The organism is Pseudomonas congelans, from assembly GCF_900103225.1.
GTDB lineage: Bacteria > Pseudomonadota > Gammaproteobacteria > Pseudomonadales > Pseudomonadaceae > Aquipseudomonas > Aquipseudomonas congelans.
The window spans coordinates 960,113-1,017,783 of sequence record NZ_FNJH01000001.1; the positions used below are offsets into that span (position 1 = coordinate 960,113).

Consider the following 57,671-nt stretch of genomic DNA (forward strand, 5'->3'; position numbering starts at 1 on the left):
CTGATCCGTTCTTCGGTACGCCGTTGTGCATTCCCTTTGGACGGGAACTGCCGCAATGAGTCTGGCGCAGGCGTTCAACGAGTCCGAATGGGCGTTGCTCTCCGGGGTGCTGCGGCTCAGGCCGGCAGGTGAGCAAGATCCCCGCGCACTCCCGGCACGCGCACTGCTGGACGACGCAGTCTGCGAGCAATTGCTTGGCGTGTTGGGGCCGGTGATCGGTTCTCCGACCCAGGCAATCACTGCATCATTGCTGGCCAAGCGCTTTTCCTTCCTGAGCACCGGTGCCTGCCTGTACGCGATGTCGGTCTACGACAAGGGCCTGGCCCTGTCGCTGGACAACAGCGTGATCGAATACGCGCACGATGACGGCCTTTGGACCTCTTCGATGCCCTTGCTCGATACGACGCCTGCAAGTTACGAACCGGGGGGCCGCGATGCATGGCGTGATGAGATCGTCAGCACGCTGTTCCGCGACCTGCTTCAGCCATTGTGGGAAACCTTCAACCGTGTCACGGGTATTTCCCGACGCATTCTTTGGGAGAACACCGCGGTACGTGTGTATTCGTTGTACGACAAGCGCATGGACAAGATTGAAGACCCGGCGATCCGGCAGCGCTGTGAAGCCGATTTCGACTGGCTGCTGCACCAGGCCGATCCTGCGCTGTTCGGCCTGACCTACAACCCGCTCAAACACTTCCGCCGCGCACCGGTTGTGCTGGAAGCCGAAGGCAAAAGCATCCGTTTTCGGCGCACCTGCTGCTTCTATTACGACGCCAGCAACCCCGTCGAGTATTGCTCGACCTGTCCGTTACTGAGACCCAGGAAATGTCGATGAACAAGCAGATCGCACACCGCCAGCAACAGCTCAGCGACGCCGTCATAGAGCAATACCGTGACATTGCCGCGTCAACCATCGGCCACCTGACCGACGTGGGTTACCTGCGCGGGATCAGACCGCTGTTCGAGGGTGCCAGACTGGTCGGCAACGTTGTCACGGTGAAACTACAACTGCCCGACGGCAGCATTCTTCGCGATGCACTGCTGAACAGCCTGCCCGGCGATGTGCTGGTGATTGAATGTGTCGGCGACGAGCATTGTGCCTGCTGGGGCGAACTGCGCACCCTGGCCGGTCTGATCAAGGGACTTGCCGGCGTCATCATCTCGGGTGCAGTTACCGACGTCGCCGCCTTGCGCGAACATCGTCTGCCCGTGTTCAGCCGTGGAGTCAGCGCAATGACGACACGCAGTCTCGGCGAAAGCGGCGAGCTCAACGGACTGATCAATATAAGCGATGTGGAGGTGAAGCCAGGGGACATCGCCATCGCGGATGATGACGGGGTATTTATTTTGAGTCCGCAACAGGCGAACGAACTGTTACCCGAGTTGCTTGGCAAAGAGAGTGCGGACAGAAAAAGAAGGAAAGAGTTTCTCGACAGATTGAATGGGGAAAATCCTGGCAGCAGAAGTCAGCAGTGACAATAAAGTCTGAAACAGTGCGCCGATTTGATTCATGAATATAACCACTGCCAACGGATCAATAGTTATAACTTTTGGATCCCATAGGCGCAATCAGACAACAGGCAGGCTCATTTCGTATTAAGTTCGCTTGCACCGCTCAAGATTGCGGTTCCATGACCGATGCAGATTGCAAACCTAAACTGTCCCGGATAGCCGCAATGTTCAATTCGCATTTGAAAAACACCAATAAGGCATTGGAGCGCCGCCTCGCCATGCTTGAGCAAGCAGGGCAAATCCTCAATCTGGAGACAGTTGCCGTTGTGCTGGATGGCACGGGCAAAGTACAGACCGTCAACGCGTTGTTCGAGACGGAGATGAGTTACGCGCAAGCAGAGCTGGTCGGACGCAGTCTGTCCGAACTGAGCCCGCCGGAACTGAGCGGCGACGTTCACCAGAAACGCGCATTGACCGCGATTCGCGACGGCAAGCATTTCAGCGGTACGTTGCGTCTGGTCAGCAAAACCGGGGCGAGGGTGTGGCTGAGAACCATTGTCGTCCCTTATAAAAATGAAACCGGCGGCGTCGAGCAGATCACCCTGTATTCGAGTGTTCTGACGCGAACGATTGAAGCCTCCCGCGAGAACGAGGCGCTGGTCAATGCGCTGCAACGTTCCACCGCCGTTATCGACTTCACTCTCGATGGCATTGTCATCGGCGCCAATGAAAACTTTCTGAGGGCAATGGGTTACGAGTTGAATCAGATAAAGGGCAAACATCACAAGATGTTCTGTCTGCCTGAAGAGTCCACCTCTGAAGCGTATATCCAATTCTGGGAAAGACTGCGCCGGGGTGAATTTATCGTCGATCGTTTTCGCCGGGTTGATAAAGGCGGTCGTGATGTATGGCTGGAGGCGTCTTACAACCCTATTACCGATGCCAACGGCAAACTCTATAAAATTGCCAAGTTCGCAACAGTTATCACTGAACAGGTCGAGCGCGAGAAAGCGGTCGCTGAAGCATCGGAAATGGCTTATCAAACGTCTATCGATACTGACAGCAGCGCACAGCAGGGCCGCAAAGTCATCAAGGACACGCTGCAAATGCTTGGCCAACTGACCATTTCGATGGAAGAGGCCACACGAGGCATCGAAGCACTGGACTCGCAAAGTCAGGTGATTGGAACCATCATTAAAACCATCAGCGGCATCGCCGAACAAACCAACCTGCTCGCGCTGAACGCAGCGATTGAAGCCGCCAGGGCCGGTGAACAGGGCAGGGGGTTTGCGGTAGTGGCCGATGAAGTTCGCCAACTGGCCTCGCGCACGACAAAAGCGGCGGAGGAAATTGTAAACGTCGTGAAAACCAACCAGAGCCTGGCTTCAGACGCGGTAAGCGTAATTGTGCGTAGCACCGAACAGGCTTCCGAGGCGCTGGTATTGGCCAACGACGCAGACCGCGTGATTCAGGAAATCCAGCACGGCGCAAACACCGTAGTGCGGGCAGTCAGCCGGTTTGTGGACCAACGCTCCAGTTAAGGGCAAACAGTCGGGTCGACTCAGGGGACACTAAAGGTGTACGGCCCTGAGTCACTCATTGCGCAGGTGAACAGGAAAGAGCGTTTAGCGATATTCGCAGGGTCCACCGGCTTATAGACGTTTTAAATGAGCGTGTTTTATTAAATCCATGGGACAGCACTCGCGCAAGTCACACACTATCGTCATCACGGCCTTACTGCCTCAAGACTGACATCCGGCTACCGATACCCTGTTTATAAGCGTTGCACTCGCCGTCCTTTCGAGCCTCTTTACTATGCCTTTTCTGCGCACCCCACACATGGTTCGTAAGTACCTTTACACGTTGTTGTGGTTTTATGTGTTCTCTATTTTCCTGTTCGCAGTCGCGTGGGAATTCGAACTTGAATCCTTCGCCATGGCCGCGATGGGCTTGCCCTATGATCAGGACTTCGAAAGTGCCGAGCGTTGGCGTTTTGTACTGACTTCGACCGGCTTTGCAGTGCTGTCGATGATCGTTCCGTTCGTTCTTCTGAAACGCCTGATGCAACGACTCCACCGCAGCTACAACGACTTGCTCGAGTCCCAGGCGCTCAGCGAATCTCTGGCCCGTCACGATCCATTGTCCGGTTTGCTCAATCGCCGTGTGTTTCACGAGCAACTGGTTGCGCGCCTGCAGCAGCCAGCGATACAGACCGCGGTCTTCCTGATCGACCTGGATAAATTCAAGTTGATCAACGATACCCACGGGCATGCGGCAGGAGACGCGGCTATTTGCGCCGTTGCTGAAAGCCTGCGCGACGCCACCGTCGGGTGGCAGGCTTCGGTGGCTCGACTGGGTGGCGACGAGTTCGGCCTGGCAGTCAGCGGCGACTTCAGTCACGCCGAACTGGCGCCGCTCGCCGAAAGCATTCTGGCCAAAATCGCAGCATCCAGCGTTGGCTTGCCGGGTGTGGCCTTTAGCGCGACCCTCGGCGTTGCCGTTGCTCCAATGGACGGCTCAGACCCCGACATCTTGCTGCAACGTGCGGACAGCGCCATGTACCGCGGTAAAACCGGTGGCCGAGCGACGTTTCATTTCTATGAAGTCAGCTTCGAACGCGAACAGCGCCTGCAGGAACAGTTCGCGCGGGAACTCACCCTGGCTATCGAAGAGAAAGATATTCAACCGTTCTATCAGCCTATCGTCAGCCTTCCCGAGCAGCGTCTGGCAGGGTTCGAACTGCTTGCGCGATGGCTGCATCCCGAGCGTGGAATCATCCTGCCGCTTGACTTCATACCCGCTGCAGAACAGTTGGGGCTGATCAAGCCACTCACCGCGACCCTTTTGCTTCAAGCCTTCGATCAGGCACGCGATTGGCCTAGCGACTTCACGCTGGCGATCAACGTCACCTCGCTGATGATCGAAAGCCCCGACTTTCCTGACTGGCTGGAACAGTTGGCCAGCGAAGGAGGATTCCCGCTGAGTCGGCTGGAAGTAGAAGTGACGGAAAATGCCCTGGTCGCCAATGTCGACAGTGCCCGCCTGAACCTCGAACGTCTGCGCGCGATGGGCGTGAGCGTCGCTCTAGACGATTTCGGTACCGGCTATTCAGGGCTGTATCACCTGACCAAGCTTGCCATCGACAAGATCAAGATCGACAGATCGTTCTTCGACACAAAACTTGAAAACCAGAACGAGATGGTCAAGGCCATCCTCGCTCTGGGTAAAAGCCTGCGCATGAAAATCACCGCCGAGGGCGTTGAGCACGAACAACTGGCAGACTGGCTGGCCACCCATGAGTGCGACTTTGCCCAGGGCTACCTGTTCGGAAGGCCCTTGCCGTCGGCCCAGGTGAGAGAGCTGCTGGCAATGAGGGAGGCTGAGGGGCCGGTCAGGGCGTGAGCCAGTACTGGGCGATGTATTTATGGAAATACGTAAAGCGGAAGCTTAAGACAGCCCAACCGATATCCGGCCGAAGCTATCGAGAAAAAATATTTTTTATTGATTGCTACCTAGAGGTCTCTGCCTATTAAAGAGGGCGTCTTAATTAGAAAGGATAGAGTCATGAACCTCTATAGTAATAAGCTCAATAACGAAGCGATAGTGTAAGCTCCCCACTTTTGTTGTTACGCAATTCTATACGGTAACATCCAAGTTACAAGTGCGATCAATGAACGAGGAAGACCTCTGTCTGTGATGTCCGCTGGATGGGCGAGGTTTTGAAAAAGCAGGGTATAGAGTATTGCGTGGCGACTACCGAGAATCTTAAGATCAGAAAAATCCACCTGTATCGCCAGCGAAATAAAACCAATCAAGAACACGGCTGCGCTTATGGAGAAGCTACTAGAGGCGCGATAAGCAGCGAACAATCGGCAGCATGAAAACATTGATTCTCACGCCGCCAGTCCATGCTTTTTTTCTAAAGACCAAAAATAGGAGTCAAATTGATTCAAGAATCTCCTTGCGTCGTGATATATATTCACTATCATTAATCAGTTTGCGCTCTTTAAGGGAGAGAAGCTTTTCTAGACGTGCTTCTACGCTATCAGATACCTTCACAATAGGTTTTTCAATGGTGAAGTCCGGCGCCCCAGCACAAGCAGCGTTTATGTCATTCATAAGCGCTACTTCGTCAAAAACAGTATTTCCTTTATTGTCACGCATTAGATTTGAGTATGTTCGACCCAATGCAAGAGTCTTCTGACGCAAAACTGCATTTCTAGGGTCAGCCTCAAGGTCTTTTAAAGATGCCTGATACTTTTTATGAGATTCGCTTTTTGCTTTTTCTTTAACCCATGCGAAAAGTAGGCCTAGGAAAACAACAACAATCAGGATAAACCAAAACATACCTATAATCCTTTACTTGGCGCAGCAATCTCTGCGATAGCGATGATACTACAGTGTTTGCGCCCGCATCCATCTCCGCGACTAATTATCTACAACCGGCTGGGAACTGACCGGATACTTAATCGCCGTTATAAATTTTGACGTCAGTCATCAGGCATCTGCACACAGCGTAATATTTTTATAGTTCATTATCGTCACTTCGCATCTGGCGCTCGCCGAAGCGTAATCCGGGTCAATTCCGAAGGCTTGCCAAGACGAATGGCAAACCCCGGCCAGAGTGCGGTGCCGTTGTTGACGTACAGTTGCATCCCGCCCACGTCATAAAGCCCCGACACAAATCCGCCGTTGGCCAGTGCCAGCAGCCGGTGAAGACCGAAGATCATGCCGCCATGGGTATGCCCGGAGAGTTGCAGCGCTACGCCGTGGGTCGCTGTTTCCTCGGCGTTTCTGGGTTGATGGTCGAGCAGGATGATCGATGTGTCTTTCGCGATGCCTGCTATGGCTTTCTGCAGGTCTGGCGCAGGGAAGCCGGTTTTTGGCGCAGTGACATCGGTGACGCCGGCCAGAGCGATGCGTGCACCGTCGTGCTCAATCATCGTGTGGCTATTGGCGAGAGGGATCATGCCCAGAGAGACGAAGTGCTGCATCCATGCCTGGTTATCGAAAAAGTACTCATGGTTGCCGGGGATAACGTACACGCCGTCCGGCGCACGCAAATCGCGCAGGGCCTCGATATCCTGTTTCCGGTTGCTCAGCGAGCCATCAATCAGATCGCCAGTGATGACGATCAGGTTCACTCCCAGCGCATTGGACTGCTGTACCACCGCCCGGGTCCAGGACGCGTCGAACAGGCGGCTGATGTGCATGTCGGTCAGTTGCAATACCTTGTAGCCCTCGAATTGCGGGGGCAGGTTTTTAATCGCGATCTGGATGTCTTTCACAGGCGGCACGCGCACGGCCTGCTGGACGCCTATGGCCGCCAGCACCAAGGCCGCCACACCGACGACGTAGCGCAGATTGGCCGGAATGCTCAGCGTCTGCCGGCGTACCAGCATCGTCAGCAATGTGCCGATGTCGACGATGATTTGCAGTACCGCGAGCAACAGGATTGCGCCGAACGCCCAGTTGAACAGCATCACGACGTAGCGTGGAAATTCCGGCGAGAACACGCTGCCGGAAGAAAACCGGCAATACAGATGGTATTGCGAGGCAAGGACAAGCAGTACGGCAACGGCGATTTTCGCTGATAACGCCCAAGGCATCGGCCATAGAAAACGGGCGATGACGTATAGGCAGGGCAGGCTGAACATAACGTGAAACATTAACGTGCTCCGTTGACCATATTGATGAGGTGAATAACTGCGTCAAGGGCACGGGCAGTAATGAGTTCGAACTTGTCCTGCTGAACGCCGCCTGTTGCAGCGTGTTGAGGGGCAGGAGTGCTGGAGGTCTGCGTGCCGATGCAGGACTCCTTCGAGAGCAGACCGGTGCCGCCAAGTTTCTTGTAACGCGCGGCGATTGTCGAGCCATGCTTGAACGTAGCTATCACGGCCGCTGGATATCCTTGCGGAACTGCTGCATCTCATGCCTGGCCTCTCGCGGCGTGACCCCGGTCCAGCGCTTGAATGCCCGGCGAAAGTCACGAATATCGCTGAATCCAGTCTCGCTGGCCACGTCGATCAGCTTCGTTTCGCGGTGACTCAGGAGTGACAGTGCCCTTGCCCTGCGCAGTGAATCGATGACGCCTTGATAAGACTGTCCGGCTTCACCCAGGCGCCGTCTCAAGGTGCGCTCGCCTATATTGAGTTGTTGCGCGAGTTCATTGAGCGACGGCGGCGCGCAGAGCCGCTTGCGTATTTCACGTTGCACGGTTTCGACAAGATCAGACGTGCCTTTGTCTTCCCAGTTCGCGCTGTCCAGCAACTCGGCCACTTCGGCTGCGACGAAATCATCACGCGTGACTAATGGCGTTTCCAGCCACCGGGCGTCGAACTCGATCAGATTATGCGCACCGGCGAACACTACCGGACAGCGGAACACTTCCCTGTACCGATGCGCGTGTTCGGGCTCCGGGTATTCGAGTTCGACCCGGCTGGGAACCAGATCATGACGACCACTCAGGTGACGAACGATCGCCATCTCGCTGGCGAATGCCTCTTCCAGATAGAAACCGATTACATCGGGGTCAAAGAACTGCGGCACGATATACGTCAGGCAGCGTCCCTCGTGAAACTCCATACGATGGGAGAGCAGGGCGCCGGTGTGTTTCTGATAACGGATCGCCAGATTGAGCGCATCGCCCAGCGTCGGGCTGGCTTGCATGCCCAGCCCGACAATACCCCATGAGACTGCCGTCTGGCGCTCGCCGACCGACAAGCCCAAGCCACCATCACCCAGCTCGGAGATGGTCCGCCGCACCAGCAGGTTGCTTTGCCGATGCGACAGCAAATAGCCTGATTTTTTCAAGTCATCGGGGGCGAAACCCAGGCCACGGCACAGCCACTGGGTATTGACGCCACGCTCGGTCGCGTACTGCAGGAGCATGCGTGATACCTGCGGTGGGGCAGAGGCTTCGGAGAACAGTGGGTCGGCAATGAGTTTCATGTTGATCCGGACCTTTCACATGCAGGTATTTTTGTTCTATCGAGTCACAGCATGCCTGAAAAAACAGTTGAAACATCCCTCGGGTCGCTCATTTTTCACCGGCCTGAAGTGCCTGTCGAACAAGTCCGTTATCACCCCCTTTAACGTCCATGCATCCCCTGCTTGCGCTACGACTCCTTGGCTAACTTAGGGTTCTCGCTGTAGAACCCGAGGAACACAAAGTGAGCAACGACAACAAGATCCACGATTGCGCCGACGCGGTATGCATTATCGGAAGCGGGCCTGGCGGGCTTTGTATGGCCAGGGCACTCAAGCGCCAGGGACTCGATTACGAGCAGTTCGAGCGACACAGCGAAGTGGGTGGTGTCTGGGATATCAATAACCCCGGAACGCCGATGTACCAGTCGGCGCACTTTATCTCCTCGCGCGATCAGTCAGGCTTCATCGACTACCCCATGCCCGCGCACTTTCCCGACTACCCGAGCAATCGCCAGATTTTCGAGTACGTTCGCTCCTTCGCGAGGGCGTTCGACCTGTACGGCAACATCCGCTTCAACACCGCCGTCGAGGATGTCGAAAAGGAAGAAAACGGACGCTGGCTGGTGACACTGGCCAACGGTGAACGACGCCGCTATCGCGCAGTAGTGTGCGCCACTGGATGCAACTGGGACCCGAACATGCCCGAGGTGAAAGGTCAGTTCGAAGGCACCATCAGGCACTCGGTAACCTACAAGCATGCCGACGAATTCAAGGGCAAACGGGTGATGGTCATCGGTGCGGGCAACTCCGGTGCAGATATCGCCTGTGACGCCGCCAGGCATGCGGATAAAGCCTTTATCAGCATGCGCCGCGGCTATCACTTCATCCCCAAGCATCTGTTCGGCATGCCGGTTGATGAGTTCGGTGAAAAGGGGCCACAACTTCCCATGTGGCTCGCGCGTCCGATTTTTCAGGCGATTCTGCGCGTGATCAATGGCGACACACGCCGTTTTGGCTTGCCCAGACCTGACCACAGGCTGTTTGAAAGCCACCCGTTGCTCAATACCCAGTTGCTGCACTGTTTGCAGCACGGTGATATTCAGGTCAAACCGGATGTCTCGCACTATGAGGGGCAGCACGTGGTGTTCAAGGATGGCACGCGCGAGGCGCTGGATCTGGTGCTTTATGCCACCGGTTATAAATGGAGCTGCAAATACGCCGCGAACTATTTCGAGTGGAAGGGCGGCCGGCCCCGTTTGTACCTGTCGATTTTCAGTCGCGAGCACTACAACCTGTTTGGCATCGGGTACGTTGAAACCAACTCCAGTGCCTACAAACTGTTCGACAGCGAGGCCCACGCAGTGGCCTGTTACTTGCGCGACCAATTGCAGCAGAAAACCAGGGCTGGTCAATTTGATCGGTTGATTGCGTCTGACGACCCGGATCTTTCCGGGGGCATCCAGTTCGTCAAATCCCAACGTCATGAGGTGTACCTGGAGGCTCATGCGCTCAAGAAATACTTGCGCAAGCTGTCTCATGAGTTGGGCTGGCCAGTGGTCGAGGAAGGCTACTACAGCAGCCTGCGTAAAGGCGCCGGATATGTGGCTGCGCCGCTGCACCCGCAACCGGCCGCCCTTCAGGAGACGTGCTCATGAAAACGGTTGTCCTGATCACCGGTGCGGCCGGTGGCATAGGCCAGGCAATCTGCGCCCAACTGATCCGCCGGGGGATGCAGCTGGTCATGGCGGATATCGATGAAAAACAGTTGCGTTCGCTGGCAGAAAAACTCGGCGAAGACGCTCATCCCTATGTGGTTGATCTGACCGATCAGCAAAGCCTCGCTCAGTTGATGGCTTATATAGAAGCAGAGTTTGGCCGACTGGACGTGCTGATCAATAATGCCGCCATCGCGGTGGTCGAGGCGTTCGATACACGCTCGGTGGACAGCATCAGCCGAGAGCTGAATATCAATCTCGTTGCACCCTTGATTCTCACGCGTCTCGCCATCCCATTGCTAAAGCGCTCGGCCGACGCCCGGATCATATCCACGGTTTCGCTGGGCGGTGTATTTCCCACGCCGGAATCTCCCATCTATTGCGCCAGCAAGTTCGGCCTGCGTGGTGCGATGCTGTCGATCGGGCTGGATCTGGCAGAGAAGGGCATCAAGGTCGGCTCGATCCTGCCCACTGCGACAGACACACAAATGTTGCGCAAGGAAGCCATCGAAGGCGGCAATGCCTTGCAGTTCATCGCGCCGCCGCAGTCGCCGGATGATGTCGCACGTCAGGTGTTGCTGATGCTCGACAAGCCCTGCCTGGAGCGAACACCGAAACCCAGCGAATCCTGGGCGTCCAGTCTGGCGATGCTGTTCCCCAATCTGTTGCCACGAGCCATCCGCCTGCTGCAAAAACGTGGCGAAAAGGGCATGCAGAAATACATCGAATCGCTGGGCGAGCGAGGTCTGGCGCACCAGGTGGAGGGCGTCTGGCGTTTGAAGCAGTAAACCTGACGTTGGGCCGGTGGCGCGTTTTTTGTCCTGGGCAACGCGGCGAATACCAAGGGTTTCATGGCTATCCGTTTTCAGCTAACGGATAATGCGGCGAGTTCGAGGTTCATGCTGCAATCTGCCGCACAGGAGTTAATGATGGTCAAAACGCGTCCACGTCCCGCCGTGAATGGAGTCGCATCAGCGGATAGGGTGCTCACCGTTCTGTCTTCGTTTCAGATAGGGGACTCGGCCTTGAGCCTTGTGGAACTGGTCGAGCGCACCGGCCTGATCAAAAGCACGATCATGCGTCTGATGGTCTCCCTGGAAACCTATGGCTTTGTCAATCGCCTTGCAGACGGCCGCTATATGCTCGCGAGCGAGGTCATGCGCCTTAATGCGGTGTACCAGGATGCCCTGGATCTTGAGCGGCATGTGTTGCCAAGGCTGCACAAACTGACGGGGGAAACCGGCGAGACGGCCTCTTTCTATGTGAAACACGGCGCCTATCGGTTGTGCCAGTACCGCGTAAATTCTCCTCACCGGCTGCGATTGCATATGCAGCCCGGGGACATGCGCCCCATGGACGGTGCGGCGAGTGCCGAAGCATTGCGTACCCCGTATGCCCGTGCAAAGGATGGGCTGGAGCCTTTTTACTCGAGCGGTGCGACTGATCCGCATGCTGCCTCGATGGCGTTGCCCATTTTTGGCCCGCTTCATGAAAACATCGGAGCGTTGGTGCTTTCGGGCCCGGCCATGCGGCTGACCGCTGACTATGCAAAAGCGATCCGCTCTATCTTCATCGAGGTGGCTGACGACCTGACGCGCAGCCTTGGAGGGAAAAGTTTCGGCGAGGAGAAGGGCGCACACCGGGCCCCGGCGGTCGACGAAGCGGTCTGAGTCAGACATGCCCACTTCCAGAAACAGCCGATTTGAAGCGCTGCGCCAGGCAGCGTTTCAAATCGTTATTGCCGCGCCTCAGCTGACCTCTACAGATTTGGCGTCCTCAAGCGCTTCACGCTTGCGGCTTCTGCCCATGACAAGCACGGCGATTGCACCGGCCGTGCACAGCGCCGCCAGAGGCAGCAGAGCAATCGCATAACTTCCCGTGGCCTGATGGATGGCGCCATAAGCGTTGACCATGATCCCGCCTCCGATCAGATTCGCCAGGGCGCCGATGGCTGCCAGTCCGGCGGCGGCCGTACTGCTCGAAAGCCAGTTGGACACCAGTGCCCAGAACGGACCTTTCATCGAGTAAGCGCCGATGAGCACCATGGTCAGCATCACGACAGTTGCGGGCAGAGAGGACGTGACCAGTGCCAGCAGCAGACCCGCAGTGATCAAAAACAAGGTGGCGGAGGTGTGCCAGCGACGTTCATTGCTGCGGTCCGAACTGCGCCCCCAGATGATCATCGCAACCGATGCAATGCCGTAGGGAATGGCATTGACGAAGCCGATCTCCAGATTGCTCAGGCCAAAGCTTTTCAACAGCTGGGGTGCCCACACGCTCATGGTGCTGCCTGCCGCAGACGCGCCTGAATAGATAAGCGCCATGACCCATATGTCCTTGTGCTTGAGCAGCTTCCATAGCGAGATATGGCCGATGTTGGTCTTGAGCTTGCGCTCTTCATCCAGTTTGTCGACCAGCCAGGTGCGTTGTTCATCATCCAGCCAACGAGCCTGAGCCGGGCGATCGGTCAGAATGAAAAGGCAGGCGATTCCCAGCAGTACGGCGGGGATACCCTCAAGAATGAACAGCCAGTGCCAGCCCCTCATGCCCATCCAGCCGTCCAGGGTCAGCAGGTAGCCCGAAAGCGGTGAGCCTAGAAAGTTTGCACCTGGAATAGCGACCATAAAGATCGCCACCATGCGTGCGCGATAGGCCGACGGCAGCCAGTAAGTCATGTAAAGCAGCACGCCCGGGAAGAAACCCGCCTCGGCAGCACCCAGCAGAAAGCGCATGACGTACAGCGAGTTGGCGCCCTGCACAAAAGCCGTCCCTGCGGAAATGATCCCCCAGGTGATCATGATGCGTGCAATCCAGATGCGCGCGCCGAATTTCTGCAGGGCCAGGTTGCTCGGCACCTCGACCAGAAAGTACGAGACAAAGAACAGGCTGCTCGCGAAACCGAAGATCGCCGGGCTAAGGCCCAGGTCATGATTCATCTGCAGCGACGCCATGCCGATATTGCCACGGTCGATGATCGCGATCAGGTAACAAAGGATAAGGAAGGGAAGCAGTCGCCATGCAACTCGGCGCATGGTGGTGCGTTCGAGTTCGGTGACCGGTTGAGTCGGTTGGGTGCGGGCCATGGTGCTCTCCTGTGCTTATTTTTGTGGAGAAACGGTAGATGTTCGCCCCGCCATGTCGGTAGCGGGGCAAAAGCTGGATCAGCCATCGAGCAATTGGCGATTCACGACGCAGCGGGGGTCAAGCGCGTCGCCGTCCCACACTTTGACGATCTGTTGAACAGCCAGCAGCCCGACGCGATCACGGGATTCGGTGGTATTGGCACCCGTATGCGGGGTGGCAACAAGATTCGGCAGTTGCCACAGCGGACTGTCGGCAGAAGGCGGCTCCGGATTGAACGTGTCCAGTCCCGCGCCTGCGATTCTGTTGGTTTGCAGCGCCTGAACAAGCGCCGGGGTATCGACCAGTTCGCCACGGGCAGTATTGATCAGGATGCAGTTGGAGCGCATGCGGTTCAGTTGCGCGGTACCGATCAGGTTGCGGTTTTCGTCGGTCAGCGGGCAATGCAGACTGATGATATCGCTGGATTCGATGAGGCGGTCAAAATCGGTTTCGCGCTCGACGTGTGGACGTTCGGGTAGCGTTTTGAGGTAAGGGTCGAACACCTTGACCTTCATCTGCAAAGGCGCAACCAGATCCATCAGGATGCTGCCGATCGCCCCAAGGCCAACCAGCCCCAATGTCTTGCCAAACAGCTCGATACCGTTGGCGGTGGCCTTGTCCCAATGTCCCTGGCGTGTACGTGCATCCAGCCAGGCAATTTGCCGAGCCACGCTGAACATGAGTGCGAAAGCATGTTCGGCTACCGATTGCGCATTCGCCCCGAGGGCGATAATGACAGGAACACCTTTCTCTGCCGCCGCCTGAATATCGATGGTGTCGTAGCCGACCCCGTGCTTGGCGACCGCCTTGAGTTTTGGGGACGCTTCGATCATTTCACGCGTCAGCTTGCCTTGCCTGACGATGATCGCGTCGGGCTGCACGTCGCGGATAAGCGCGGTGAGTTCTTCAGCCGGCAGGTAGGGGGTGGTGGGGAAAATCTGAATGCCCAGATCATTCGCATAGCTCATCACGTCGTGTGCCAGGGCGGGGCCTGTCAGCAAAATCTTGCGGGTCATGGATGCGTACCTTGTTCTTATTTGCGTTCGCGTTTGGTGTGCGGCCGGGCATCAGTTTCAACCCGATGCCCGAACACTACCATAATGAAATGCCATTTCACTATATAGATTTTTATCGATCTAAAAAGGTACTTTAATTCTTTTTTACTGCTTGATTGATCTAAAATGAAATGTGATTCTGAAAATAGAAAACCCAGCCTTTCGGCGGCAACCCATAATTTCAAGAGAGAAATGCCCCATGACGATTGGATTCCGAGTCCTCGAAGCAGCCCGTAAAGTCAGCGCCGAGTGGGTGTCACGCTATCGCGACGTCCCCGTCGCAAACGTCAGCGATTCGATGAATCGAATGACTGCAGGCGGCGCTCGCCTGCGGCCGATGCACCGTGAAGGTGTGCTGGCAGGACCCGCACTGACCGTGAAAGCCCGGCCCGGTGACAACCTCATGCTCCATTACGCCATTGATATCGCCGAGCCTGGCGATGTGATCGTGGTGGATGCGGGGGGAGATCTGAGCAACGCGCTCATCGGCGAGATGATGGTGGCTTATGCAGTGAAGCGTGGCGTGGCAGGCATCGTCATCAACGGCGCGATTCGGGATGCAGGGAGCATTGCTGCCGGAACATTCCCGATGTTCGCGGCGGGCATTTCCCACCGGGGCCCCTACAAGGACGGACCGGGTGAGATCAACGTGGCCATTGCGATCGACGGGATGGTGATCGAACCGGGTGATCTGGTCATAGGCGATGAGGATGGCTTGCTGTGCGTACCCTACGAGCATGTCGCCGACGTCTATGATCGCGCCTCAGCCAAGCACCATGCCGAACAAAAGCAATTGGAACAGATCGCCAGAGGAGAAAACGATCGCTCCTGGGTTCTGGAATCCTTGAAGAAAAAAGGGTGCCTGCTACCGCAGTAAACTCGGTGTCCCTGGCGTGAGCACGGCCGTGGCGCAACGCTGCGCCGTGTTGTCACGCTCGTGCCAGGCAGCTGAAAATGGCGGCCGGGGTGTGAGTGCCGGACTTGATGCTCAGCGCTGAGCAGGTATCGTGTAGGCGACACGTTGAAAAACACGCGGCTCTAACAGGGCCACACGATATTGTTCAAGGCGCGATACAGCGACCTCTTCGCGCTGACGGCACAAGGATTATTTTCATGAAAGCTTTTCAGATCGGATCTCAACAAGGCCTGGACGCTCTGACCGCGACCACGCGGCCCGAGCCGATCGCCGGGCCGGGGCAGGCCATCGTCGCGCCGCGCCTGGTGAGCCTCATCAGCCGGGATGTGCAAATCCTGCGTGGCACCTACGGCCCCAAACAGTTATCGGAACGTATTCCCATGTCCGAAGGCGTGGGTGAAGTCATCGCGGTAGGTGAGGGCGTCAGCCAGGTCAAACCGGGCGACCGGGTCATCTGCGGCCACTTTCCCAATTGGCTGCAAGGCGAATTTCACACCAGCGTGTTCGCCCACGATGTGGGTGTTACCCATGACGGCTGGCTGGCTGAAAAGGTCGTACTGCCCGCTGCTGCCTTGATTCACGTACCGGACGCATTGGCTGACAAGGACGTCGCCGCGCTGGCATCTGCAGGCCTGACCGCCTGGAACGCGCTGATGGAGGTGTGCAAGGTCAAGCCAGGTGAACTCGTCCTGTGCCTGGGAACCGGCGGAGTGGCGCTGGCCGCATTGAAACTGGCCAGGCTTCACGGCGCTCGTGTGGCGATCACCTCATCAAGTGACGAGAAGCTGGATATCGCGCGTCAGCTTGGCGCCGATATCACGATCAACTACCGCACGCATCCGGATTGGGCCGCGCAAGTCATGGCACTCAGTGATAACGCCGGTGCCGACATCATTATCGAGACCGGGGGCCAGGACACTCTGGGTCAATCGATCGCGGCGGCTGCCGTCAACGGACGTATTGCCGTGATAGGCGTGACGCCAGGTCAGCACTCGCCGATTCCCGACTACCTGTCGCTGATCCTCAAAAACGTCACAATCAGAGGCATTGCCAATGGCAGCCGCGAGATGTTTGTCGACCTTGTTCGGGCCATCGAGGCCAATGGAATTGAAACGGTAGTCGCGAAAACATTCAAATTCGCCGACGCCCCCGAAGCCTACGCGTATTTCGCCGCTGCACAGCACATCGGCAAGGTATTGATCGAGTTTGATCAGGGCTGAGGCACGGGCGGCATATTGAAGGTATAGCGAAAGGCTTACACGTGCCGGGGTGGATCAGCCCTGTACGGTATGTTCGCGAAGTAGCAATCTATACCCATCAACCGTTGCACAGGAAGCGCTTCGGAGGTCAAGGATGATCACCATTGCCGGGATGGCTGCTGACAGGATGTTGGAATGGTATTGATAGAAAAACGACCCGCTTCGGCGGGTTTTTTTATGGGCGCAAGAAAGGGGGCGATGCGCACATGTCTGAACAGAATAGTCAGTTACCCCAGGATTTGATCTTTCAACCGATGCGTTGATGATCTACGGCCTGCCCCGAATGGCGCGGCGGTCGCGGTCGAGACGGCTATCAACCGATCTACAGACCGTACCGCTGCATGGTGAGAAAATCCCTGAACGTGTAACAACAATAAAACGACCCTCTGCTCAGACAGCCGCCTGGAACATCTCTACCGGGATGGGATGCTGAACGCGCTGCTCGGCATGCAGCCAACGAAGTAACGCACTGCGACCGGCAATGCCCATTTTTACCGCCGCACGCTTGAAGTAGCTTTCCACCGTGCTGACTTTCAGATCAAGCCTTTCCGCCAGCTGAGGCACCGTGAGACCGGCCAGTAGCCCGACGCACACTTCGGTTTCGCGCGAAGACAAGCTCAGCGCCGATGCCTCGAGGCGACCAAGGAAACGCTGGCGCAGGCCCTCCATGGCATCTTTGTTTTTCAGGCTTTTTGCGACAAGAGAAGGGTTTGTCGAAACAAGAGTAGGCGTCACGGTCGCGATGTGCTGCTTTACGATGGGCAGTACCACCCAGGACAGATCCTTGAGCCGGGCGCGCTCCTGACTGGTGAATGCCTTGGCAGAGGGTGATCGATAAACCGACAGTACATATTGCCCTTTGCCCGGGTAGGCGAGGTGCACCTGTGGGAGAGATGCATGAGGGTGCAGATCACCTGTCTTCTCCTGCGCGTTGTACGCGGGGGACTCAAACCTGATGGATCTGTCGACACGTGTATCTGCCAGCTCTGTCGGGCTCAACATAACGGGCTCAAGGCGTCTGCTATCGATACCCGGGTTGAGCACCTGGTGCAGGTTTCCACCAAATGCACCAACAGCATGAGCGCCGGCAACTTCACTTGTAGATCGACCGAGCCCCTGAATGACATGGGTAGCGTCCACGGGCAGCGAGGCGGTAATCATCTCGTGGAGCAAGCGGGCGAACTGACGACTTCCGATACCGGAGATCACTTTGCCGAGGTGCGGGAAAAGCTGTTGCATGTTCATCGGGGTTCCTTTTTCCGTTTATATAGAGACACGCCAAGGCGCAGCCTTGATTCAGCCTATGAATAATTAACTGTTTTGTAGTGCTTCGAACCCTGCGGTCAAACAGGTTATATGTAGACCGTCATACAGCATTCAGGCGGGCTGAACAGGAAGCTGAAAGTTAAGCGGTAACGACGGCCAAGAGCTTGCAATAATAAAAAGTCAATCATGTTACGAGAAGCGAGACCGCTAACCATAAGCAAGGCACTCTTTAACAGTGGCAACTTTTTTATCGATTTTTATTGAGTCTGACGTACAGTGGGCGACGCGGGGAAATACGAATCACTCTGGATAACGGGCAAACGGGCGTATGACAGTTGCCCTAAAAAGCGCAGCCGCACAGCCTGCAGCGGCGGTGTAAAAGCATTCAATAATGTTGGCATGACGATCAACTCCTATCCCTATCCCTGTTGCCAGTGCGCACGCAAGAGGCGTGGCGACACGGTCGTTCAGCACCGGTTTGTTTATATTAAGGTGATCATATAGATCACAGAGAACTCAACAAAGTCCAGCTGCCCGTTATGACCGAATACTAACCATATAGTTCATGTTTCACGCCTGAATTGCAATGAAAAAAGTTTAATCAAAGAGAGCGCTCACATGACAAGGCCTATAACGCCGGGTTGTCGTTCCAGGCAGTATCACTGGATATGCTTCGCAGCCGAGAAACGCAGGAGGCTCCGGTCGGTTGTGTCTTACTGGTTATCGGGCTGGATAGCAAGTGAATAAGTACTCGCTGGCACGTTAGTACACACTAAGTGTGCATAACAACACCCGTCATCCAGGCCCGCTTGTTTTTAATCTATTTTCTGATGGCTTCTCTACAGGTATCTTATAATTCTATTCGCTGCACAACCACAGACTCACTCGGTTTAGCCGATGGATGGCCGGTTGGCTGACGGTGCAGCACAGGCAGCATCGCCGAGCACCTGGTGCAGATTGACGCCTGCCGTCCGCCCGGTGAGACGATCGAACGGATAACAACGCGCAGCGGCGCGGTATGGGCTCAGGCTGTTTGAGAGACGCCTGTCATCCACTTGACCAAGCCGTGTCGCCCCCTCACGCCAAGCTTTGCTCCGGCGCGCTTGAGGTAGGTCTCGATGGAGCTGTTCTTGACGTGCAGCTTGTCGGCCAGCTCTGGAACCGTAGCGCCAGCCAATATGCCAAGGCATATTTCTTTTTCCCGCGATGACAACCGGACCTCCGATTGGCTCAGCTTTTCGTTGAATTCACGTTGAAGCTGCTGGCCGCCCTGTGTAACGGCCTCGTTGTCAGCATGCGCAGAGCACAAGGTGCGGGTTGTCTGGGCATGTCGCTCCAGCAGGGGCAGCAGGGCCTCTGAGAAATTCTTCAAAAACGATAATTCGTGAAGGGAAAAATCACGCTGGTGATGATCGCGGTGCAAGGAAATGACACAGCGCCTGTTCGACTTGCGCGACACGAGATTGCAGTGATACGTACCCGACGGACCAGAACTCGCCTGTCCAATACTGCAGAGTGGTTTCAGATGAACGAGCAGAAAGTCGTCCACATTGAGCATTCGCGCGAGCAGCGTCTCCTGGTTCTGCGAGACCGTCAGACTCATCGGTTTCTGATCTGCGTTTTCTCGCCCCAGGGGCTGGATGCTGATAACGCTTCCTTCGTTCTCGTCGATCGTCCATTCACTCAGGTCGAGGAAGTCGATGGGGACAGTGGCGGCTATGATCTGGTACATGTTCGAAGCGAATCCTGCATCACCCACGCTTGCGATTAACTTTCCCAGCTCCAGAAAATAGGCCGACTGATTTCCCGACATTTGTAGATTGGCTTCCATTACACATTCGCCCCCATGGCGTTAGTCTCCAGACGAACCAAAAGCAACCTCGCATACAGGGCAGCCCTCTCAATGGCTAGCAATGAGAATAATGTCAGATTGTAGGACAATATTACTAGCGTATTAAGGAATGTACACATTGGGGCTATTCCCAGTCTGTCGGGGAAAAGGGGGACAAACGTCTCGCTACACGTCAGTTCATCACGTCCAACAGTGTTTGATAGCTTCCGGGAACACCATGAAGGGTATTCCGTGCCATGTCTCAGAATAAAGGATCTTTTTAGTGGCCGGTTTCTTCGGAAAATGGCCATGCTGTAACTAGCCAGGTGTGACTTTATAACGAAAAATCTCGCGAGCCAGTTGCCTCTAAAATAAGGTTCTTTACAGCGTCGAATGCATTGCCACCGGCGTCATTGCAGTGTGCTCAAAAAATATTTCGCTTTTGCGTTTCAGGCACGGCGAGTGGTCGGCCCCTCCCGCAGTGCCATACCCGGAACCCCGTATACAGCACTCGACAACGTCTCCGCGACAATGTCCCGGAATGCGGGGACAGACGCACACCGGCCCTGATGTTTCCATTAGTGCATGGCTGCAGGATGAACGCCTCCCTCGCAGTGCAGTTGTAGTGGCGAAACAGAGATTCTCATGTACGCCCTTTATTCCAGTATCGAGCATTTGATTCATCCGAGATCAGTGACGCCCATTGAGCGGGGAATACAGTGAGCATTGTCGGCTTTTTCCGGAAATTGAATTTCCGCAAAGTCCTTGTGAGGATCGTCTTGATCGATCTAATGGTCTCGCTGGCTGCCTATGCCTTCTACAGGGGCGCCAGTGGGGAAGAGGAGACTGTTTTTCTCTCCGCTGCAGCGGAAGTTGCGGACATTGAATACGCCGTCACGGCACAAGGCGTGCTTCAGGGTCGTAATCAGGTGGACGTAGGGGCCCAGGTTTCAGGGCAATTGCAGTCCCTGAAAGTCAAACCAGGTGACAAGGTCAAAAGAAACCAGCTGTTGGCAGAGATCGATCCATTGCCCGCCAGAAATGCTCTGCGACAGGCCGTTGTCAAGATCGAACAACTCACGGCCGAGCGGGACGCGACGCTGCATAAATTGAAACTGGCCGAGTCGAATGATCGCAGATACCAGGCACTGGGCTCCACGACAGCGGTTTCCAAAGCGGATCAGGACAAGGCCCGATTCGAGCTGGAGTCCCAACGCGCCAACCTGGCTTCGCTCACCGCACAATTACAAACGGCCCACGTGAAGGAAGAAGCCGCACGCATCAAACTCGATTACACACGCATCTTCGCGCCAATGGATGGCCAGGTGCTCGCCATTGTCACTCAGGAAGGCCAGACCGTCATCGCAGACCAAACGGCACCGGTCATTCTGAAGATGGCGCAACTCGACACCATGACCGTGAAGGCGCAGGTTTCCGAAGCCGATGTGCTCAAGATCAAACCCGGTCTTGCGGTTTACTTCAGCGTCCCGGGCGATCCTGACACGCGCTATAACGCCACCCTCAAGGCGATCGAGCCGGGCCCCCTGGCTGCTGCAAGCCAGTCCGGCGCAACAGGCGAAAACAGCAAAGCTGTCTTCTACAACGCTCTTTTCGATGTGCCCAACCTTGAGAATCGCTTCTATATCAACATGACCGCTGACGTCAGAATTGTGCTTGAGGCGAAGGAGGGCGTGTTGACGGTTCCCGTGGACGCGCTGGGTGATCGGCGGGAGGACGGTACTTACAGCGTAAGAGTTCTGGGTGAAGGCAACGTGGTCAGGACAGCTTACGTAGCGCCGGGTATCAATAATCAGGTCAGGGTCGAAGTCCTTTCCGGGCTCAAAGCCGGCGACAGGGTTGTCATCGGAGAGCGGGGCGGTGTGGAAGGTGTCTGAGGGTATGGCGAAGAGGTGCTGGACAATAAGACGTCAAGGGCCGTTGTAAGCCGATGTCAGATCGCTAACGGGCACGTTGCAAGCGATGGTAAATGAAGTGGGCGTACGTTCAGAAACAAGGTCAACAGTAGATTAACAATCGATGCCAGCTTCAGGGCATTCCTGAAGGTATAAGCGTTTGCCCATGCGCCAGTCGTTTTCATATTTGAAAACCAGGCAAATTGGAAAACACATCTGTTTGGGAGTAGAGGGCATGGCCATGTATTACGTTGCAATTGCAATGCTCACCGTGCTGCTGGTACCAGGGCCGACCAATTCACTGCTGCTGCAGTCCGGGATCAGTCGGGGGCTGGGCATATATTCGCTGAAGCTGGTCGCTGCCGAATGGGCGGCTTATCTGATTCAGATTACTGCGTGGGGTTTGTCCATCGATGCATTGATCGAACATTACGGTTGGGTGGTGGTCGCGATCAAGGTGCTGGCTGTGCTGTTCCTGTTCTACATCTCCCTGAAACTGTGGTTTTCGATTCATCAGGAGCCCGATGGAAAGCCCTCTCCGATTTCGATCCCGGCGTTGTTTTTCGCGACACTCAATAATCCCAAAGGACTGTTCTTCGCTACGCTCATAGCCCCCGCCGGAACGTTTTTACACATGGATAGTTATTTGTCGTTCATGGCCATTTTTTCGCTGGTCGTTATTCCTGTCGGAGTGGCGTGGACCGCGCTGGGGGCGTTTTTCGGCCGAAAACTACCCTCGAGAATATCGGGCAATCGAATCAACCGGTTTGTTTCAGTGGTCATCGGACTGTTTGCGGTGATGACGTTGTATAACGTGGCCGCAACAGCGATCTTCGCCTGACCCCACAGACCCTGGCAATGCCCCGCTCATACACCCTGTCTTTAATATGTACCTGACGTTGATTGTGCTTATGCGGTTAATAAATATTGGAATCTTCACGTGAGCTATCGTGACATCGTGCTCAGTGAGGAAGAAGAAATCGAGTTGAACCAGCGCCTGAAATCAGTCACGACAAGTCCCAGAGAAGCCCGACGGGCGCAGGTGATTCTGCTCGCTGCAAAAGGGCATTCTCGCAACGAGACTGCCAGGTTGACCGGGCTATCGGTGGTTTCGGTCACCCGCTGGTGCAAGCGTTTTCGCAAGCTGCGTCTGCAAGGCCTGGTGGATCTGCCTGGAAGAGGCCGCAAGTCATCCCTGCCAGCCGAAGCGTTGAAAAAAACCCTCGATCAAGTCACTCAGCCGTGTATCGGCCAAGCTCGCTGGAGCTGTCGAAGCATGGCGAAATTCGTCGGTATATCGCCGGCCAGCGTCCAGCGCATATGGGCCGCCAACAACATAAGGCCACACCTGGCAAACGTAGCAAAACTACGCAGCGATTCGGACGTCGAAGAGAAATGCAGCGAGGGTGGCGAGGGGATATCCGAAGCGCCCGGATAAGGCGTTGATGTTCTGTTGTGGCCAGCCAGACCAGGGACAGACTCTGCAGCTTGCACAGCCAGAACTTTATTGCGCAGGAGCAACTGATCAAGCCCCTATCTCGATGTCGTTTACTGCACTGGATTGCCTGCAGGTCGCATGCTCAGCGCCATTGAGTGCCGGTATCAGCCATGGCTGCAATCCCCTAACTGAATACCGACGCGCAAGTGGCTCCTGATGCGACGCGACCCGCTAAGCCGGGTTGCTCTCAGCCATGATTGGGCATTGGCTCGCGGCGCGCACGGATCAGATCACGCGGCGAATAAAAGCCCTGCACCAGGCGATTCTTTGACCGGTACTCGCACATCACCAGCAGAGTGTCCGGGAGAGGGATGATCGCGGGTTCATGCTTGACCACCATAATTTTGCCGCCCGAGCGAAGGCGTACATGTGCTCCAGATTCGAATGTGCCCATCTTCAGTTCCTCACAAGGGTTTTGATGTACGCTCCGTCCAGCCGCCGCCCAGCGCCTTGTAGAGATTGACTTCGGCGGTGAGCTGCGACAGTCGGTCGGTGATCAGGGTTTGTTGAGCGCTGAATAAAGAGCGTTGCGCATCGAGGAATGTCAGGCTGCTGTCGACGCCAATGCGGTAGCGGCGTTCGGCAAGGCGGTAATACTCCTGGTTTGCCTGTACAAGATCGCTCTGCGCCTTCAACTGACGCTTGTAGGTCTGACGCGCAGCCAGACCATCGGAGACCTCCTGAAAGGCGGTCTGTATCGATTTTTCGTACTTTGAAACGCTTATATCTTTCTGGATCTTCGAATAATCAAGGCTCGCCCGCAGGCTTCCGGCGTTGAAAATCGGGATATTGATCTGCGGTGAAAACACCCAGCCTCCCGAGCCGCCTTTAAACAGGCCGGACAGCTCGGTGCTGGATGTACCGGCGTTGGCCGTCAGGGTAATGCTCGGGAAGAAGGCCGCTCGCGCAGCACCGATGCTGGCGTTGGCCGACTGCAACTGGTATTCGGCTTCAAGAATGTCCGGGCGTCGTTGCAGCAGGTCAGAAGGCAGTCCCGCCGGCACTTCGGCGAGCCAGTCCGAAGACAACGGGCGATCGGGCGCGCTGTCAGAGACCGTCGTGCCCACCAGTGAAGTCAGATTATTGAGGTCCTGTGCGACCTGGCGCTGAAACGTCGCCAGACTTGCCCGTGCGCTCTCCACCGATGTGCGCGACTGGGCCAGGTCCAGTGACGAAGAAGCGCCGAGTTGCTGGCTGCGAGTGGTCAGCTTCAGGCTTTTTTCATAGGACATCAGCGTGTCCTGGGTCAACGCCAATAGCTCCTGGTCGGCACGCCAGGTCAGGTAGGCGGTGGCGACACTCGCCACCAGACTTAGCTGGGTGCTGCGCCGGGCTTCTTCGCTGGACAAATAGGTGAGCGAGGCCTGATCGCTGAGGCTGCGTATGCGTCCGAACAAATCCAGCTCGTAGGAGCTGATACCCAGCGTCGCCGAATAAGTACCGCTGGTCACCGGACCGCCGGTCTGCGTGATACTGGCAGGAAGGCGCTGCCGGGTACCGCTGCCCGTGGCGCTGATCGCGGGAAACAGATCGGCGCGCTGAATGCGGTATTGCGCTTGATAGGCCTCGACGTTAAGCGCTGCCACGCGCAGGTCACGATTGTTGAGCAGGGCGCTTTCGATAAGCTGTTGCAGTGTCGGGTCGCGGAACAGGTCACGCCAGCCCATGTCCGCCGCCAGCGGACCAGGCAGTGCTGGCGCATAGGCTGAAGATTGTGGGTAGTGTGCGGCGACCGGGGCTGCCGGGCGCTGATAGTCCGGAATCAATGAGCAGCCGCTCAAGGACAGTGCAGCAAACAGCCAGGGGCCAATGGATCTGTTCATTCTGCGCCTATCATCCATTTGGCCAGTCCATGTCGACCGCTGATGCCCAGCTTGGCGGCGGAACGTTTGAGGTAGGTTTCGATGGAGCTGCTTTTGACGCAGAGTTTTTCTGCGATCTCAGGGACTGTGCCGCCCGCGAGAAATTCCAGACAGGCCTCCTTTTCCCGTGCCGAGAGCGAGACGTCGCAGGCACGCAAGCGTTCGTTGAACTCGCGTTGCAGGTACTTGTGCTCAATGGGAACCGAACCGTGCGGCAGCGTGCCGCCAGCGCTTTTCCTACCGGACTGGCGATGCATGCGGGCATGCCGTTCCGACAACGGCAACAGGGTCTCCGAGAGGTACTTCAAAAAAGACAGTTCTTGCAGCGAGTAATCCTTGTCGGCTTGCGGGCGGTGCAGTGAGATCACACAACGGCGATTGGCCTTGCGCGAAATCATGCTGCACTGGTGGGAAGTCCCGAGAACGTCATTGCCCTTCTGGTTTTTCATCCGTGCGTTCAGGTGAATCAGCAGGCCGTCTTCCACCTCCAGCACCCGCCTGACCAGTGGGTGGTCGTTGTGGTGCCTGGCACGGGTCGGACACACTGTTTGCATCTGCGGATTCAACTCAGTGCCTGCATAGCCCAGCAACCGCACGTCGGTCACCACCGTTTGATTGTCGTCAACGGTCCACTCGCTCAGCTCGATTCGGCTGACAGCCAGCGATGTGTTGATGAACTGGTGCATATTATTCAGGAACATGTCATCCCCGACGCTGGACACCAGCTTTCCGAGTTCCAGATAAATGTGCGGTTTCACTTCATCTTTGGCGTTCGCTTGTCGGTTCATACGTCTATTCCTGCAGAACAGAAGCTGCGTGCAATTCTGTCGCCCAGACTGTGAATTCCGTCTTGCGGATGCTCAGCGCTTTCGCACTGCAACATCACTCGAATCCGGTATCACGCGTAAGCGTCTTCACAAAAAACGATTCAGCTCTAGGCTCCAATTAAGCTGAGTTGCGCAGGAAAAGTCTGTCACGGGATACCGGGACATCCTGCGCAACCTGGCGGTTACTACTCAGCTGGTGCTGTTATCGAACGTGAAACCTCTTCTCTGCGGGTCTCGTGGGCGTGCTCCTTGTTCAGTGCCCGGGAGATTGCCTGGCCCAGCGCACTGACATGAGGTGCCCTGACCAGCGTTTCGTGGGTGCCGGGAAGCTCGGTAACGCTCACCGGAGAGTCAAGCAGGGCCGTCCAGCCCAGCAGCGGATCGTCGCGCTCCTCGGCGCTGGCGGTAAACAGCGTCACCGTAAGCGGAGCAGGCGGGGTGACATAGGCACCGATCGCGACATGGGTCGCATGGGCGACTGCAAGATGGCTGCGTAACAAGGTGGCATCGACGTCCTGCGGCAGTTCCTCCGGGAGCAGCTGGTGCGCCATGCACAGTGCCAGCATTTCAGCGATGTCATCCGAGCCGGCCAGCTCGGTGAGCTGCCGGAATACCTCGGGGTCTATCTGCTCGGGTAGCCAGTCCATCAGGAATTGACCTTCGCTCAGTGTCTCCGGCGCTTGCTGATCCAGACGCGCGGAGGTGTCGATAATGCCGAGGAACTCCAGCTGTTCACCGCTGGACTGCAGCTGGCGGGCCATTTCATAAGCGATAAGCCCACCCGCAGACCAGCCGCCGATCCGGTAAGGTCCTTTCGGTTGCACCTGGCGAATCGCCGCCAGGTAACGCGCAGCCATGGCCGGCACCTCAAACAGCGGCGTTTCTCCAGCCGCCAGACCACTGGCGGCCAAGCCATAGAGCGGAACCTGCGGGTCGATCGCCGCAGCCAGATCGCGAACGTACTGCACTTCGCCGCCCAGCGGGTGGACCAGAAACAGCGGTCTTTTCAAGCCTGTGCGACGGACCGGCACCAGGTTGCTGTGCTGGCCGGGGCGTGCCTGGCCGTCCAGGGTTCTGGCAAAACCGGCAATGGTCGGCTCGATGAACAGATCGCGGACCGCGATCGGTTTGCCGAGCACCTTGCGCAAGCGCGAGGCCATTTGCACCGCCATCAGGGAAATACCGCCCAGCTTGAAGAAGTCGTCATGGCGACTGACCTTGTCCAGCTTGAGCAACTCTTTCCAGAGGTTGGCGAGGGCGATCTCGGTGTCACCTTCGGGCGCTTCGTAAGGCAGGGCTTCAGGCTGTTCTTCCTCGACCGTCGCGGCGATAGCCGCGGTATGCGTCGAATGCGGCAGCACTGGCGTGTTGTCCAGCACCTGGCCGATCGACTGCCGAGCGTCGCGCACCATATTTTCCAGAACCCTGGCAAACAGCTGCATGATGGCCTGTGCGGTGGTTTTGTCGAACAGGTCGCTGGAGTATTGCAGGCCGCCGCTCAGGCTTTCGCTGGAGTCCACCAGTGACAACGACAGATCGAACTGCGTGGTGTGATGCTCGCTGTCCAGCAACTCGACTTCCAGGTCGGGCAATTGCAGCAGCGAAGGCGGCGTGTTATCCAGGCTCAGCATCACCTGGAACAACGGGCTGTGGCTCATGCTGCGGGTTGGCTGCAAGGCACTCACCACTTGCTCGAACGGCAAGTCCTGGTGATTGTAGGCAGCCAGCGTGAGGTCTTTGATCCGGTCGAGCATGTCGTTCACACGCGTCTCTCGCTCGGTCGGCACACGCAATGCCAGCGTATTGGCAAAGAAGCCGATCATCGGCTCAAGCTCGGGATGCTGGCGGTTGGCAACGGGCGTACCGACCACCACATCGGTCTGCCCGCTCAAGTGGCTCATGAGCATCGACCATCCTGCCAGCAGAACCATGAACGGCGTGCTGCCCTGAGCCTGGCTGAAGGCACGCAAGTCGGCACTCAATGCCGGCGAGAACACATGCTCGACCATCCCGCCGGTATAGCTCTGGATGGCTGGACGCGGACGGTCCAGTGGCAGATTCAACACGCTTGGCGCACCTTCCAGATGCTTGCGCCAGAAATCGATCTGGGCCTGCAGCGCGGGGCCGTCGAGGGATTGCCGCTGCCAGGCGGCGTAGTCCACGTATTGCAGTGGCAGCGCGGGCAGCGGATCTTTTTGACCTTGACTGAAGGCGGCGTAAAGCACGCTCACTTCCTGAGCAAGAACACTGTTGGACCAGCCGTCGGAGACGATGTGATGCAGCGTGATCAACAGCACATGCTCGGCATCCGCAACCTGCAGCAAATGCCCGCGCAGCATCGGGCCCTTGGTCAGATCGAACAGTTGCGTGGCATTTTCCTGACCCAGACGGGCCAGGGTTGAAGTGCGCTCGTCACTGGAAAGGTCACGCAGATCCTGTTTCAACAGCGGAAAGCGGCTATCCGCCGGGGCGATCTTCTGCACCGGTTCACCGTCCACCAGTTCAAAACGCGTGCGCAGGGTTTCGTGGCGGGCCACAAGGCGATCCAGCGTTGCCTCCAGGGCAGCCGTGTCAAGTGACCCTGTCAGGCGCAACGCCATCGGCAGGTGATAGGCCGCACCCGCGGCGTGATCCAGATGGTCGAGGAACCACAGGCGCTGCTGGGAAAAGGACAGAGGCAGGCGACCCGAGCGATTGGCCCTCGGAATCGACTGTGCTTCACCTGGCGCAGCGGCGTTGACCAGCGAAGCCAGGCCACGCACGGTCGGGGCGTCGAACAGTTCACGCAAGGTGATTCGTGTACCGAGCTTGCGCCGCAGTCGCGACAGCAGCTGCACAGCGAGCAACGAATGCCCCCCCAGTTCAAGGAACCCGTCGTTGCGGCCCACCTGATCCAGATGCAGCAAGGCTTTCCATATCTCGGCGATGGCCTCTTCGGTTTCGCCTTGCGGCGCCTCGTAAGCCTTGCTGGCCAACGCATCCTGACCGGGGGCGGGCAGCGCACGGCGGTCGAGTTTGCCGTTGGCGGTCAGCGGCAGGGTGTCCAGCTGGACGAAAGCGCTGGGCACCATGTACTCCGGCAGATGCTTGAGCAATTCGCTGCGCAAGTGTTCGGCTGCCACCAATTGGCCACAGACATAAGCGACCAGGCGCTGGCTCTCCGAGTCGCCCTGGCTATCGTTGCGGGCAATCACTACCGCCTCGCGGATACCGGGTATGGCCAGCAGAACGTTTTCGATTTCACCCAGCTCGATGCGGAAACCACGCACCTTCACCTGGAAGTCGTTGCGGCCCATGTATTCCAGCGTGCCGTCTGCCAGCCAGCGACCCAGGTCGCCGGTTTTGTAAAGACGCGCATTGGCGACATCGGAGAACCGGTCGACGATGAAACGTTCGGCACTCAGCTCGTCACGGTTGAGGTAACCACGGGCCACACCACGACCGCCAATGTGAATTTCACCGACGACGCCCAGAGGTGCCGGCTCGCCACGCGCATCCAGAACATGCACCTGAACGTTGGCGATGGGTCGGCCGATGCTTGGTTTTTCACCCAGATCGCGGATCAGATCGATGGTCGCGTCCACTGTGCACTCGGTCGGACCATACATGTTGTAGAAGCGGATGGTCGGGCAGTTACGCAGCTTGTCCCAGGTGCTGGCGTTGATCGCCTCACCGCCCAGCAGCACGCTGACCGGCTGATAGCTGCTGCGTTCCAGCAGGCCGGCCGAGAGCAGGGTGTCGAGCTGCGACGGCGTGGAGTCGAAGGCATGAACCTGATGAGCTTCCAGGAAGTCCAGCAGTTCGCTGCCGTTGGCACGCAGCAGTTGCGGAATGATCACCAGCTTGTGGCCAGAGAACAATTGCGAGATGCCTTTGATCGACATGTCGAAGAAGAAACCGGCATTCAGCGCCACGGTGGCCGGTGTCGGGCAATGCTGATGGGTCGTGCGGGTCAGCACGTTCCAGAAGTTGAACACCGAACGGTGCTCGACCATCACACCTTTCGACTGGCCAGTGGAGCCTGAGGTGTAGATTACGTAAGCCAGATTTTCCGCCGTCAGGCCGTCTACCACCGGATTGGCGTCGAACGCCTGATCATCCGCCGCCAGCAGCGATTCAGCGCTGTCCAGCAGCATCAGCGGGGTGTCGCCAACCGGCAGACTGAGTGCGCTCTGGGTCAGCAGCGCACGCGGCTGGCTGTCCTGCAGCATGAAGGCCATGCGGTCAGTCGGGTGGTCAGGGTCGATCGGCACGTAGGCGGCACCGGACTTGAGCACGCCCAGCAGGCCGACAATCATGTCCAGACTGCGTTCGGCGCAGATGGCTACGCGCTCGTCCGGCTGCACACCGAGGTGCAGCAGCTGCCGGGCCACGTGGTTCGCGCGGCGATTGAGCTGGCGATAGCTCAGTTGACGGTCTTCGTAGACCAGCGCCACAGCCTCGGGATTGCAGCGGACCTGGTGTTCGAACAAGGCATGGATCGGCACTGCCGGAGCGAATTCACTGGCGGTGTCATTGAAGTCGTTGAGCAGCAGTTGCCGCTCGGCCTGCGGGATCACTTCCAGGCTGCTTGCCAGGCGCTGCGGATCCTGCTCGAGAGCGTTGACCAGCTCGGCAACCGCCTGCCCGAGGTAGGCGGCAATCCGGTGCGGGTCGATGCCATCGATAGACTGCGCGGTCAGCGAAAAGCCATTGGCCTCATTGGCTACGGCAATTTCGATCGGGTAGTTGGTACGGGTTTCGGAGCCCAGGAAATGAACACCTTCCTGCTCCTCGCTCATGTCCTCGATGTTTTCCCCGGCCGTGTTCACCAGATCACCGTGACGGCAGTTGAGGATTACTGTGAACATCGGCAGCGATGCATCCACTGCACTGCAGCGCTGCGCCAGGGCCAGAGGCGCCTGCTCGTGGGTCAGCAGGCCGCTGAGCTGTTGGTAGGCGTCCTGAACGATATCGCGCACGCTGTTTTGTTGCAGGCGAATACGCATCGGCAAGGTATTGATGAACATCCCCAGCGCATGGTTGGCGCCGGAGGTACCTTGGGAACGTCCCGAAAGCACGGTACCGAAAATCCCGTCGTCGCGGCCGCTGGTGGCCGCCACCACCAAACCCCATGCCGCGTGGAACAGCACCGAGGTTGGCACGCCCTGGGCCCGTGCGCTGCTGTGGATCCGCGCGCTGAGATCGTCGCTCAGATCCTGCACCGAACGCAGGATTGCCGCGTCGCCGCCACGCACATCGAGCACGCCGTAGGGCGCAGTGGTGGTATCGACATCTCCCAGCAGTTGCCGGAAGTAGGCTTCATGTTCGGCCTGGGAAACACACGCGGCCCGGGCGATGAAGTTGCGATAAGGCTGGGATGGCGGCAGGGTGTCGGCGCGTCCGTCCATCACTGCCTGGATCTCGCCCATGATCAGGCGCAGGGTGACGTTGTCGCTGATAAGGTGATGGTCCAGCAACGCCATCAGCCACTTTTCCTGCCGGGTATCGTAAGTGATATACGCGGCGATCAGCGGTGCCTGTTGCAGGTCCAGACGCATATGGTAGGTATCGGTGCGTTCGCGCAGCATCTGCAAGGCGTCTTCACCGGGTGCGGCGTCGAGCTGAATGACTGGCAGCTGTGCGTGACGATGGACCACCTGCACCGGTTGCGAAAGACCTTGCCAGCGCAGGGCGCTGCGCATGATGTCGTGGCGGTTGATCACCACTTGCAGCGCGCCGAGGAATTTGTCGAGCAGGGCACGGCTGTCGAAGGTCGCTATGGTGCGCATCAGGTAGGCGTCGCCTTCTGATTGCAACAGATGGTGAAACAGGATGCCTTCCTGCAACGACGACAGTGGGTAGATGTCCTGAACATTGGCGACGCCGCCTGGCACATCTGCAACGATATGCTCTAGTTCCTGCTGGGTCAGTTTCACCAACGGCAGCATGTCCGGGGTCAACACCGTGCAATCGACGGGAATCAGGTTCGCCGGGGCGACCCGTTCCGCCTTAGTGCCGCCCGCCAGGACCGCGGCCATGGCTTGCAGGGTCGGCGCCGAGAACACCGTGCCCACATCCAGCAGCAAGCCGATCTGACGCAAGCGCTCTATCAGGCTGATGACGAGGAAGGAGTGACCGCCAAGTTCGAAGAAGTGATCCTGGCGACCGACACGTTCCACTCCAAGCAATTCCTGCCAGGCAGCGGCCAGGGTTATTTCGAGGCTGCCTAGCGGCGCTTCGTATTCGCGACTCACCGTAGCGAACTGGTCCGGCGCAGGCAGGGCCGCACGGTCCAGCTTGCCGTTGGTGGTCAACGGCCAGGCCTCAAGGGTCACAAAAGCGCTTGGCAGCATGTGTTCAGCCAGTACGCTGGCCAGTTGGCTGCGCAGAAGCGCTGACTCGGGCGCAGTGCCGCTCTCGGCAATCAGGTAGGCGACCAGGCGTTTGTCGCCGGGGCGATCCTCACGCACGATCACCATTGCTTCACGGACGTCGGGGCAGGCGAGCAATTGCGCCTCGATCTCACCCAGCTCGATACGAAAGCCGCGAATCTTGATTTGCGAGTCATTGCGGCCGACGTAGACCACGCCGCCGTCGCTACGGTAGTGCGCAACGTCGCCGGTGCGATAAAGGCGTGCGCCGCTGTGCACGGCATAAGGGTCGGCAATAAAACGTTCGGCATTCAGTTCCGTGCGGTTCAGGTAGTGCCGGGCGACCCCGGCACCGCCGATATAAATCTCGCCATTGACGCCCACCGGCACCGGTTGCTGGTAGTCGTCGAGAATGCGCAGGCACAGATCGTCAAGCGCCGGGCCGATCAGACTTGGCATGGCCGTGTCGATTTCCGCCTGGCTGATCGGGTAGTAAGTGGCATGCACGGTGATTTCCGTGATCCCGTACATGTTCACCAGACGGGTACGTGACAACGGTGTGCGTGCGGTCCAGGGCCGCAGGCTGCGGAAGTCCAAAGCCTCACCACCGAACACCACTTCACGCAGCGCATGCTCTTGCGGGCTGCGTTCGCGGGCCTGGATGAACTGGCGGAAAGCGCTTGGCGTCTGGTTCAGAACGGTGACCTGCTGCTCGCAGACCAGCGCATAGAAGTCATCCGGCGAACGCGCCACCTCACTCGGGACGATGACCAGTTTGCCGCCGTAACACAGCGCCCCCCAGATTTCCCATACGGAGAAATCGAAGGCGAAGGAGTGGAACAGCGTCCAGACATCCTCACGGCCAAAGTTGAATTGCCCGGCGGTGGCGTCGAACAGGCGTGCCACGTTGCCGTGCTCCACCAGGACACCTTTGGGCAGGCCTGTGGACCCGGAAGTGTAAATGACATACGCCAAATGCTCGCGGGACAGACACAGAGCGTCAGGCTCAGGGTTGCAGTCCAGCGATTCATCGGCCAAATCAGCATCGTCATTGTCCGTGCCGAGGGTCAGCAACGGCACGCTGTGCGCTGGCAGCACGTCGAGGCAGGCAGACTGTGCCAGTAACGCCACAGGCGCGCTGTCTGTCAGCAGGTAGCCGAGACGCTCGGCAGGGTAAGCCGGGTCAAGGGGGACGTAGGCCGCACCGGCCTTGAGTACCGCCAGCACCGCGCAGATCATCTGTGTGCCCCGTTCTGCGAGGATCGCTACCCGGTCATCGGGACGCACGCCTTGGGCGAGCAGTTCACGGGCCAGACGGTTGGCACGGCGGTTGAGCGCCCGGTAACTCACCTCATGCCCGGCAAAGACCAGTGCGATGCCCTGCGGATGGGCGGCCGCAAACTGTTCGAAGCGCTGATGCACCATCAGGCCCGATGCGAATACCGCCTTGGGCTGCAGCAGAGCTGGCGAGGCCAGACGCTGCGCCGCGCTGAGCAACGGCAGGCCGAGCACAGGTTGCGCGACATCCTCGAGCATCGCTTCGAGCAGGGTATGGAAATGCTGGGCAAAACGCTCGACGGTGGAGCGGTCGAAGAGGTCGCTGGCGTACTCGATGACCCCGGTGAGAGCGCCGTTTTCGCTACCCAGGGTCAGCATCAGGTCGAACTGTGCGGTTTCATGGGCTTGTAATACGGGATGCAGGCTAAGGCCCGGCAGCTGCAACTCGCCACCGATGCTGGTGTTATCCAGCGACAGGGCGACCTGACACAGCGGGCTATGGCTCATCGAGCGTGGCGGCTGCAGTGCCTCGATCACTTGCTCGAACGGAATATCCTGACGCTCATGGGCCGCCAGCGTGGTCTGGCGGACCTGTTCCAGCAGTTGCGCCACGCTCGGGTTCTGCGCCAGATCGACGCGCAGGGCCAAGGTGTTGACGAAGAAACCGATCAGGTTCTCGGTTTCGGTGCGGCCACGGTTGGCGCTCGGCACGCCTATCACCACATCCTGCTCGTTGCCCAGACGTGCCATAAGCACCGACCATGCACTGAGCAGGCCCATGAACAGGGTGACGTTGTGGGTCTGGCAGAAGCGCTCCAGACGCTGACGAAGCGCTGCATCGATCGTCACTGGCACAGCGCCGCCGCGGTAGCTTTGCACCGCCGGACGCGGCCGGTCGGTGGGCAGCGACAGCAGCGTCGGTGCACCACCCAGGTGCTCACGCCAGAAGTTGGCCTGCTCGGCAAGGCGCTCGCCGGTAAAGGTGCGGCGTTGCCAGGCGGCGTAGTCGGCATACTGGATTGACAGGGCCGGCAGCGGGTCCGGCTGATGCTGACTGAACGCCTGGTAGAGGGCGGTAAATTCCTTGACCAGCACGCCTACCGACCAGCCGTCGGAGATGATGTGGTGCTGAGTGATCAGCAGCATGTGTACATCATCCGCCAGGCGCAGCAGACGGCCCCGAATCAGCGGGCCCTGACGCAAGTCAAACGGTGCAGCGACCTCGCTGTCGGCGATGCGTGAAGCGCTGAGGCTGGCCTGTTCATAAGGCTGCGAGCGCAAGTCCTGCTCTGCCAGGGCGAAACCGCTGTCTGCCGCAGCGATGACCTGCACCGGCTGTTCGCCGTGCAACTCGAACGTGGTGCGCAAGCTTTCGTGACGCGCAACCAGACGGTCGAGCGCAGCCTTGAGCGCGCGGTGATCAAGCTCGCCACGCAGCAGCAGCGACATCGGCATGTGGTAGGCGCTGCTGGCACCCGAGTCGAGCCTGTCGAGGAACCACAGGCGTTGCTGTGAGAAGGACAGCGCCAACGGCGCGTTACGCTCGACGGGTTCGATACTGACGGTGTCGACCGCTTGCAGGCCGTCGACCACCTTCGCCAGTTCGGCCACGGTCGGGTGATTGAACAGCTGGCGCAGCGCCATGTCGCCGTTCAGTTGCTGACGCACACGGGAAACCAGTTGCGCAGCCAGCAGCGAGTGACCGCCAAGCTCGAAAAAGCCGTCATGACGACCCACTCGTTCAAGGCCCAGCAGTTCCTGGAATATTTCCGCCAGGGCCTGTTCGGTGGCGCCTTCCGGCGCAACGTAGCTTCGCTCGAACATGGCATTCAGGTCGGGGACCGGCAGCGCCTTCTGATCAACCTTGCCATTGAGCGTCAGCGGCAAGGCATCCAGGCGCATGAACACACTCGGAACCATGTACTCCGCCAGGTTGGCACTCAATTGTGTACGCAGGTCCTCAGGATCAGGCGCTTCAGCATCTGCATGCACGGTGTAATAAGCCACCAGACGGGTGTCACCCGGGCTGGCTTCGTGCGCCACCACCACGGAGTTGCGAACGCCGTCGCACAAGTGCAGGACGCTTTCGATTTCGCCAAGTTCGACGCGGAAGCCGCGGACCTTTACCTGCCCATCGTTACGCGCCAGATATTCAAGGTTGCCGTCCGGCAACCAGCGCGCCAGATCGCCGGTGCGATAAAGTCTCGCGCCCGGCTGCTGACTGAACGGGTCTTCACTGAAGCGTTCGGCGGTCAGTTCCGGGCGGTTCAGGTAGCCGAGAGCGACGCCTGTGCCACCGATGTAGATCTCGCCGGCCACACCCATCGGCACCGGCTCGCGCCGGGCGTCCAGCACATAGACACGCACGTTGGCGTTGGGCTTGCCGATCGGCAGACTCAGGGTGTCAGGCAGTACATCGAAGATTTCGTAGCTGGTGGCACAAGTGGTGCCCTCGGTCGGGCCATAGCCGTTGAACAGGCGCACCTGGGTCGAGTGCTCACGGACTCGACGGAACGACGCCGGATCAGCGCGTTCGCCGCCACACATGATCATGCGCAAGCCGGCCAAGGCCTCGGGAATCAACCCTGCATACAGGTTGAACAGGGCGGTCGAGCTGATCATCGCTGTCACTTCGTGGCGCTTGAGCACAGCGGCGAAGGCCACCGGCTCAAGCAGCACCTGCGGCTCGATAATCACCGACTGGCCACCATTGAGCAACGCGCCCCAGATTTCCGGAGTGCTGGCGTCGAACGCCGGGTTGGAAGAAAACGCCACGCGGTCCTCGGCGCAGAATTCGTAGTAGCCGTTGTCCTGGACCAGCCGCACAATGCCGTTGTGGGTCACGATCACGCCCTTGGGCAGACCGGTGGAGCCGGAGGTGTAGATGATGCACGCGGGGGTCTCGCCTGCGACTTGATCTGCAAGCACGACTGGCCCTTGGCTCAGCGCTGGCAGCTGCAGTGTGTCCAGATCCAGTCTCGGCGTCATTTCAGGTGCAGTCAGCTCGCTACGGGTCAGCAGCATGATGGCTTCGCTGTCCTCGAGCATGAAGCGCAGACGCTCTTCAGGCGCCAGGCGATCCAGCGCCAGATAGGCCGCGCCGCACTTGAGGGTCGCCAGCATACTGGCCAGCAATTCCACCGAACGATCCAGCAGAATCGCCACCCGGGTTCCAGGCATCACACCGTGCTGACGCAGGTGCTGAGCCAGGGCGTTGGCGCGGCTGTCGAGTTCGGCGTAGGTCAGTGTCCGCTCACCCTGGCGGACTGCAATTGCCTGCGGTGCAGTTTCGGCATGGGCCTCGAACAAGCGATGCATCAACTGACCGGCAGGGTAGGCGCGGTCTGTGGCATTGATATCCTTCAGCAGATACTCGCGCTCCGCAGTGTCGAGCAACGGCACCTGCTCCAGCACCTGCCGATCATCGGCCACCATCGCTTCCAGCAAACGCTGGAAGTAACCCATATAACGACGCATGGTGCTTTCGTCGAACAGCGCCGTGGCGTACTCCAGCGTGCCGATCAGTTGCCCGTCCATCTCGCCGATGTCCAGCGCCAGGTCGAATTTGGCCGTATCACCGGCCACTGCGACGCCTTGCAGGGTTATGTCGCCGAGCACCAGAGCGGTGTCCTCGTTGTTTTGCCAGGACAGCATCGCCTGAAAAATCGGGCTGTGGGACAGGCTGCGTTGCGGGCGAACCACTTCAACCACTTGTTCGAACGGCAGGTCCTGGTTTGCCTGTGCTGCCAGGGTCTGCTGTTTGACTTGCTGCACCAGCGCTTCGACGCTCGGCGCGCCCGAGAGGTCGACCCGTACAGCAAGGGTGTTGACGAAGAACCCGATCAGGCTCTCCACCTCGGCATTCATGCGGTTGGCCACCGGCGTACCGATCACCACGTCATCCTGACCGGACAGACGTGCCAACAGCGCGGCCCAGGCGGCCATGACCGTCATGAACAGGCTGCTGCCATGGCGCTGGCTCAACGCCTTGAGACCATGGGTCAATTGTGTGTCGAGCACCAGTTCCAGCGTCTGCCCGCTGTAGTCCTGTTGCGCCGGACGTGGCCGGTCGGTCGGCAGGGTCAGCAGGGCTGGCGCACCGGCCAGGGCCTGCTGCCAGTACTGACGCTGTTGTTGCAGCACGTCGCCACTCAACCAGTCACGCTGCCACAGCGCGTAGTCGGCGTATTGCACTGGCAAGGCCGGCAATGGGTCCTCGGCGCCCTGGTGGAAGGCTTCATAGAGAGCGCCCAGCTCGCGGTTCAAAATCCCGGTTGACCAGCCATCGGAGACGATGTGGTGCATGGTCACCAGCAACACATGGTCGTCATCGGCCATGCGCACCAGACGCCCCCGCACCAGCGGTCCATTGACAAGGTCGAAGTGCTCGCCGGCCTCTTGTGCAGCGATGGCGAGCAACAGTTCTTCGGCATCGGTCTGCCCGGCCAGTACCTGCAACTGCAGTCTGAAACCTGTTTCAGGAGCAGAGATACGCTGCTCCGGAGGCTGTCCTTGCTCTTCTACAAAGGTCGTGCGCAGTGCCTCATGGCGGGCCACGATACGGTCCAGTGCGCGTTGCAGCGACGCCTGATCAAGGCTGCCGCGCAGACGCAGTCCCACCGGAATATGGTAAGCGGCGCTGCCACCTTCCAGTTGCGCGAGAAACCACAGGCGCTGCTGGGCAAACGACAGCGGCAGCGCACCCGAACGTTGCACAGGTGTGATCGCCAAACCAGCGTTGCCCTGCGTATTGGCCAGCCGCTCGGCGAATTGCCGCAGCACCGGTGCTGCAAAAAACGCTGACGGTGAAACCTCCATATTCAACTGCTGACGGACCTGAGCCAGCACGCGCATGACCAGCAATGAATGACCGCCGAGCGCGAAAAAGTCATCATGACGGCCGACGCGTGCGACGCCCAGCACATCCGCCCAGATTGCGGCGATTGCCGTCTCGAGCGGACCATCGGCTGCTTCGAAATCATGCTGATCGAAGGCTTCGGCATCCGGCTCGGGCAACGCTCTGCGATCCAGCTTGCCGTTGGCGCTCAGCGGCAAGGCAGCCATGCGCACGAACGCTGCCGGGATCATGTATTCCGGCAGGTTGAGTTGCAGTTGCTGGCGCAGCGCACGTGGGGTCAGGGCAGGGCCGGCAGGTTCACGGGTGGCATCTTCCACAAGATACGCGATCAGTTTAGGCGTGCCGCTGCTGTCCTCGCGAATCACAACCACACTTTCGCGCACTCCCGCGACCTCGGCCAGACGTGCTTCGATTTCGCCCAGTTCCAGACGCAGCCCGCGCAGCTTGGCCTGTGAGTCGTTGCGGCCGAGAAATTCGATATTGCCATCAGCCCGATAACGCGCCATATCGCCGCTGCGGTACAGCCGTTCGCCAGCCACGAACGGACTGTCCATGAAGCGTTCGGCAGTCAGTTGCGGCAAATTCAGATAGCCGCGTGCAATACCTGCGCCGCCGATATACAGCTCGCCCGCAACACCCGGCGGAACCGGTTGGCCAAGCTCATCGAGCAGATAAATCCGCGTGTTGGCCAATGCCCGGCCAATCGGCAAGACCCCGTCGACCTGGCTGGTTGCCTCGAACTCGAAACAGGTGCTGTCGATGCTGGCCTCAGTGACACCGTAGGCCTGAACGATCTGCACATGATCGCCACAAAGCTTGCGCAGTTGTCGGGCGCTGTGCGCAGTCCAGATATCCGAGCCACAGACCACGGTGCGCATGAACGACAGGTCGTGACCCGTTTCTTCCACCCAGGCCAGCAAGGAATTGAGTACGGCAGGCACGAAATCCGCAAAACCGATCGACGCCTCGCGCAGCAGACGGTAAAGCGCAGGCGGGTCCATCAAGGTCTCGCGTGGGCACAGCACCAGTGTGCCGCCGAAACCCAGTGAGCGAATCAGGTCGGCGCTGAATACATCGAAGGAAAACCCGGCCATCTGCAAGTGATTGAGTGGCGCGTGCAGTGCGTACAATTGCGCCCATGCCGCGCTGACTGCGAGCAATCCGCGATGCTCGACCATCACGCCTTTCGGCACGCCGGTGGAGCCCGAGGTGTAGATCACATACGCCAGGTTGTGCGCGCCGAGGGTTTCCACCACGGGGTTGTCGTCGCGTTCGACGAAGGTGTCGCGTTGATCGTCATCGAGCAGCACCCGCGGCAAGTCCAGCGTCGGCAAATGCGCCTGCACATTACGCTGGGTCAGCAGTGCCGACGGCGCACTGTCTTCGATCATGTAGGCCAGGCGCTCGGCCGGGTAAGCCGGATCCAATGGTACATAGGCGGCACCGGCCTTGAGCACACCGAGCACGCCGATCATCATTTCCACGCCACGTTCGACGCAGATCGCCACTCGATCATCCGGGCTGATGCCCAGGCTGATGAGATGATGAGCCAGACGGTTGGCCTGACGGTTCAATTCGGCATAGCTCAAGCGTTGCGACTCGAAGGACACGGCTATGGCGTCGGGCTGCGCCTGAACCCTTTCTTCGAACAGTTGATGAATCGTGCAATCCTGCGGGTAGGGCGCCTCTGTTGCGTTGAGGCCCGCCAGCAGATGCTCGCGTTCGTTGGCCCCCAGCAAGGTGACGTGCTCCAGCACCTGCTGGTCGTCGGCGACCATGGCCTCCAGCACACGCTGGAAGTAGCCCAGATAACGTCGCATGGTGCTCTCATCGAACAGCGCTGTGGCGTACTCCAGCGTGCCGACCAGTTGCTCATCCACCTCGGCCATGTCCAGCGTCAGGTCGAATTGAGCGGTATCAGCGGCCAATTCGATGCTTTTCAGAGTCATGTCGCCGAGCGTCAGATCAGACGCCTCGTTGTTCTCCCACGACAACATCGCCTGGAAAACCGGGCTGTGGGACAGACTGCGTACCGGCTTGATCACTTCAACCACTTGTTCGAACGGCAAGTCCTGATGCGTCTGTGCATCCAGCGTCTGCTGCTTGACCCGCGCCAGCAGCGTCTCTGCCGTGGGCTTGCCACTGAGGTCGACGCGGATCGCCAGGGTGTTGACGAACAGGCCCACCAGCCCTTCGACTTCGCTGCGAGTACGGTTGGCCACTGGCGTACCGATGACCACCTCGTCCTGGCCCGCCAGGCGTCCCAGCAGCCCGGCCCACGCGGCCATGACCGTCATGAACAGGGTGCTGCCGCGGCGTTGGCTCAATGCCTTGAGACCTTGGGTAAGGTCTTTGTCGAAAACGATGGGCAGTGCTGCGCCGGCATAGTCCTGCAGCGCCGGACGCGCACGGTCGGTGGGCAACATCAGCAGCGCCGGAGCGTCTGCCAGGGTTTGCTGCCAGTAGTGACTTTGCTGTTGCAGCAGATCGCCACTGAGCCAGCGACGTTGCCAAACTGCGTAGTCCAGGTATTGCAGATCCAGCGGCGCCAGCGGGTCGTCCTGGCCCTGACTGAATGCCGCATAGAGCGCGGACAATTCGCGGGTCAGCACGCCAATCGACCAGCCATCGGAAACGATATGGTGCAGGGTCAGCAGCAGGACGTGACGGTCCTCGGCCATACGCATCAGGCGGCCACGAATCAACGGGCCCTGTTGCAGATCGAAGTCTTGCAGCGATTCTTCGCTGGCCAGTGCCTGAAGTTTTTCCTCGGCATCCGCCAGCCCTTGCAGATCGTAGATGTGCAGGTTGAAGCCGACATCTGCCGGGCTGATACGTTGCAGAGGCTGTCCGTCATCGCCCTGCATGAAGGTGGTGCGTAAACCTTCGTGGCGCGCAACGAGGTGCTCCAGCGCCCGTTGCATTGCTTCGAGATCCAGTTTGCCATGCAGGCTGAGACCGGCAGGCATGTGGTAGGCCGCGCTGGCGCCTTCCATCTGGGCAAGAAACCACAGACGTTGCTGGCCGAATGACAACGGCCACGCCTGATCGCGTGCCACTGGCACGATGTCCGGCAAGTTGCTGCGCCCGGCCTGGGTAATGGCCACGGCCAGGGTGCTCAGTTCGGGATGGGCGAATAGCGCGGCCAGACCCAGTTCAACGCCCAATTGATGGCGCACCTGGGAAATCAAACGCATCGCCAGCAAGGAGTGGCCGCCGAGTTCGAAGAACTGGTCATGACGGCCCACCTGTTCCAGATCGAGCAGGTCTTGCCAGATCTGCGCCAGCGCAATCTCGGTCTCACCTTGCGGCTCCACGTGTTCGCGGCTGGCATAGGCATTGGCTTGCGGAGCCGGCAAGGCGTTGCGATCAAGCTTGCGGTTCGGCGTCAACGGCAGTTCATCAAGCATTACGAACGCGCTTGGCAGCATGTACTCGGCCAGCTGCGGTGCCAGTTCGGCGCGCAACTCAGCGGCTGTAAGCTGGCTTTGCGGCTGGGCAACCACATAAGCCACCAGGCGTTTGTCTCCCGGATTGTCTTCCCGAGCAATAACCACCGCCTCTTTTACCCCGGCGCAATTGCCCAGACGGGCTTCGATTTCTCCCAGTTCGATACGGAAACCACGCACCTTGACCTGGAAGTCGTTACGGCCCAGGTACTCGATACGGCCGTCGGCCATGTAGCGCGCCAGGTCACCGGTTTTGTACATTCTGGCGTCAGGGTCGTTGCTGAACGGATCCGCGAGAAAACGCTCGGCGTTGACTTCGGCAAGGTTCAGGTAACCGCGTGCCACGCCGTCGCCACCGATGAAAATCTCACCGGCCGCGCCATACGGCACCGGCTGCTGGTGGCTATCAAGCAAGTAGATGCGGGTATTGGCCATCGGCTTGCCGATGGACGCGTTGCCACTGCCTTCGCTGCCGGCTACAGCATCGTGGCTGACGTAAGCGGCGGTGCAGGACACCGTCGCTTCGGTAGGGCCGTAAGTATTGATCAGACGAGTGTGCGCCGGGCGCACTTCGTCCCAGAGCTTGAGCTTCTGTGCCGACAGCGCATCGCCAGTGACGTTGATCAGACGCACATGTTGCAGGCTCTGAGCCGCCAACTGCGGTTGCTTGTGCCATTCGGCCACCAGTGTGTGCCAGTGCGCAGCGGTCAGGTGCAGGACGGTCGGATGAATGCCGTGAGTTTCAGTCCCTTCGCTGCCGAAGACCTCGCGGCTCGGCGCCAGGGTGGCACCCGCCAGCAAGGCCGGGAAGATCTCCTCCACAGACAGATCGAAGTTCAAGGTGTTCTGTTGCAGCACGATGTCGCTCTGGGACAGGGCAAACAGCCGTACCGCATCGACGCTGTAGTTGACCAGGCCGCGATGTTCGATCATCACCCCTTTGGGATTACCGGTAGAGCCCGAGGTGTAGATCACATACGCCAGGTTGCGCACGCCGAGGGCTTCCACCACCGGGTCGTCGTCACGCTCGGTAAAGGTGGTGCGTTGATCTTCGTCGAGCAATACCAGCGGCAATTTCAGTGTCGGCAAGCGCATCTGCAGATCACGCTGAGTGAGCAACGCCGATGGCGTACTGTCCTCGATCATGTAAGCCAGGCGCTCGGCCGGGTAGGCCGGGTCAAGAGGTACGTAAGCCGCGCCCGCTTTAAGCACACCAAGCAGGCCGATCATCATTTCCACGCCGCGCTCGACGCAGATCGCCACCCGATCATCAGGGCCAATGCCCAGACCGATGAGGTGGTGAGCCAGACGGTTGGCCTGGTGGTTCAATTCGGCATAGCTCAGGCGCTGCCCTTGGAAAGCCACGGCGATGGCATCAGGTTGCGTCCGTACCTGTGCTTCAAATAGGTGTTGAATGCACAGGTCCGTCGGGTAGTCCTGGCGGTTCTGGTTGAAAGTCTCCAGTAGCCGGTTGCGCTCGGCGGCGGGCAGCACATCCAGCTGCGTAACGGCCATTTGCGGTGTGTGCGCCAGCGCGTCGGTCAGTTGTTCCAAGGCACACTGCATCATGGCGCACAGGCGTTGCGGATCCGCAGGCTGCACGCCGTGTATCACCAAATCGAGGTCACGACCGTAATCATTGACCGACAAGCACAACGGGTAGTTGGTGCGCTCGGAGCTATCGAGCAGGCGCAGGCCCGGCCATTGCAACTGGCTGTCCTGACCCTGGTGCCGGTAGTTGAGCAGGCTGGAGAACAACGGCACCGCCGTGGACACGCTACTGCAACGCTGGGCCAGGGCCAATGACGCCTGCTCGTGGCTCAGTAACTCGCTGAGATCACGGTGGGTGGCCATGACCAGCTCGTGCGCGCCTTGCGCGGTCAGTTGCACGCGAACCGGCAGGGTGTTCATGAACATGCCCATGGCCCGCTCGGCGCCGACCGTACCCTGCAGGCGGCCAGTGACCACGGTGCCGAACACCACATCATCGCGACCGGTGCAACGGGCCAGCACCTGAGCCCAGGCGACATGGAACAGAACCGCCGGGGACATGCCGCGTTCCCGGGCCTGAGTCCGGATACCTGCGCAGAGGTCACTGCTCAATGTCAGTTCGGCCTCTTCGACGTCATTGCCGTCACCCTGAACTTCCACCAGGTCGAACGGGACGGTGGGTGAGTCGACATCAGCCAGGCGGCGGGTAAAGTAAGCTTCGTGGGCACTTGAAGGGATGGCGAGGGTCTGTGCGACAAACTCCCGATAAGGCTGCGGTGGCAGCAGGTCTGCGCCCTGGCCGCGCATCAGCAGGCGAATTTCTTCGAGTATGAGCTCCAGGGTGACGTGGTCGCTGACCATGTGGTGATCAAGCAGCGCCAGTAGCCAACGATCCGAGTTTGGGTCGCCGGCAACGTAGGCCAGCAGTAGCGGTGCCTGTCGCAGGTCCAGGCGCAGATGACTTGGATCAGTTAGACGATCCACTTGGCTGAGTGCGTCCTCATCCGGCGTCAGGGTGAGGGTATGTACCGAAAATTGCGCCTGGCGGTGCACCACTTGCACCGCTTGCGGCAGGCCGTTCCAATGCACCGAACTGCGCAGGACATCATGGCGGTCGATAACCGTTTGCAGGCCCTCAAGAAAGGCATCGAGACGCGCACGGCAGTCGAACTCGATCATCGAGCGCATCAGGTAGGCGTCGCGTTCACGATTCAGCAGGTAATGGAACAGGATGCCTTCCTGGAGCGGTGCCAGCGGGTAGATGTCCTGGATATTGGCGGCTCCACCGGGAACGGTCGAGGTGATCAGTTCAATATGAGCGGCGCTCAGTTCCACCAGCGGCAACATGTCTGGGGTTAATTGAGTGCAGTTGGCCGGAATGCGGTTGGCCGGTGCCTGGAACAGGGCTTGTTTGTCCTGGCTGATGGCCAAGGCCATTTCACGCACGGTAGGCGCAGTGAATACAGTCTTTACGTTGAGATTCAGGCCCTGCTTGCGCAGACGTTCGATCAGAGAGACGGCCAACAGTGAGTGGCCACCCAGTTCAAAGAAATGATCGTGACGACCGACCTGCTCGACATCCAACAGGTCTTGCCAGATAGCCACGATCTGCTCTTCGGTTTCGCATTGCGGGGCTTCGTAGCCACGGCTGATCAGCGCATCAGCATCCGGGGCTGGCAAGGCCTTGCGATCAAGCTTGCGGTTCGGCGTCAACGGGAGTTCATCAAGCAGTACGAACGCGCTTGGCAGCATGTACTCGGCCAGCTGCGGTGCCAGTTCGGCGCGCAGCTCAGCGGCTGTAACCTGGCTTTGCGGCTGGGCAACCACATAAGCTACCAGGCGTTTGTCTCCCGGATTATCTTCCCGGGCGACAACCACCGCCTCCTTGACTCCGGCGCAATTGCCCAGACGGGCTTCGATTTCGCCCAGTTCGATGCGGAAACCACGCACCTTGACCTGAAAGTCGTTACGCCCCAGGTACTCGATCCGACCGTCGGCCATGTAGCGCGCCAGGTCACCGGTTTTGTACATCCTGGCGTCAGGGTCGTTGCTGAACGGATCCGCGAGGAAACGCTCGGCGTTGACCTCGGCAAGGTTCAGGTAACCGCGCGCCACGCCATCGCCACCGATGAAAATCTCACCGGCCGCGCCATACGGCACCGGCTGCTGGTGGCCATCAAGCAGGTAGATACGGGTGTTGGCCATCGGCTTGCCGATGGTCGCGTTGCCGCTGCCTTCGCTGCCGGCTACAGCATCGTGGCTGACGTAAGCGGCGGTACAGGAAACGGTGGCCTCGGTAGGGCCATAGGTATTGATCAGGCGAGTGTGCGTCGGTCGAATCTCATCCCAGAGCTTGAGTTTCTGCGCCGACAGTGCATCACCTGTGACGTTGATCAAGCGCACATGCTGCAGACGTTGCTCAACGACCTGCGGCTGCTTGTGCCATTCGGCCACCAGCGTATGCCAGTGCGCAGCGGTCAGGTGCAGGACGGTCGGATGAATACCGTGATTTTCAGTCGCTTCGCTACCGAAGATCTCGCTGCTCGGCGCCAGCGTGGCACCCGCCAGCAAGGCCGGGAAGATTTCCTCCACAGACAGGTCGAAGTTCAGGGTGTTCTGTTGCAGCACGGTGTCGGTTGGGGACAGGGCAAACAGCCGTACTGCATCGACGCTGTAGTTGACCAGACCGCGGTGCTCGATCATCACCCCCTTGGGATTGCCAGTGGAGCCCGAGGTGTAGATCACATACGCCAGGTTGCGCACGCCGAGGGTTTCCACCACCGGGTTGTCGTCACGCTCTGTAAAGGTGTTGCGCTGATCGTTGTCGAGCAACACCAGTGGCAAGGTCAGGGTCGGCAGACATTCCTGCAAGTGACGCTGTGTCAGCACCGCCGACGGCGTACTGTCTTCGATCATGTAAGTCAGGCGATCGGCCGGATACGCCGGGTCCAGTGGCACATAAGCAGCACCGGCCTTGAGCACACCGAGCAGGCCGACCATCATTTCCACGCCGCGCTCGACGCAGATCGCCACTCGATCATCCGGGCCGATGCCCAGGTCGATCAGATGATGAGCCAGACGATTGGCCTGACGGTTCAATTCGGCATAGCTCAAGCGCTGCGCCTGGAAAGCCACGGCGATGGCATCAGGTTGCGTCCGTGCCTGTGCTTCAAACAGGTGCTGAATGCACAGGTCTTTCGGGTAGTCCTGATGGTTCTGGTTGAAGGTCTCCAGCAGCAGGTTGCGCTCGGCGGTGGGCAGTACATCCAGCTGCGTAACGGCCATCTGCGGTGTGTGCACCAGCGCGTCGGTCAGTTGCTCCAATGCGCACTGCATCATGGCGCACAGGCGTTGCGGATCCGCGGGCTGCACGCTGTGTATCAACAGGCCGAGGTCACTGCCGTAATCGTTGACCGACAAGCACAACGGATAATTGGTGCGCTCGGAGCTGTCGAGCAGGCGCAGGCCCGGCCATTGCAACTGGCTGTCCTCGCTCTGGTGCCGGTAGTTGAGCAGGCTGGAGAACAACGGCACCGCCGTAGCCATGCCACTGCAACGCTGAGCCAGGGCCAATGATGCCTGCTCGTGGCTCAGTAACTCGCTGAGATCACGGTGGGTGGCCATGACCAGTTCCTGGGCGCCTTGCGTGGCCAGTTGCACACGAACCGGCAGGGTGTTCATGAACATGCCCATGGCCCGTTCGGCACCTATTGTGCCTTGCAGGCGGCCGGTGACTACGGTGCCGAACACCACATCATCGCGACCGGTACAACGGGCCAGCACCTGAGCCCAGGCGACATGGAACAGAACCGCCGAGGACATGCCGCGCTCCCGGGCCTGAGTCCGGATACGTGCGCAGAGGTCACTGCTCAATGCCAGCTCGGCTTCTTTGACGTCGTTGCCGTCGCCCTGAACTTCCACCAGTTCGAACGGCACGGTGGGTGAATCAACATCAGCCAGACGGCGGGTGAAGTAGGCTTCGTGGGCACTTGCAGGGCTGGCGAGGGTCTGTGCGACAAACTCCCGATAAGGCTGCGGTGGCAGCAGGTCTGCGCCCTGGCCGCGCATCAGCAGGCGAATTTCTTCGAGTATGAGTTCCAGGGTGGTGTGGTCGCTGATCATGTGGTGATCAATCAGCGCCAGTAGCCAACGCTCCGAGTTCGGGTCGCCAGCAATGTAGGCCTGTAGTAGCGGTGCCTGTTGCAGATCCATACGCAGACGGCCTGGATCACTGAGACGATCCACCTGGCTGAGTGCGTCTTCATCCGGCGTCAGGGTCAGGGTATGTACCGGCAACTGCGCCTGGCGGTGCACCACTTGCACCGCTTGCGGCAGGCCGACCCAATGCACCGAACTGCGCAGAACATCATGGCGGTCGATAACCGTTTGCAGGCCCTCAAGAAAGGCGTCAAGACGCGCACGGCTGTCAAACTCGATCGTCGAGCGCACCAGATAGGCGTCGCGTTCACGATTCAGCAGGTAATGGAACAGGATGCCTTCCTGAAGCGGCACCAGCGGGTAGATGTCCTGGACATTGGCGGCTCCGCCGGGAACGGCGGAGGTGATCAGTTCAATCTCATCAACGCTTAGGTTCACCAGCGGCAACATGTCTGGCGCTAATTGCGTGCAGTCTGCCGGGATGCGGTTGGCCGGTGCCTGGAACAGGGCTTGTTTGTCCTGGCTGATGGCCAAGGCCATTTCACGCACGCTGGGCGCAGTGAATACAGTGTTTACGTTGAGATTCAGACCCTGCTTGCGCAGACGGTCGATCAGAGAGACGGCCAGCAGTGAGTGGCCACCGAGTTCGAAGAAATGGTCGTGACGCCCGACCTGCTCGACACCCAGCAGGTCTTGCCAGATAGCCACGATCTGCTCTTCGGTCTCGCCTTGCGGGGCTTCGTAGCCACGGGTGATCAGCGCATCACCGTCCGGGGCTGGCAGCGCCTTGCGATCCAGCTTGCCGTTCGGCGTCAGCGGCATTGAGTCGAGCAGCACATAGGCCGTCGGGATCATGTAGGCCGGCAGTTGTTCCTGCAACCAGGCGCGCAGGCTGTCGATGTCTACCGAAGCATGCTCTGCGACCAGGGTGTAATAAGCCACCAGGCGTTTATCGCCCGGCACATCTTCACGAGCAGTGATCACTGCTTCATGGACCGCCGGGTGTTTGGCCAGAGCGGCCTCGATTTCGCCGATCTCGATACGCAGGCCGCGAATCTTCACCTGAAAGTCATTGCGCCCCAGGTATTCCAGCGCGCCATTGGCCAGCCAGCGACCCACGTCGCCGGTTTTGTACAGGCGTGCCTGCGGATCGCTGGAAAACGGGTCGGCGATGAAACGCTCGGCACTTAGCTCCGGCTGGTTCAGGTAACCCCGTGCCACGCCGATGCCGCCAATGTGCAGCTCGCCCGCCACGCCCAGCGGTTGCAGCTGGCCTTGGGCATCCAACACGTGCATCTGAATGTTGGCAATCGGACGGCCGATGGGCACGCTGTCGCCCGGATCTGTCGGACGGCACTCCCAGGCAGTCACGTCGATGGCCGCTTCGGTCGGGCCATACAGGTTGTGCAGCTCAACGCCCTTGAGGTGTTGCTCGAAGCGGCGCTGCAACGCACGGGGCAAGGCCTCGCCGCTGCACAGCACGCGGCGCAGTTGCGGGAAGTCGCGGGTTGAGCGGTGTCCCAGAAACACATCGAGCATCGAGGGCACGAAGTGCAGCAGGGTAATACCCGCGTCACTCATTACCTGCGCCAGGTAGTCAGGGTCCTGATGGCCACCGGGACGAGCCATGACCAGCTCGGCACCGGCCAACAGCGGCAGGAAAAACTCCCAGACCGAAACGTCGAAGCCGAATGGGGTCTTTTGCAGCACACGATCGTTGCTGTCCACGTGATAGGCGTCACGGGCCCAGAGCAGGCGGTTGACCACGCCCAGGTGTTCATTCATCACGCCCTTGGGCTGCCCGGTTGAGCCCGAGGTGTAGAGCACGTAGGCCAGATGATTCGGCTGCAGGCCCAGGGCCTTGGTATCCGGGTTAGCGGACGACTGTGCGGCAAGCTGGGCGCTCTCCTGATGGTCATTCAGGACCAGTATCGGCAGCGTAATGTCCGGCAGGTTGTCTTGCAGATCCTGAGTGGTCAGCAGCGCCTGCGGCGAGCTGTCCTCAAGCATATAGGCCTGGCGGGCGCTCGGCAGGTCAGGGTCGATCGGCACATAGGCGCCACCGGCCTTGAGGATACCCAACAGCGCCACGACCATTTCCGGGCCGCGACGCAGGCTGACCGCGACACGCGTATCCGGCTCAACGCCCAGCTCGATCAGACGATGGGCAAGCTGGTTGGCCTGTTGGTTGAGTTCGGCGTAGGTGAGCAGCGGACCGCTGTCGCCGCTTACGGCGCAGGCATCCGGACGCTGGTCGACCTGTTGTTCGATCAGTTGGTGGATCAGAACATCGCGCGGATAAGGGTGGGCGGTGTCATTGAGGCCCGCCAGCAACAGCTCGCGCTCATCGTCCGGCAGTATCGACAGGCTGTTCAGCGCAGCTTGCGGCGTATGTTCCAGCGCTTCCACGATGCTGCGCAGTGCAACCTGCATGTACTCGCCGATGCGCTGGGCATTAATTTGCTGGACGGCCTGAATGGTGAGCGTGAAGTCATCGCCCAGGTCATCGACGTTCAGGGTCAACGGGTAGTTGGTATGGTCTTCGGTGCCGAAGGACTCGATCCCTTCCCAGGCGGTGGCAGCTTCTGCCGAAACATCGCTCACGACGCTGTGCCGGTAGTTGAGCAATGCACTGAATAGCGGCGTTGGTGCGGCCACACCGCTGCAACGCTGGGCGAGTACCAGCGGAGCATGCTCATGTCCGAGCAAAGAGGTCAGCCGCTGGTGGGTCGCCTTCAATCCCTCGGCCACTGTCGTCGCGTCGATATCGACGCGTAGCGGCAAGGTGTTGATAAACATGCCCAACGCACGGTCGGCGCCATCACCGGCCTGCATACGGCCCAGCAGTACCGTACCGAACACCACCTGTTCACGGTCGGAGACATTGCCCAGCACCCGCGCCCAGGCCAAATGCATCAGGCTCGCGACGCTGACGCCTGCCTGCCGGGCCTGAGCCCGCAAACGCAGGTTCAGTTCGGCCGCCAGGGTCACGCTGGCCTCTTCGAGGTCGCGGCCGCCGTCCTGCACATTCTGCAAACCGAACGGCAGCGTCGGCTCATCGACGTCGCCGAGCATCTCGCGGAAGAACGCTTCGTGCTGTGCCTCGCTGACACCCAGGCGAGCCTGGGCGACATAGTTGCGATACGGCACTGTCTCACCCAACGCATTACCCTGACCGAGCAGGTGCGCCTGAATTTCATGCAGTACCACGGTCAGGGAAGTGGCGTCGCTGACCAGGTGATGGGACAGCAACATCGCCAGCCAGCGGTCGTTGACCGGGTCATGGCTAACGACAATGCGCATCAATGGCGCGTTACGCACATCGAGGCGGTAATGCCGACGGTCGAAGCGCTGGTGTAATTGCTCGTCAACCGGGCCGTCTGCAGGGTCGAGGCACAACTCGGTGACGTGCAGTTCAGCTTGACGCAGCACGACTTGCACCGGTTCGTCGAGGTCTTCCCACAGCACTGCGGTGCGCAGGATATCGTGGCGGTTTATCACGTCTTGCAAAGCGCTGCTGAAATCGTCCAGTCGCGCCCGGTCAGATAGCGCAAACAGTGCTTTCAGGGTGTAAGGGTCGCCCTGTTCGGCACTGATATGGTGGTAAAGAATCCCCGCCTGCAACGGTGCCAGCGGGTAGATGTCCTGCACGTTGGCAGCACCGCCGGGCACGTCCTGCACCACGTGGTCGATCTGCGCCTGAGAGAGGTTGATCAGCGGCAACATCTGCGGGGTGATACGGTCGCAACGTTCGGGAATCAGGTTGGCCGGCACCACGATTTCCGAGTCACCACCGGCTGCTGCCGCCAATGCCGCCACGGTTGGTTGGCCGAACAGCACATGCACATCGGCACTCAGACCGACCTGGCGCATGCGTTGAATCAGTTTTACCGCCAGCAGCGAGTGGCCACCCAGTTCGAAGAAGTGATCATGACGACCGACCTGCTCGACCTTGAGCACGTCGGCCCAGATCGACGCCAGCAGGGTTTCCACTTCGCCTTGCGGCGCTTCGTAACCACGGCTGATCAGCGATTGCGCATCCGGAGCAGGCAGGGCCTTGCGATCCAGCTTGCCGTTTGGTGTCAAAGGCAGGCTGTCCATCTGCACAAACGCGCTGGGAACCATGTAGTCGGGCAGGTGTTCAAGCAACTCTTTACGCAGGTTTTCGGCGGGTGTCGGTTCGCCACACAAGTAGGCCACCAGACGCTTGTCGTCCGGATGTGCAGGGTCATCTGCGCGGGCAACCACTACCACTTCACGCACACCGGCGCACAAGGCCAGGGCGGCCTCGATTTCGCCGATTTCGATACGCAAGCCGCGAATCTTCACCTGAAAGTCGTTGCGGCCCAGGTATTCCAGCGCGCCATTGGCCAGCCAGCGACCCACGTCGCCGGTTTTGTACAGACGTGCCTGCGGATCGTTGGAAAACGGGTCGGCGATAAAACGCTCGGCACTCAACTCTGGCTGGTTCAGGTAACCCCGCGCCACGCCGATGCCGCCAATGTGCAGCTCACCGGCCACGCCCAGCGGTTGCAACTGGCCCAGGGCATCCAGCACGTGCATCTGAATGTTGGCAATCGGACGGCCGATGGGCACGCTTTCGCCAGGATCCGTCGGACGGCACTCCCAGGCAGTCACGTCGATGGCCGCTTCGGTCGGGCCATACAGGTTGTGCAGTTCAACGCCCTTCAGGTGTTGCTCGAAGCGGCGCTGCAACGCGCGGGGCAAGGCCTCGCCACTGCACAATACGCGGCGCAGTTGCGGGAAGTCGCGATTCGAACGGTGTTCCAGAAACACATCAAGCATCGAGGGCACAAAGTGCAGCAGGGTAATGCCCGCGTCACTCATTACCTGCGCCAGGTAATCCGGCTCCTGATGGCCACCGGGACGTGCCATGACCAGCTCGGCACCGGCGAGCAATGGCAGGAAAAACTCCCAGACTGACACGTCGAAGCCGAACGGGGTCTTTTGCAGCACACGATCATTGCTGTCCACGTGATAGGCGTCACGGGCCCAAAGCAGGCGGTTGACCACGCCCAGGTGTTCGTTCATCACGCCCTTGGGCTGCCCGGTGGAACCCGAGGTGTAGAGCACGTAGGCCAAATGATTCGGCTGCAGGCCCAGGGCCTTGGCATCCGGGTTGCCGGTTGGCTGCTCGGTCAGTTGCGCGTTGTCATCGCGACCATCGAGTACCAGCACCGGAAGGTCCAGGGCCGGCAGGTTGTCGTGCAGATCCTGAGTGGTCAGCAGCGCCTGCGGCGAGCTGTCCTCAAGCATATAGGCCTGGCGGGCGCTGGGCAGGTCAGGGTCGATCGGCACGTAGGCGCCACCAGCCTTGAGGATACCCAGCAGCGCCACGACCATTTCCGGGCCGCGACGCAGGCTCACTGCGACCCGTGTATCCGGCTCTACGCCCAGTTCGATCAGACGATGGGCAAGCTGGTTGGCCTGTTGGTTGAGTTCGGCGTAAGTGAGCAACGGACCGCTGTCGCTGCGCACCGCGCAGGCATCCGGACGCTGGGCGACCTGTTGTTCGATCAATTGGTGAATCAGAACATCGCGGGGATAGGCGAGGGCGGTTTCGTTGAAAGTGGCCAGTTGCTGATGCTCGTTCCTGCTCATCAGCGGAAAGTGCGCCAAGGGCGTGTCGTGTTGATTCAGCACAGCTTCAAGCATGGCGAAGATGCGCTGCTGTACGCGTTGCGCTTCCTCGAAGGTGAAGTAAGCCGTGTTGAAGTTGAAATCCAGGTGGACGTCTTCAGAGGGATGGTAATCGCGTACGAAGATCGCCATGGGCGTCTGCTCGTAACCGTTGTCCAGCATCAGCACCCGCGCAGGGTCATCGCAGCCGAACGTGACGTCACCATCGAAGCTTTCGAATGACAGTGAAACATCGAACAACTGGTGGCGTCCGGTTTGCGCCAGCCGCAGGCTACGGTTGAGTTCGGCAATCGGGAAACGCTGGTGGCGGTAAGTGCGACGTAGTTGCGTGCCGATGTTATTCATCAGGTCGACCAGCGTTTCATGCGGGTCGAAGCCCACGCGAATCGGGCTGACCGAAGAAAACATGCCGATGGTGGCCTTCTGACGAGCACTGGTACGGTTATGCACCGGCATACCGACAACGATCTCATCGACGCCTACAGTGCGGCAGAAATAGGTGCTGATCACGCCGACCAGTACATGAGCCACGGACAAGTTGCATTCGCTGGCAAACCGAGTCAGCGCGTTATAAAGCGCGCGGGGCAACATGGCTTGAACCTGGTCACTGGGGGCTGGAACGCTGGAAAGGCCCGCCTTGAAATCTGCTTTGCGTTGCAGCAGAACCGGCGGCAGTTGCGCGTAGGCCTGCTCCCAGAACAGTCGATCACGCTCGTAGCGAGAAGACGTCATGTAGGCCTTGTCTTCCTCAAGGAACGAGAGGTAAGAAGATCCCTCGACAAGCACTTCCTTGCCTTCCAGCAAGCCCGAGTAGACATCGTCCACGGCATGCGCGATCAGCACTGCACCGATGCCGTCGGCAACCAGGTGGTGCAAGCGATTGAACCAGTAATAGAGCTGCGGCCCGCAACGAACCAGACGCGACTCCCAGAGTTGTCCGGTCATTGACTCAAAGGGTTGGCGGAAGGACTCGCGCAGATGCGCAATGGCATGCTCGACGTTGCCGTCGACCTCAGGCAAGTCGGTCACTTCAAGCTTGAACGGCGCCTCGGACAGCACCCGCTGGCCGCCCATCCCGCTCTCGTGACTGAAACTCAGACGCAGCGCGTCATGGCTGTCGATGACCCTCTGGATGGCGTTCTCGAACAGTGCAATATCGATGTCGCCCTTGATCTCCAGAGTCATGCCGATGTTGTAATAAGGCAGGTGCGGATAGGCGAGCTGATCAAGCCAGATACCTTGCTGAACCGAAGCCAACGGAAGAGGCTCTTGCTCTTGCGTGCACAGATTGTCGATCAACGAATTCATCTCAAAGCACCTGTTTGCGAAATCAATTGGCTCGTCTCCGGTCGAAGGGCGGCGCGGCATGGCGCAGGACGACTGCCAGTCGGCGGGAGGATTAAGAACATTGAAAAAAAAATAGAGCATCCACCTGGGGATGTCTGTCATGGGAAGCTGGGACAAGTGCGCGCGGTAGCCTTGCGGGCTGGGGGATCAATGATTCAAGGCTGCGCCGGTATAGACGCCTTGACCGATTCGATTGGCCTGTCGAACGAGGCGCAGAGCGAAGTTGGGGGCCTAAGCCCCCATTTTTTATTCAGTGAGGTATCGAGTGACTGTCAGGCGACGGCGGGCTGAAGAACTTCCTCGATGAAGCGGAAGGCGGTTTGTTTCGATTGCAGGGTGGAGGCGAAGAACGCGAGGTGGCTGCCATCGCGCTCTACGTGCAGCGTGGCGTCCTTGATCGACGCGGCAATATGCCGTGAGCCGCCGATGTGCGTAGTCGAATCGGCATCGCCCGCCACTACCAGGGTTGGCGCGGTGATGCGCGTCAGTCGTGGTGCCAGCTCGGTCTTGTTCAGCGCGTCATTCAAGCGCGCATAGCGATAGAACAACTCGGGATTGACGTAGGGGTAAAGCACCACATGGGCGATGGATTCAGGAGTGGTGGCCAGCGTCGCCTGGTCGAGGAACATCGCTTGCAGGTCAGCAGCCTCACCACGATCCTGAGCAGCGCTTTCCATCAGCCACTCGAAGTTTTGCTGATGGGCGGTGCGCAGGTCGTTGTCGTCCAGGTTGTAATCACCATGCCACAAGCTCAGGGAGTTGACCCGGTCGGCATGTTCGGCAGCGGCGCTCAGGGCGATCACCGCGCCGCCGCAAATGCCCATCAGGTGGGCGGTCGACAACCTGAAGTGATTCATCACGCTGATCATGTCGGCGACCTGGGCATCGGTGTCCACCGCAATCTGGTCGAATGCCTCGCAGTCACCGAACAGCCCTCGGGTTTCCCAGGTCACGACAAAAAAACGCTCGCTCAAGGCATTGAACCAGTCGCGACAGAGATCGAACGGAATGCCGCAGGGCAGTGCCAGAACCACGGGAGGCAGCTCGCGGTTGGCACTGGCATGCACCAGCAAGGGGGCATTGTCACGGGTGGTCAGGTGCAGTGTCTCGATGTGCGGCACTGCACCGCTGAATTCAAAATGCTTGAGCAGTCGATTGAAGGCAGTGACGTCTGCAGCATCGTCGAAGTGCTCGTAGCTGTAGTCGAGCGCTTCACAGATTTTGCGGCTTATAAAGTATTCGAACGACGACAGTTGCGCCTCGCCACCATGCAAGTACTGCAGGGTGCGCACACCGATGCGCGCAAACGCGGCATTAATCGCCCGCTCTGTGGCTCTAACGCTGGAGCATGCCGGCTCTGGCAGCGAGCCGTTGTCCCGGACGAGAAAGCTCAGGCATACAGGATCGGGCAAATTGAGGGCAAGGTGCCTGAGCATCCTCACCGTCTCGCACAGACGCATCGCTGCGTCGGAGGAAATAGTCATGGATCTGTACTCTTTTTGGGCGCTTTTCTCAGGTACGTTGCGCGAGGCTACTGTCGTCTGCCGCAGGCGGGTCAGACGGCTTCGAATTTCTTGCCGCGTGTGGTGTGGGTCACGAGGCGGTTGTATTCAGGTGTTTCGTCACCGATCACCTGCACCGCGCCGTATTTCTCCAGGCTGATGCGACCGCCGTACTCTTCGATGTGATCCGAGTCCGGGTAGATGTGCACGAAAGACGGTACGTAGCGTGACGCGAAACCCATGCGCATTTCCGGTGATTCGCCGCTGTGCGGATAGGAGGCGTGCATCAGCGTTGACCAGAAAATGATGAACTGCCCGGCTTTCATCTGCATGGGCACGGCAGAGGCCTCGTCGGGCTTCCAGTTCTCATCGATCTGCAACTGGCGATAGTCATAACCGAAGAAACCGCGACGCACGCCATCCTTGACCACCGAGTTGTTGGCGTCGGGTTCATAGCTCATGCGCTTGGTTTCGTCGTAGTTCATGCTGTTCTGGGTGCCCGGAATGAACTGCAGGCAACCATTGGCAATGTTCGCGTCGGTGAACGCGGTCCAGACGGTGATGGTGCCGCCAAACTCTTCGTTTTCCGGCCAGATGATCTGCGGCTTGCCGGAGGCGTTGGCGAACGTATCGGCCTGATGCCAGTCGGTGCCTTCATCGCCCGGATATTTGGGAAAGAACTCGGTGCGCCAGCAAAGCACATTAGGACCCAGAATGCTTTCGACACGGTCGCAGATTTCCGGGCGGCAGATGTGGCTGGCCAGGAAGTCATCATCCAGATGGCGGTCGTAGTTGGCGATGTTGGTGCCACCGGAAATGGCGTCCAGATCCTGGTAGGCCGCGGCGCTACGATCGAGCAGGCGCAGACGGGTGCGCTTCCAGGTTTCCTTCATTTCTTCCGGCGAATAGGCGTCAAACGGACCGATAAAACCGTTTTTCTCGAACGAGGCACGCTGTTCCGCAGTTAAAGCGAATTTTTTGCTCATGAGCTTTTCCTTTTCGGTCAATGGGCTTGAACAAGGCTACGAGAGATGTGGTCGGCCAGGACTTTGGCCGTTGCGCCATCCGCCAGGATTCCCGGGTCGAGGTTGATTTTGTAATGCGTCTTGAGCTTGCTCAGCGAACGGATCAGTGCCAAAGAAGTGCCGCCGAAGTCGAAAAAGTCATCGTTGACGCCGATGTTTTTCAGGCCCAGGTCTTCGCTCCAGACCTTGAGCACGAAGTGCTCCTGCTCACTGAGGCCCTTGACGTCTGCTGCGCGCAAGGACGTCGTCCCGGCGACAGGCGAGGGCAGTTGTGTCTTGTCGATTTTGCCGTGGTGGGTGACCGGCAACTCTGCCAGCGGCACATACACCGAAGGGCGCATGTACTCCGGCAAACTGTCGGCCATCAATGCGGCAACTTCGCTGCGGGTCTGCTCGGTCCAGGCATCGACGCCCTGGCCTGGCACCACGTAAGCCACCAGGCGCAGGTCGCCATCACCGTAATCATGTACACCGACATGCGCGGCAGCCACATTCGGGCTGGCTTGCAGAGCGGCTTCGATCTCGCCGGGCTCGATGCGGAACCCGCTGATTTTCAATTGCTCGTCGCAGCGACCGGCGTAACGATATTCGCCATTACTTTCCAGGGTCATCAGGTCGCCAGTACGGTAAGCGCGTACAGCACCAGGCAATTCGACGAATCGCTCGACATTGAGCGCCTCACGGTTCAGATAGCCCTGAGCCACACCGGCACCTTCGATGTACAGCTCGCCAGTGGTGCCTTGCGCGACCGGGGCCTGACTCGCGTCAAGCAGGTGCAGGCGCCAGCCGTCCAGCGGCTTGCCCAGCGAAACCATGGCCGCTGACTCCAGGTCCTGCGCCAACACTCGCTTGAAAGTAGTGTGAACGGTGGCCTCGGTGATGCCGTACATGTTGATCAGCGC

Annotated in this window: 26 protein-coding genes and 3 pseudogenes (2 of these 29 running past the window's edge); 14 read left to right on the forward strand and 15 right to left on the reverse strand. The window is 59.1% G+C overall.

From position 1 onward, the window contains the following. The 6 genes and pseudogenes from BLR20_RS04070 to BLR20_RS04090 form a co-directional block, all read left to right on the forward strand. Nucleotides 1–59, forward strand: partial view of an ABC transporter ATP-binding protein gene (locus tag BLR20_RS04070; RefSeq protein WP_054994085.1) — the end only. 733 nt of this gene lie to the left of the window's left edge; only the last 59 of its 792 coding nucleotides appear in the window; its start codon lies off the left edge, out of view; it ends in the stop codon at nucleotides 57–59. Then, nucleotides 56–835 carry an IucA/IucC family C-terminal-domain containing protein gene (locus tag BLR20_RS04075; protein ID WP_054994086.1) on the forward strand — a complete coding sequence of 260 codons (780 nt, stop codon included), beginning with the start codon at nucleotides 56–58 and terminating at the stop codon, nucleotides 833–835. Before BLR20_RS04070 ends, BLR20_RS04075 begins: the two co-directional genes overlap by 4 nt. Further along, entirely contained in the window at nucleotides 826–1,476 is a 651-nt protein-coding gene (locus tag BLR20_RS04080; protein WP_054994087.1) for an RraA family protein, read from the forward strand. Before BLR20_RS04075 ends, BLR20_RS04080 begins: the two co-directional genes overlap by 10 nt. A gap of 254 nt (nucleotides 1,477–1,730) precedes the next feature. Then, nucleotides 1,731–2,453, forward strand: a pseudogene (locus BLR20_RS28345) (PAS domain-containing protein); the annotation flags it as partial. 111 nt (nucleotides 2,454–2,564) lie between these two features. Next, nucleotides 2,565–2,993: pseudogene (locus BLR20_RS28350) on the forward strand (methyl-accepting chemotaxis protein); the annotation flags it as partial. A 274-nt stretch (nucleotides 2,994–3,267) separates the two neighbouring features. Continuing rightward, a complete protein-coding gene (locus tag BLR20_RS04090; RefSeq protein WP_054994089.1) occupies nucleotides 3,268–4,854 on the forward strand; it encodes a putative bifunctional diguanylate cyclase/phosphodiesterase in 1,587 nt (528 codons plus the stop codon). A 537-nt stretch (nucleotides 4,855–5,391) separates the two neighbouring features. On the opposite strand, the gene BLR20_RS04095 is transcribed toward BLR20_RS04090, so the two are convergent. The 4 genes from BLR20_RS04095 to BLR20_RS04110 form a co-directional block, all read right to left on the reverse strand. After that, on the reverse strand, nucleotides 5,392–5,799 hold the full coding sequence (locus BLR20_RS04095; RefSeq protein ID WP_054994090.1) for a hypothetical protein: 408 nt from the start codon (nucleotides 5,797–5,799) through the stop codon (nucleotides 5,392–5,394). Between the two features lie 194 nt (nucleotides 5,800–5,993). After that, complete coding sequence (locus BLR20_RS04100) at nucleotides 5,994–7,121, reverse strand: metallophosphoesterase (protein WP_054994091.1); 1,128 nt, start codon at nucleotides 7,119–7,121, stop codon at nucleotides 5,994–5,996. Next, nucleotides 7,121–7,348 carry a hypothetical protein gene (locus tag BLR20_RS04105; protein ID WP_010429160.1) on the reverse strand — a complete coding sequence of 76 codons (228 nt, stop codon included), beginning with the start codon at nucleotides 7,346–7,348 and terminating at the stop codon, nucleotides 7,121–7,123. The genes BLR20_RS04100 and BLR20_RS04105 overlap by 1 nt, the downstream gene beginning before the upstream one ends. After that, nucleotides 7,345–8,403 carry an AraC family transcriptional regulator gene (locus tag BLR20_RS04110; protein WP_010429158.1) on the reverse strand — a complete coding sequence of 353 codons (1,059 nt, stop codon included), beginning with the start codon at nucleotides 8,401–8,403 and terminating at the stop codon, nucleotides 7,345–7,347. Before BLR20_RS04110 ends, BLR20_RS04105 begins: the two co-directional genes overlap by 4 nt. Before the next feature lie 221 nt (nucleotides 8,404–8,624). On the opposite strand from BLR20_RS04110, the gene BLR20_RS04115 reads away from it, so the two are divergent. From BLR20_RS04115 to BLR20_RS04125, 3 genes are all read left to right on the forward strand, one after another. Next, entirely contained in the window at nucleotides 8,625–10,037 is a 1,413-nt protein-coding gene (locus tag BLR20_RS04115; protein WP_054994092.1) for a flavin-containing monooxygenase, read from the forward strand. Further along, a complete protein-coding gene (locus BLR20_RS04120) occupies nucleotides 10,034–10,885 on the forward strand; it encodes an SDR family oxidoreductase (protein WP_054994093.1) in 852 nt (283 codons plus the stop codon). Before BLR20_RS04115 ends, BLR20_RS04120 begins: the two co-directional genes overlap by 4 nt. A gap of 141 nt (nucleotides 10,886–11,026) precedes the next feature. Beyond that, nucleotides 11,027–11,767 (forward strand): IclR family transcriptional regulator, encoded by a 741-nt coding sequence (locus BLR20_RS04125; RefSeq protein WP_025990865.1) that lies wholly within the window; start codon nucleotides 11,027–11,029, stop codon nucleotides 11,765–11,767. Nucleotides 11,768–11,845: 78 nt separating this feature from the next. On the opposite strand, the gene BLR20_RS04130 is transcribed toward BLR20_RS04125, so the two are convergent. Then, entirely contained in the window at nucleotides 11,846–13,180 is a 1,335-nt protein-coding gene (locus BLR20_RS04130) for an MFS transporter (protein WP_010429150.1), read from the reverse strand. 78 nt (nucleotides 13,181–13,258) lie between these two features. Beyond that, complete coding sequence (locus tag BLR20_RS04135) at nucleotides 13,259–14,236, reverse strand: hydroxyacid dehydrogenase (RefSeq protein ID WP_054994094.1); 978 nt, start codon at nucleotides 14,234–14,236, stop codon at nucleotides 13,259–13,261. Nucleotides 14,237–14,474: 238 nt separating this feature from the next. On the opposite strand from BLR20_RS04135, the gene BLR20_RS04140 reads away from it, so the two are divergent. Together BLR20_RS04140 and BLR20_RS04145 are read left to right on the forward strand one after the other, a co-directional pair. Then, on the forward strand, nucleotides 14,475–15,152 hold the full coding sequence (locus tag BLR20_RS04140) for an RraA family protein (RefSeq protein WP_054994095.1): 678 nt from the start codon (nucleotides 14,475–14,477) through the stop codon (nucleotides 15,150–15,152). A gap of 236 nt (nucleotides 15,153–15,388) precedes the next feature. Next, nucleotides 15,389–16,411, forward strand: a complete 1,023-nt coding sequence (locus BLR20_RS04145) for a zinc-dependent alcohol dehydrogenase family protein (protein WP_010437035.1) — start codon at nucleotides 15,389–15,391, stop codon at nucleotides 16,409–16,411. Between the two features lie 429 nt (nucleotides 16,412–16,840). Here BLR20_RS04145 and BLR20_RS04150 read toward each other — a convergent pair whose 3' ends face one another. Next, nucleotides 16,841–17,695 carry a helix-turn-helix transcriptional regulator gene (locus BLR20_RS04150; protein WP_054994096.1) on the reverse strand — a complete coding sequence of 285 codons (855 nt, stop codon included), beginning with the start codon at nucleotides 17,693–17,695 and terminating at the stop codon, nucleotides 16,841–16,843. A gap of 1,045 nt (nucleotides 17,696–18,740) precedes the next feature. After that, on the reverse strand, nucleotides 18,741–19,529 hold the full coding sequence (locus BLR20_RS04155; protein ID WP_010437030.1) for a helix-turn-helix transcriptional regulator: 789 nt from the start codon (nucleotides 19,527–19,529) through the stop codon (nucleotides 18,741–18,743). Between the two features lie 737 nt (nucleotides 19,530–20,266). Between BLR20_RS04155 and BLR20_RS04160 the strand changes: the two genes are divergently transcribed. The 3 genes and pseudogenes from BLR20_RS04160 to BLR20_RS04170 form a co-directional block, all read left to right on the forward strand. After that, nucleotides 20,267–21,442 (forward strand): efflux RND transporter periplasmic adaptor subunit, encoded by a 1,176-nt coding sequence (locus BLR20_RS04160; protein WP_162235672.1) that lies wholly within the window; start codon nucleotides 20,267–20,269, stop codon nucleotides 21,440–21,442. 253 nt (nucleotides 21,443–21,695) lie between these two features. Then, the gene (locus BLR20_RS04165) at nucleotides 21,696–22,301 is read left to right on the forward strand and encodes a LysE family translocator (protein WP_074594419.1); all 606 of its coding nucleotides are present in this window, start codon (nucleotides 21,696–21,698) and stop codon (nucleotides 22,299–22,301) included. A gap of 99 nt (nucleotides 22,302–22,400) precedes the next feature. Next, nucleotides 22,401–23,078 (forward strand): annotated as a pseudogene (locus BLR20_RS04170) (helix-turn-helix domain-containing protein); the annotation flags it as partial. A 67-nt stretch (nucleotides 23,079–23,145) separates the two neighbouring features. Here the strand turns inward: BLR20_RS04170 and BLR20_RS04175 are convergent. From BLR20_RS04175 to syrB1, 7 genes are all read right to left on the reverse strand, one after another. Next, nucleotides 23,146–23,352, reverse strand: a complete 207-nt coding sequence (locus BLR20_RS04175) for a hypothetical protein (protein WP_010437018.1) — start codon at nucleotides 23,350–23,352, stop codon at nucleotides 23,146–23,148. 10 nt (nucleotides 23,353–23,362) lie between these two features. Beyond that, entirely contained in the window at nucleotides 23,363–24,781 is a 1,419-nt protein-coding gene (locus BLR20_RS04180) for an AdeC/AdeK/OprM family multidrug efflux complex outer membrane factor (protein ID WP_010437016.1), read from the reverse strand. Next, nucleotides 24,778–25,608, reverse strand: a complete 831-nt coding sequence (locus BLR20_RS04185) for a helix-turn-helix transcriptional regulator (RefSeq protein ID WP_010437015.1) — start codon at nucleotides 25,606–25,608, stop codon at nucleotides 24,778–24,780. Before BLR20_RS04185 ends, BLR20_RS04180 begins: the two co-directional genes overlap by 4 nt. Nucleotides 25,609–25,832: 224 nt before the next feature. Then, complete coding sequence (gene syrE, locus BLR20_RS04190; RefSeq protein WP_054994098.1) at nucleotides 25,833–54,203, reverse strand: non-ribosomal peptide synthetase; 28,371 nt, start codon at nucleotides 54,201–54,203, stop codon at nucleotides 25,833–25,835. Between the two features lie 311 nt (nucleotides 54,204–54,514). After that, nucleotides 54,515–55,726 (reverse strand): syringomycin E biosynthesis aminoacyltransferase SyrC, encoded by a 1,212-nt coding sequence (syrC, locus tag BLR20_RS04195; RefSeq protein ID WP_010438145.1) that lies wholly within the window; start codon nucleotides 55,724–55,726, stop codon nucleotides 54,515–54,517. A gap of 71 nt (nucleotides 55,727–55,797) precedes the next feature. Then, nucleotides 55,798–56,730, reverse strand: a complete 933-nt coding sequence (syrB2, locus tag BLR20_RS04200) for a syringomycin E biosynthesis L-threonyl-[L-threonyl-carrier protein] 4-chlorinase SyrB2 (protein ID WP_010438141.1) — start codon at nucleotides 56,728–56,730, stop codon at nucleotides 55,798–55,800. A 17-nt stretch (nucleotides 56,731–56,747) separates the two neighbouring features. Next, on the reverse strand, nucleotides 56,748–57,671 hold the 3' portion of the coding sequence (gene syrB1 / locus BLR20_RS04205; protein ID WP_054994099.1) for a syringomycin E biosynthesis L-threonine--[L-threonyl-carrier protein] ligase SyrB1. Its footprint extends 921 nt past the window's final position; only the last 924 of its 1,845 coding nucleotides appear in the window; its start codon lies beyond the right edge, outside the window; the stop codon is at nucleotides 56,748–56,750.

Bases quoted from the DNA above. Each gene is read 5' to 3' on its own strand.
- syrE (WP_054994098.1), bottom strand. From the start codon at position 54,203: ATGAATTCGTTGATCGACAATCTGTGCACGCAAGAGCAAGAGCCTCTT.
- BLR20_RS04150 (WP_054994096.1), bottom strand. From the start codon at position 17,695: ATGAACATGCAACAGCTTTTCCCGCACCTCGGCAAAGTGATCTCCGGT.
- BLR20_RS04180 (WP_010437016.1), bottom strand. From the start codon at position 24,781: ATGAACAGATCCATTGGCCCCTGGCTGTTTGCTGCACTGTCCTTGAGC.
- BLR20_RS04145 (WP_010437035.1), top strand. From the start codon at position 15,389: ATGAAAGCTTTTCAGATCGGATCTCAACAAGGCCTGGACGCTCTGACC.
- BLR20_RS04130 (WP_010429150.1), bottom strand. From the start codon at position 13,180: ATGGCCCGCACCCAACCGACTCAACCGGTCACCGAACTCGAACGCACC.
- BLR20_RS04125 (WP_025990865.1), top strand. From the start codon at position 11,027: ATGGTCAAAACGCGTCCACGTCCCGCCGTGAATGGAGTCGCATCAGCG.
- BLR20_RS04080 (WP_054994087.1), top strand. From the start codon at position 826: ATGTCGATGAACAAGCAGATCGCACACCGCCAGCAACAGCTCAGCGAC.
- BLR20_RS04095 (WP_054994090.1), bottom strand. From the start codon at position 5,799: ATGTTTTGGTTTATCCTGATTGTTGTTGTTTTCCTAGGCCTACTTTTC.
- BLR20_RS04135 (WP_054994094.1), bottom strand. From the start codon at position 14,236: ATGACCCGCAAGATTTTGCTGACAGGCCCCGCCCTGGCACACGACGTG.
- BLR20_RS04110 (WP_010429158.1), bottom strand. From the start codon at position 8,403: ATGAAACTCATTGCCGACCCACTGTTCTCCGAAGCCTCTGCCCCACCG.
- BLR20_RS04155 (WP_010437030.1), bottom strand. From the start codon at position 19,529: ATGTCGGGAAATCAGTCGGCCTATTTTCTGGAGCTGGGAAAGTTAATC.
- BLR20_RS04165 (WP_074594419.1), top strand. From the start codon at position 21,696: ATGGCCATGTATTACGTTGCAATTGCAATGCTCACCGTGCTGCTGGTA.
- BLR20_RS04185 (WP_010437015.1), bottom strand. From the start codon at position 25,608: ATGAACCGACAAGCGAACGCCAAAGATGAAGTGAAACCGCACATTTAT.
- BLR20_RS04100 (WP_054994091.1), bottom strand. From the start codon at position 7,121: ATGTTTCACGTTATGTTCAGCCTGCCCTGCCTATACGTCATCGCCCGT.
- BLR20_RS04175 (WP_010437018.1), bottom strand. From the start codon at position 23,352: ATGGGCACATTCGAATCTGGAGCACATGTACGCCTTCGCTCGGGCGGC.
- BLR20_RS04140 (WP_054994095.1), top strand. From the start codon at position 14,475: ATGACGATTGGATTCCGAGTCCTCGAAGCAGCCCGTAAAGTCAGCGCC.
- BLR20_RS04090 (WP_054994089.1), top strand. From the start codon at position 3,268: ATGCCTTTTCTGCGCACCCCACACATGGTTCGTAAGTACCTTTACACG.
- syrC (WP_010438145.1), bottom strand. From the start codon at position 55,726: ATGACTATTTCCTCCGACGCAGCGATGCGTCTGTGCGAGACGGTGAGG.
- syrB2 (WP_010438141.1), bottom strand. From the start codon at position 56,730: ATGAGCAAAAAATTCGCTTTAACTGCGGAACAGCGTGCCTCGTTCGAG.
- BLR20_RS04075 (WP_054994086.1), top strand. From the start codon at position 56: ATGAGTCTGGCGCAGGCGTTCAACGAGTCCGAATGGGCGTTGCTCTCC.
- BLR20_RS04120 (WP_054994093.1), top strand. From the start codon at position 10,034: ATGAAAACGGTTGTCCTGATCACCGGTGCGGCCGGTGGCATAGGCCAG.